General features: G+C 67.6%; 44 protein-coding genes, 1 other RNA gene and 1 pseudogene (1 of these 46 only partly in view). 27 read left to right on the forward strand and 19 right to left on the reverse strand.

Annotated features, from left to right (window positions below):
- The 5 genes from leuS to HWX62_RS29025 all read left to right on the forward strand — a co-directional run.
- Positions 1–1,259: the end of a leucine--tRNA ligase gene (leuS, locus tag HWX62_RS29005; protein ID WP_175927631.1), read on the forward strand. 1,336 nt of this gene lie to the left of the window's left edge; only the last 1,259 of its 2,595 coding nucleotides appear in the window; the start codon falls outside the window, past its left edge; the stop codon is at positions 1,257–1,259.
- 38 nt (positions 1,260–1,297) lie between these two features.
- Complete coding sequence (lptE, locus tag HWX62_RS29010; RefSeq protein WP_006483412.1) at positions 1,298–1,849, forward strand: LPS assembly lipoprotein LptE; 552 nt, start codon at positions 1,298–1,300, stop codon at positions 1,847–1,849.
- Between the two features lie 18 nt (positions 1,850–1,867).
- The gene (gene holA, locus HWX62_RS29015) at positions 1,868–2,962 is read left to right on the forward strand and encodes a DNA polymerase III subunit delta (protein WP_175927632.1); all 1,095 of its coding nucleotides are present in this window, start codon (positions 1,868–1,870) and stop codon (positions 2,960–2,962) included.
- A gap of 196 nt (positions 2,963–3,158) precedes the next feature.
- Positions 3,159–4,430: a glutamate-5-semialdehyde dehydrogenase gene (locus HWX62_RS29020; RefSeq protein WP_175927633.1), complete on the forward strand. Its 1,272-nt coding sequence runs from the start codon at positions 3,159–3,161 to the stop codon at positions 4,428–4,430.
- Positions 4,431–4,453: 23 nt separating this feature from the next.
- A complete protein-coding gene (locus HWX62_RS29025; protein WP_089434541.1) occupies positions 4,454–4,876 on the forward strand; it encodes a CopD family protein in 423 nt (140 codons plus the stop codon).
- A 110-nt stretch (positions 4,877–4,986) separates the two neighbouring features.
- Here HWX62_RS29025 and HWX62_RS29030 read toward each other — a convergent pair whose 3' ends face one another.
- Complete coding sequence (locus tag HWX62_RS29030) at positions 4,987–5,835, reverse strand: MurR/RpiR family transcriptional regulator (RefSeq protein ID WP_175927634.1); 849 nt, start codon at positions 5,833–5,835, stop codon at positions 4,987–4,989.
- A 294-nt stretch (positions 5,836–6,129) separates the two neighbouring features.
- Here HWX62_RS29030 and edd point away from each other — a divergent pair, with 294 nt between their 5' ends.
- From edd to HWX62_RS29050, 4 genes are all read left to right on the forward strand, one after another.
- The gene (gene edd / locus HWX62_RS29035) at positions 6,130–7,986 is read left to right on the forward strand and encodes a phosphogluconate dehydratase (RefSeq protein WP_175927635.1); all 1,857 of its coding nucleotides are present in this window, start codon (positions 6,130–6,132) and stop codon (positions 7,984–7,986) included.
- A gap of 19 nt (positions 7,987–8,005) precedes the next feature.
- A complete protein-coding gene (gene eda, locus HWX62_RS29040) occupies positions 8,006–8,632 on the forward strand; it encodes a bifunctional 4-hydroxy-2-oxoglutarate aldolase/2-dehydro-3-deoxy-phosphogluconate aldolase (protein ID WP_175927636.1) in 627 nt (208 codons plus the stop codon).
- A gap of 221 nt (positions 8,633–8,853) precedes the next feature.
- On the forward strand, positions 8,854–10,215 hold the full coding sequence (locus tag HWX62_RS29045; RefSeq protein WP_175927637.1) for a GntP family permease: 1,362 nt from the start codon (positions 8,854–8,856) through the stop codon (positions 10,213–10,215).
- A gap of 13 nt (positions 10,216–10,228) precedes the next feature.
- Complete coding sequence (locus tag HWX62_RS29050) at positions 10,229–10,732, forward strand: gluconokinase (protein WP_175927638.1); 504 nt, start codon at positions 10,229–10,231, stop codon at positions 10,730–10,732.
- A gap of 69 nt (positions 10,733–10,801) precedes the next feature.
- Here HWX62_RS29050 and HWX62_RS29055 read toward each other — a convergent pair whose 3' ends face one another.
- Positions 10,802–11,449: a TetR/AcrR family transcriptional regulator C-terminal domain-containing protein gene (locus HWX62_RS29055; protein ID WP_175927639.1), complete on the reverse strand. Its 648-nt coding sequence runs from the start codon at positions 11,447–11,449 to the stop codon at positions 10,802–10,804.
- Between the two features lie 285 nt (positions 11,450–11,734).
- Here HWX62_RS29055 and HWX62_RS29060 point away from each other — a divergent pair, with 285 nt between their 5' ends.
- On the forward strand, positions 11,735–13,156 hold the full coding sequence (locus tag HWX62_RS29060; RefSeq protein WP_175927640.1) for an FAD-dependent oxidoreductase: 1,422 nt from the start codon (positions 11,735–11,737) through the stop codon (positions 13,154–13,156).
- Between the two features lie 82 nt (positions 13,157–13,238).
- Here the strand turns inward: HWX62_RS29060 and purB are convergent, their stop codons facing one another.
- Positions 13,239–14,627: an adenylosuccinate lyase gene (purB, locus tag HWX62_RS29065; RefSeq protein ID WP_175927641.1), complete on the reverse strand. Its 1,389-nt coding sequence runs from the start codon at positions 14,625–14,627 to the stop codon at positions 13,239–13,241.
- 242 nt (positions 14,628–14,869) lie between these two features.
- Between purB and HWX62_RS29070 the strand changes: the two genes are divergently transcribed.
- The 6 genes from HWX62_RS29070 (at position 14,870) to HWX62_RS29095 (ending at position 20,779) form a co-directional block, all read left to right on the forward strand.
- Positions 14,870–15,835: a LysR substrate-binding domain-containing protein gene (locus HWX62_RS29070; RefSeq protein WP_175927642.1), complete on the forward strand. Its 966-nt coding sequence runs from the start codon at positions 14,870–14,872 to the stop codon at positions 15,833–15,835.
- A gap of 278 nt (positions 15,836–16,113) precedes the next feature.
- Positions 16,114–17,400, forward strand: a complete 1,287-nt coding sequence (locus HWX62_RS29075; RefSeq protein WP_175927643.1) for a Glu/Leu/Phe/Val dehydrogenase — start codon at positions 16,114–16,116, stop codon at positions 17,398–17,400.
- Positions 17,401–17,661: 261 nt separating this feature from the next.
- Positions 17,662–18,555, forward strand: coding sequence for a glutamate/aspartate ABC transporter substrate-binding protein (locus tag HWX62_RS29080; RefSeq protein WP_175927644.1), 894 nt, complete (start codon positions 17,662–17,664; stop codon positions 18,553–18,555).
- A gap of 84 nt (positions 18,556–18,639) precedes the next feature.
- Entirely contained in the window at positions 18,640–19,380 is a 741-nt protein-coding gene (locus tag HWX62_RS29085) for an amino acid ABC transporter permease (protein WP_006476908.1), read from the forward strand.
- On the forward strand, positions 19,380–20,057 hold the full coding sequence (gene gltK / locus HWX62_RS29090; RefSeq protein ID WP_175927645.1) for a glutamate/aspartate ABC transporter permease GltK: 678 nt from the start codon (positions 19,380–19,382) through the stop codon (positions 20,055–20,057). Before HWX62_RS29085 ends, gltK begins: the two co-directional genes overlap by 1 nt.
- Positions 20,054–20,779, forward strand: a complete 726-nt coding sequence (locus tag HWX62_RS29095) for an amino acid ABC transporter ATP-binding protein (protein WP_175923109.1) — start codon at positions 20,054–20,056, stop codon at positions 20,777–20,779. The genes gltK and HWX62_RS29095 overlap by 4 nt, the downstream gene beginning before the upstream one ends.
- A gap of 81 nt (positions 20,780–20,860) precedes the next feature.
- Here HWX62_RS29095 and HWX62_RS29100 read toward each other — a convergent pair whose 3' ends face one another.
- Positions 20,861–26,125 (reverse strand): autotransporter outer membrane beta-barrel domain-containing protein, encoded by a 5,265-nt coding sequence (locus HWX62_RS29100; RefSeq protein ID WP_175985302.1) that lies wholly within the window; start codon positions 26,123–26,125, stop codon positions 20,861–20,863.
- Between the two features lie 613 nt (positions 26,126–26,738).
- Positions 26,739–27,653 carry a class II glutamine amidotransferase gene (locus HWX62_RS29105; protein ID WP_175927647.1) on the reverse strand — a complete coding sequence of 305 codons (915 nt, stop codon included), beginning with the start codon at positions 27,651–27,653 and terminating at the stop codon, positions 26,739–26,741.
- 205 nt (positions 27,654–27,858) lie between these two features.
- Between HWX62_RS29105 and pyrC the strand changes: the two genes are divergently transcribed.
- From pyrC to rnpB, 3 genes are all read left to right on the forward strand, one after another.
- Entirely contained in the window at positions 27,859–28,923 is a 1,065-nt protein-coding gene (gene pyrC / locus HWX62_RS29110; protein WP_175927648.1) for a dihydroorotase, read from the forward strand.
- Positions 28,920–29,798: a DUF3025 domain-containing protein gene (locus tag HWX62_RS29115; RefSeq protein ID WP_175927649.1), complete on the forward strand. Its 879-nt coding sequence runs from the start codon at positions 28,920–28,922 to the stop codon at positions 29,796–29,798. The genes pyrC and HWX62_RS29115 overlap by 4 nt, the downstream gene beginning before the upstream one ends.
- Before the next feature lie 12 nt (positions 29,799–29,810).
- An RNA gene (gene rnpB, locus HWX62_RS29120) (RNase P RNA component class A) lies at positions 29,811–30,222 on the forward strand.
- A 67-nt stretch (positions 30,223–30,289) separates the two neighbouring features.
- Here rnpB and HWX62_RS29125 read toward each other — a convergent pair.
- Positions 30,290–30,754, reverse strand: a complete 465-nt coding sequence (locus HWX62_RS29125; protein ID WP_012492957.1) for an OsmC family protein — start codon at positions 30,752–30,754, stop codon at positions 30,290–30,292.
- Positions 30,755–31,164: 410 nt separating this feature from the next.
- Positions 31,165–31,470, reverse strand: a complete 306-nt coding sequence (locus tag HWX62_RS29130) for a DUF1090 family protein (RefSeq protein WP_175927650.1) — start codon at positions 31,468–31,470, stop codon at positions 31,165–31,167.
- 311 nt (positions 31,471–31,781) lie between these two features.
- On the opposite strand from HWX62_RS29130, the gene rplM reads away from it, so the two are divergent.
- The 4 genes from rplM to erpA are packed head-to-tail and all read left to right on the forward strand — an operon-like array spanning position 31,782 to position 33,203.
- Entirely contained in the window at positions 31,782–32,210 is a 429-nt protein-coding gene (gene rplM / locus HWX62_RS29135) for a 50S ribosomal protein L13 (protein WP_009687896.1), read from the forward strand.
- Between the two features lie 11 nt (positions 32,211–32,221).
- On the forward strand, positions 32,222–32,614 hold the full coding sequence (gene rpsI, locus HWX62_RS29140) for a 30S ribosomal protein S9 (RefSeq protein WP_011883283.1): 393 nt from the start codon (positions 32,222–32,224) through the stop codon (positions 32,612–32,614).
- A gap of 9 nt (positions 32,615–32,623) precedes the next feature.
- Positions 32,624–32,812, forward strand: a complete 189-nt coding sequence (locus tag HWX62_RS29145; protein ID WP_175927554.1) for a hypothetical protein — start codon at positions 32,624–32,626, stop codon at positions 32,810–32,812.
- 19 nt (positions 32,813–32,831) lie between these two features.
- On the forward strand, positions 32,832–33,203 hold the full coding sequence (erpA, locus tag HWX62_RS29150) for an iron-sulfur cluster insertion protein ErpA (protein ID WP_175927651.1): 372 nt from the start codon (positions 32,832–32,834) through the stop codon (positions 33,201–33,203).
- Between the two features lie 108 nt (positions 33,204–33,311).
- Here erpA and HWX62_RS29155 read toward each other — a convergent pair whose 3' ends face one another.
- Entirely contained in the window at positions 33,312–34,460 is a 1,149-nt protein-coding gene (locus tag HWX62_RS29155; protein WP_175927652.1) for an anhydro-N-acetylmuramic acid kinase, read from the reverse strand.
- A 142-nt stretch (positions 34,461–34,602) separates the two neighbouring features.
- Here HWX62_RS29155 and tyrS point away from each other — a divergent pair, with 142 nt between their 5' ends.
- The 3 genes from tyrS to HWX62_RS29170 are packed head-to-tail and all read left to right on the forward strand — an operon-like array spanning position 34,603 to position 36,988.
- Positions 34,603–35,844, forward strand: a complete 1,242-nt coding sequence (gene tyrS, locus HWX62_RS29160) for a tyrosine--tRNA ligase (protein ID WP_175927653.1) — start codon at positions 34,603–34,605, stop codon at positions 35,842–35,844.
- Positions 35,841–36,299 (forward strand): D-aminoacyl-tRNA deacylase, encoded by a 459-nt coding sequence (gene dtd, locus HWX62_RS29165; protein ID WP_006483442.1) that lies wholly within the window; start codon positions 35,841–35,843, stop codon positions 36,297–36,299. The genes tyrS and dtd overlap by 4 nt, the downstream gene beginning before the upstream one ends.
- Before the next feature lie 23 nt (positions 36,300–36,322).
- Entirely contained in the window at positions 36,323–36,988 is a 666-nt protein-coding gene (locus HWX62_RS29170; protein ID WP_175927654.1) for a histidine phosphatase family protein, read from the forward strand.
- A gap of 61 nt (positions 36,989–37,049) precedes the next feature.
- On the opposite strand, the gene HWX62_RS29175 is transcribed toward HWX62_RS29170, so the two are convergent.
- The 11 genes and pseudogenes from HWX62_RS29175 to HWX62_RS29220 all read right to left on the reverse strand — a co-directional run bounded on the left by HWX62_RS29175 (position 37,050) and on the right by HWX62_RS29220 (position 47,617).
- Complete coding sequence (locus tag HWX62_RS29175; RefSeq protein ID WP_175927655.1) at positions 37,050–38,174, reverse strand: ParB/Srx family N-terminal domain-containing protein; 1,125 nt, start codon at positions 38,172–38,174, stop codon at positions 37,050–37,052.
- Between the two features lie 153 nt (positions 38,175–38,327).
- Positions 38,328–38,594, reverse strand: a complete 267-nt coding sequence (locus HWX62_RS33350; RefSeq protein WP_347879946.1) for a hypothetical protein — start codon at positions 38,592–38,594, stop codon at positions 38,328–38,330.
- A pseudogene (locus tag HWX62_RS29180) lies at positions 38,542–39,285 on the reverse strand (oxygenase MpaB family protein); the annotation flags it as partial. The pseudogene HWX62_RS29180 and the gene HWX62_RS33350, both read right to left, overlap by 53 nt.
- A gap of 24 nt (positions 39,286–39,309) precedes the next feature.
- On the reverse strand, positions 39,310–40,380 hold the full coding sequence (ruvB, locus tag HWX62_RS29185; RefSeq protein ID WP_175927657.1) for a Holliday junction branch migration DNA helicase RuvB: 1,071 nt from the start codon (positions 40,378–40,380) through the stop codon (positions 39,310–39,312).
- Positions 40,381–40,488: 108 nt separating this feature from the next.
- Complete coding sequence (gene ruvA, locus HWX62_RS29190) at positions 40,489–41,070, reverse strand: Holliday junction branch migration protein RuvA (protein WP_021162490.1); 582 nt, start codon at positions 41,068–41,070, stop codon at positions 40,489–40,491.
- Between the two features lie 191 nt (positions 41,071–41,261).
- Positions 41,262–41,804: a crossover junction endodeoxyribonuclease RuvC gene (gene ruvC, locus HWX62_RS29195; protein ID WP_175927658.1), complete on the reverse strand. Its 543-nt coding sequence runs from the start codon at positions 41,802–41,804 to the stop codon at positions 41,262–41,264.
- A 155-nt stretch (positions 41,805–41,959) separates the two neighbouring features.
- On the reverse strand, positions 41,960–43,525 hold the full coding sequence (purH, locus tag HWX62_RS29200) for a bifunctional phosphoribosylaminoimidazolecarboxamide formyltransferase/IMP cyclohydrolase (RefSeq protein ID WP_059581113.1): 1,566 nt from the start codon (positions 43,523–43,525) through the stop codon (positions 41,960–41,962).
- A gap of 44 nt (positions 43,526–43,569) precedes the next feature.
- Entirely contained in the window at positions 43,570–43,803 is a 234-nt protein-coding gene (locus tag HWX62_RS29205; RefSeq protein ID WP_006476892.1) for a Fis family transcriptional regulator, read from the reverse strand.
- On the reverse strand, positions 43,800–44,867 hold the full coding sequence (gene dusB / locus HWX62_RS29210) for a tRNA dihydrouridine synthase DusB (RefSeq protein WP_175923103.1): 1,068 nt from the start codon (positions 44,865–44,867) through the stop codon (positions 43,800–43,802). The genes HWX62_RS29205 and dusB overlap by 4 nt, the downstream gene beginning before the upstream one ends.
- A 139-nt stretch (positions 44,868–45,006) precedes the next feature.
- Entirely contained in the window at positions 45,007–46,194 is a 1,188-nt protein-coding gene (locus tag HWX62_RS29215) for a UbiH/UbiF/VisC/COQ6 family ubiquinone biosynthesis hydroxylase (protein ID WP_175927659.1), read from the reverse strand.
- Positions 46,195–46,231: 37 nt separating this feature from the next.
- Positions 46,232–47,617, reverse strand: coding sequence for an aminopeptidase P N-terminal domain-containing protein (locus tag HWX62_RS29220; protein ID WP_175927660.1), 1,386 nt, complete (start codon positions 47,615–47,617; stop codon positions 46,232–46,234).
- 186 nt (positions 47,618–47,803) lie between these two features.
- Here HWX62_RS29220 and HWX62_RS29225 point away from each other — a divergent pair, with 186 nt between their 5' ends.
- On the forward strand, positions 47,804–48,415 hold the full coding sequence (locus tag HWX62_RS29225; protein ID WP_175928157.1) for a glutathione S-transferase N-terminal domain-containing protein: 612 nt from the start codon (positions 47,804–47,806) through the stop codon (positions 48,413–48,415).
- Positions 48,416–48,565: the final 150 nt, after the last annotated feature.

The following is a 48,565-nucleotide window of genomic DNA, read 5'->3' on the forward strand; positions in this document are numbered from 1 at the left end:
ACGTGCCGGTGCCGGAAGCCGACCTGCCGGTCGTGCTGCCGGAGGACCTCGTGCCGGACGGCACGGGCAACCCGCTCGCGAAGTCCGAAGCGTTCCTGAACTGCACGTGCCCGAAGTGCGGCGCGGCGGCGAAGCGCGAAACCGACACGATGGACACCTTCGTCGATTCGTCGTGGTACTTCTCGCGCTACACGGCGCCGGACGCCGACACGATGGTCGACGCGCGCACCGATTACTGGATGCCGATGGACCAGTACATCGGCGGCATCGAGCACGCGATCCTGCACCTGCTGTATTCGCGCTTCTGGACCAAGGTGATGCGCGACCTCGGCCTCGTGAAGTTCGGCGAGCCGGCGAAGAACCTGCTCACGCAGGGGATGGTGCTGAACGAGACGTTCTACCGCGAAGACGCATCGGGCAAGAAGACCTGGTACAACCCGGCCGACGTGACGGTCACGCACGACGACAAGGGCCGACCGGTCGGCGCGACGCTGAATGCGGACGGCCAGCCGGTCGTGCTCGGCGGCATCGAGAAGATGTCGAAGTCGAAGAACAACGGTGTCGATCCGCAGCTCCTGATCGACCAGTACGGCGCCGATACCGCGCGCCTGTTCACGATGTTCGCCGCGCCGCCCGAGCAGCAGCTCGAGTGGTCGGGCGCCGGCGTCGAAGGCGCGAGCCGCTTCCTGCGCCGCGTGTGGAGCTTCGGCTACGCCAACCGCGAAGCGCTCGCCGCGCGCGCGGGCTTCGATGCCGCCGCGCTCGGCGAGGCCGACAAGGCGCTGCGCCGCGAGATCTACACCGTGCTGAAGCAGGCCGATTTCGATTACCAGCGCCTGCAGTACAACACGGTCGTGTCGGCCGCGATGAAGATGCTGAACGCGATCGACGGTGCGAAGGGCGCAACGCCCGGCGTGCTGCGCGAAGCGTACGGCGTGCTGCTGCGCGTGCTGTACCCGGTCGTGCCGCACGTCACGTTCGAGCTGTGGAAGGCGCTCGGCTACGCGGACGAATTCGGCCCGCTGCTCGATGCGCCGTGGCCGAAGGTCGACGAGGCCGCGCTCGAGCAGGCCGAGATCGAACTCGTGCTGCAGGTGAACGGCAAGGTGCGCGGCGCGCTGAAGGTCGCGAAGGATGCGAGCCGCGACGCGATCGAAGCGGCGGCGGTGGCCGACGAGGCATTCGCGAAATTCAGCGACGGCAAGCCGGCGAAGAAGATCGTCGTCGTGCCGGGCCGCCTCGTGAACATCGTCGTCTGACGGCCGCCGGCCATCGGACGTACCCAGAAGGAGCGAAGGTGATCCGCAGATCGTTTTTGATGCTCGTCGGCAGCGCGGTCGCGCTGTCGGCATGCGGCTTCCAGTTGCGCGGCCAGCAGGACTACGCGTTCAAGCACCTGTTCGTGGCCGGTGCGCCGGCGCCCGTCGAGGCGCGGCTCACGCGCCTCGTCCAGGCCGGCAGCGACACGAAGATCGTCAAGTCGGCGGACGACGCCGACGCGGTGCTGCGCATGTGGGAGTCGCGTGGCCAGAACACGCTGACGCTCAACAAGTACGGCTCCGCGCAGGAGTACGCGCTGTTCTACACGCTGAACTACACGCTGACGAGCAAGGACGGCACCGTGCTGATCCCGCCGAGCGCGATCGCGCTGAACCGCGCGATGACGTACAGCGACCAGTACACGAACGCGAAGGCGCAGGAAGCCGACATCCTGTACGGCGACATGCAGAACGACGCGGTCGACCAGCTGATGCGGCGTCTCGCGATCGTCCACTCGCTGACGCCGGCGCCCGAGGACGTGGTGCCGGGGGTCGCGCCGCGCGCGCCGCTGCCGCCGCCGCCGCTCTGATCGACGGCGCACGCAGCGATGCAATTGCGACTTGATGCGCTGGAGCCGCACCTCGCGAAGGGGTTGGCCGGGCTCTATACCGTCTACGGCGACGAGCCGCTGCTCGCGCAGGAAGCGTGCGACCGCATTCGCGCGGCCGCACGCGCGGCGGGCTTCACCGAGCGTTCGGTGCATACGGTCGAGCGCGGCTTCGACTGGAGCGTGCTGCTCGGCGCGACCCAGGCGATGTCGCTGTTCGGCGAGCGCCAGCTGATCGAGCTGCGCATTCCGTCGGGCAAGCCCGGCAAGGAAGGCGCCGACGCGCTGAAGACGCTTGCGGCGACGCCCAATCCGGACGCGCTGATGCTCGTCACGCTGCCGCGCCTCGACGCGGCCACGCAGAAATCCGCGTGGTTCACCGCGCTGCAGAACGGCGGCGTCGCGCTGAAGATCGATCCGGTCGAGCGCGCGCAACTGCCGAACTGGATCGGCCAGCGACTCGCGATGCAGGGCCAGCGCGTCGCGCCCGGCGAGGACGGGCGGCGTGCGCTGCAGTTCATCGCGGAGCGCGTCGAAGGCAACCTGCTCGCCGCGCACCAGGAAATCCAGAAGCTCGGGCTGCTGTATCCGCAGGGCGCGCTGTCGTTCGAGCAGGTGCACGACGCGGTGCTGAACGTCGCGCGCTACGACGTGTTCAAGCTGAACGAGGCGATGCTCGCCGGCGACGCCGCGCGGCTCGCGCGGATGATCGACGGGCTGAAGGGCGAGGGCGAGGCGATCGTGCTCGTGATGTGGGCCGTCGTCGAGGAACTGCGCACGCTGCTGCGGATCAAGCGCGGCACGACGGCCGGCAAGCCGCTCGCGACGCTGCTGCGCGAGAACCGCGTATGGGGGCCGCGCGAGCGGTTGATCGCGCCCGCGCTGAACCGCGTGTCGGAAGCGGTGCTCGAAAAGGCGCTCGCGTTTGCCGCGAAGCTCGACCGGCAGGTCAAGGGGCTCACGGCCGTCGCGCCGGGCCGCCGCACGCAGGACGAGCCGCCGCCCGACCCGTGGGACGGGCTGTTCCAGCTCGCGATGACGGTCGCGGGCGCCCGCGGCGAGCGACCGCCGACCGCGGGTCGCGTGCGACGCTAAGTCCCGTTCGGGCCTTCAGCGCGCGCTGCGCAACCCGCTTACAATGCTTTGATGACCGGGGCGCCGCCCCGCGCGGCGCGGCCTGGCGGCCGCCACCCCGCACGGACGGCCGCCCACGGGTGGCCTCCCGGATGGCCGTCCCATGCTTCCCCACGAATTCATGCCGCCCCGCGCGGCTCGCTTCTCGAGTCACACGATGGATATCGATCAGTACATGACCGACCTGGGCCGTCGCGCCCGGCACGCTTCCCGCGCGATGGCGCGCGCCAGCACGGCCGCGAAGAACGCGGCGCTCGACGCCGTGGCCCGCGCGATCGAACGCGACGCGCAGACGCTGAAGGAGGCGAACGCGCGCGACGTCGCCCGCGCCCGTGAAAAGGGGCTCGATGCGGCGTTCGTCGACCGCCTGACGCTGTCCGACAAGGCGCTGAACACGATGGTCGAAGGGCTGCGCCAGGTCGCGTCGCTCGCCGATCCGATCGGCGAGATCGGCAACCTCAAGTTCCGCCCGAGCGGCATCCAGGTCGGCCAGATGCGCGTGCCGCTCGGCGTGATCGGGATCATCTACGAGTCGCGCCCGAACGTGACGATCGATGCGGCCGCGCTGTGCCTGAAATCGGGCAACGCGACGATCCTGCGCGGCGGCTCCGAGGCGCTCGAGTCGAACGCGGCGCTCGCGAAGCTGATCGGCGAAGGGCTCGAGGCGGCGGGCCTCCCGCAGGATGCGGTGCAGGTCGTCGCGACCGCCGATCGCGCGGCGGTCGGCAAGCTGATCACGATGACCGAATACGTCGACGTGATCGTGCCGCGCGGCGGCAAGAGCCTGATCGAACGGCTGATCAACGAGGCGCGCGTGCCGATGATCAAGCACCTCGACGGGATCTGCCACGTGTACGTCGACGATCGCGCCGATCTCGACAAGGCGCTGACCGTCTGCGACAACGCGAAGACGCACCGCTACGGCACCTGCAACACGATGGAGACGCTGCTCGTGTCGAGCGGCATCGCCGCGAAGCTGCTGCCGCCGCTCGGCAGGCTGTATCGCGACAAGCAGGTCGAACTGCGCGTCGATGCGGCCGCGCGCGCGGTGCTCGCCGATGCGGGCGTCGGCCCGCTCGTCGACGCGACGGAAGCAGACTGGCACACCGAGTATCTGGCGCCGGTGCTCGCGATCAAGGTCGTCGACGGCCTCGATGCCGCGATCGAGCACATCAACCATTACGGCTCGCATCACACCGATGCGATCGTCACCGAGGATCACGACCGCGCGATGCGGTTCCTGCGCGAAGTCGATTCGGCGAGCGTGATGGTCAACGCGTCGACGCGCTTCGCGGACGGTTTCGAATTCGGCCTCGGCGCGGAAATCGGCATCTCGAACGACAAGCTGCACGCACGCGGCCCCGTCGGCCTGGAAGGGCTCACGTCGCTGAAGTACGTGGTGCTCGGTCACGGCGAAGGCCGTCAGTAAGTCAACCGCGAGGCACACAACCGATGGCAATGCTCTGGGTCAAGACGTTCCATGTCGTTCTGATCGCCGCGTGGTTCGCGGGGCTGTTCTACCTGCCGCGCATCTACGTGAACCTGGCCATGGAGACGGACCCGGCCGCGGTGCGGCGCCTGCTGCTGATGGCGCGCAAGCTGTTCCGCTTCATGACGATGATCGCGGTGCCCGCGCTCGCCTGCGGGCTGTGGCTCTGGCTCGTGATCGGCATCGGGCAGGGGCAGGGCTGGATCCACGCGAAGGTGACGGTGGTGCTGCTGCTGATCGTCTATCACGCGTATTGCGGGCACCTGCTGCGGGTGTTCGAGCGCGGCGAGAACCGCCGCACCGACAAGTGGTATCGCGTGTTCAACGAGCTGCCGGTGCTCGGCATGCTCGCGGCGGTCGCGCTGGTCGTGATCAAGCCGTTCTGAGCGGCGCGGCGGGCGAATACGTCGCCGCCGGATCATGCGCAACGGCGCCCCTCGGGGCGCCGTTGTTCGTTTACGGGCCGATCTTACGTGCCGCCGCGCGCGGCACGGATTCAATCCTTCGTGCCGTCGTCGATCCGGCGCCGCGTGATCGCTTCCTTCGCGCGGCCGACGCGCTCCATCAGCGCCGGCCCGCGCGACAGCGCGACGCCGACCGCGAGGATGTCGCCGATCGCGAGATGCGACATTCGCGACGTCATCGGCGAGAACACGTCCGTTTCCTCGGCGACGTTCGACGCGAGGCTCACCGTCGCGAGCTTCGCGAGCGGCGAATGGCTCTGCGTGATCGCGACGACCTTCGCGCCGCACGCGAGCGCGGAGCGCGCGGCGTCGACGATGTCGCGCGTGCGGCCGGTGTTCGAGATCGCGACGACGACGTCGTGCGGCCCGAGCAGCGCCGACGACATCGAGAACGTGTGCGGATCCGAATACGCGACGCTCGGCACGCCGAGCCGGAAGAACTTGTGCTGGATGTCCTGCGCGGCGATGCCCGAGCCGCCGGCGCCGTAGAACTCGATGCGCGACGCGTTCGACAGCAGCGCGATCGCATCGGCGACGCTGCCCGCCGACAGGCTGTTGCGCACTTCGATCAGTGCGCCGATCGTGCGGTCGAACACCTTGCCGATGATGCCGGGCGCCGGTTCGTTCGGCTCGACGTCGCGATACACCGACGATACGCCCGGCGCGACGCTCTGCGCGAGCCGGATCTTGAATTCGCGAAAGCCGCTGCAGCCGAGCGCATGGCAGAAGCGCGCGATCGTCGGCTGGCTGACGCCCGCGCGGGTCGACAGCTCGGTCATCGCGAGATCGAGCACCTCGCGCGGCGCGGCGAGAATGTAGTCGGCGAGCTTGCGCTCGGACGGGCGCAGCTCGGGGCGGATCGCTTCAATGCGAGGCAGCATGGGACGGCACGTGGAAATCGGGTTCGGATGAGCGAGTGTATCGCAATCGAATTGTAGAAAATCTACATGGAAATACTAGCGCAGTGACGGTGATTTCGACGTGAGGGTGGCGAGGAGGATTAGGGTTTTCACTGATAAAAGCCTTGCTGGTGGCGGGAATGGCGGTTGCGGGTACGTTGACCGGCATTGCGTGCTTGTAGTTTTTCTACTAGACTGCTTTCGTTCGATCGACGAAGCTCGACCGTCCCCACGATTCCAACCGCCGGTGTCGTCCGGCATACAGGAGCGCCCAGCATGACGTCGCTGCATCCCACCCTGGCGAAGGTCACCGAACGCGTGATCGCCCGCAGCCAATCGACCCGTTCCGCCTATCTGCAGCGCATCGACGGCGCGCAAGGCAAGTTCCCGGCACGCGGCGCGCTGTCGTGCGCGAACCTCGCGCACGGCTTCGCGGGCCTCGAGGGCAACGACAAGTTCGCGATCAAGGCGATCCGCGAGCCGAACATCGGCATCGTGTCCTCGTACAACGAGATGCTGTCCGCGCATGCGCCGTACAAGGATTTCCCCGAGATCATCAAGGCGGCCGCGCGCGAGAACGGCGGGGTCGCGCAGTTCGCGGGCGGCGTGCCGGCGATGTGCGACGGCGTCACGCAGGGCAACCCGGGGATGGAGCTGTCGCTGTTCTCGCGCGAGGCGATCGCGATGGGCACGGCGATCGCGCTCACGCACAACATGTTCGACGCGGCGCTCTGCCTCGGCATCTGCGACAAGATCGTGCCGGGCCTCTTGATCGGCGCGCTGCAGTTCGGTCATCTGCCGACGATCTTCGTGCCGGCCGGCCCGATGACGAGCGGCCTGTCGAACGACGACAAGGCGAAGATCCGCCAGCAGTTCGCGACCGGCCAGGTCGGCCGCGACGCGCTGCTCGAAGCCGAATCGGCCGCGTATCACGGCCACGGCACCTGCACGTTCTACGGCACCGCGAACAGCAACCAGATGCTGATGGAGCTGATGGGGCTGCACCTGCCGGGCTCGGCATTCGTTCATCCGCATACGCCGCTGCGCACCGCGCTGACGGCAGAGGCCGCGCGCCGCGTGCTCGACCTGACCGTCGAGCGCGGTCACTACACGCCGATCGGCCATGTGATCGACGAAAAGGCGATCGTCAACGGGATCGTCGCGCTGCTCGCGACGGGCGGCTCGACCAACCACACGCTGCACCTCGTCGCGATCGCGCGCGCGGCCGGCATCCTGATCGACTGGAACGACTTCGACGAACTGTCGGCCGTCGTGCCGCTGCTCGCGAAGATCTACCCGAACGGCAAGGCCGATGTGAACCATTTCCACGCGGCGGGCGGTGTCGCGTTCCTGGTACGCAACCTGCTCGAAGGCGGGCTGCTGCACGAGGACGTGACGACGGTCGCCGGCAAGGGGCTTGCGCACTACACGAAGGAGCCGAAGCTGATCGACGGCAAGCTGACGTGGGTCGACGGCGCGGCCGAGAGCCACGACACGAAGGTGCTGCGCGGCATTCGCGACCCGTTCCAGCCGGACGGCGGCCTGCGCCTGATGCAGGGCCGGCTCGGCCGCGGCGTGATCAAGATCTCGGCGGTCGCGCCCGAGCACCGCAAGGTGAAGGCGCCCGCGATCGTGTTCGACTCGCAGGAAGCCGTGCAGGAAGCGTTCGATCGCGGCGAGCTGAAGCGCGATTTCGTCGCGGTGGTGCGCTTCCAGGGCGCGCGTGCGAACGGGATGCCCGAGCTGCACCGTTTGACGCCGCTGCTCGGCGTGCTGCAGGATCAGGGCTTCCATGTCGCACTGGTGACCGACGGCCGCATGTCGGGCGCGTCGGGCAAGGTGCCGGCCGTGATCCATCTGTCGCCGGAAGCGCTGCTGGCCGGCCCCATCGGCAAGGTGAAGACGGGCGACATGCTCGTGATCGACGCGGAAGCCGGCGTGCTCGACATCGAGGTCGACGACGCCGAATGGCAAGCGCGCCCGGTCGCGCAGCCGCAGCACCAGGCCGACAACGAAGTCGGTTTCGGGCGCGAACTGTTCGGCGTGTTCCGTGCGGCGGCCGCACCGGCCGAGCAGGGCGCATCGGTTTTCGGGGCGCTGGTCGGCGAAACGGCCGCTAGCGTCGCCGCATGAATTTCAAGGAGCCAATTCAATGAAGACGATTGCTGAAATCGTGAAGCTGGGCCCGGTCATTCCGGTGCTCGCATTCGACTCGGTCGAGCAGGGCGAACACGTGTCGCGTGCATTGCACGCGGGCGGCGTGAAGGTGCTCGAGATCACGCTGCGCACGCCGGCGGGCCTCGAGGCGATCCAGCGCGCGAGCCAGCTCGCGGACGACATCGTCGTCGGCGTCGGCACGATCACGAAGCCCGAGCACTGCGAGCAGGCGAAGCGCGCGGGCGCGAAGTTCGGCGTGTCGCCGGGCCTGACGAAGGAACTGCACCTCGCGTCGCTCGACGCGGGCCTGCCGTTGCTGCCGGGCGTGATGACGCCGAGCGACATCATCCAGGCGCTCGAATTCGGCTACGACATCGTGAAGTTCTTCCCCGCGCAGCAGGCGGGCGGCGTGCCGATGCTGCAGGCGTTCCACGGCCCGTTCCCGGCGCTGAAGTTCTGTCCGACGGGCGGCATCACGGTCGACACCGCGCCGAACTTCCTGAAACTGCCCAACGTCGTGTGCGTCGGCGGCTCGTGGCTCACGCCGAAGGCCGCACTTGCCGCGCAGGACTGGGCCGAAGTCACGCGTCTCGCGCAAGCGGCGAGCCAGTTGCCCCGCTAAAACTTGTACCAAACGGCGGTTTGGCCCTCGGAAAGCAAGCGCTTAGTGCTTGTTTTACCGAGGGTTTTTGCTGATGGAACCGGTTCTATCCGCAGATCGCAAAGATAAGTAAAATTCAGCGTCCTGACGGGGTGGGTACCCCCCGTGTATCGGAGACCTGCATAGCCGGGCATACTCGCAACGACTCGCCCGGTTCGAACAAATTCTAGGAGGAGTGCCACATGGGGGCCGTCCAAGGCAGCATGCTGCTCGTATTCACGCTGATCGCGATTGCCGCGCTGATCCTGATGATCGCGCGCTACAAGATCTACCCGTTCCTGGTGCTGATCATCGTTTCGCTCGGCCTCGGTCTCGTCGTCGGCATGCCGATGGACAAGATCGTCAAGTCGTTCGAAACGGGCACGGGCGGCACGCTCGGCCACATCGCGATCGTCGTCGGCCTCGGCACGATGCTCGGCAAGATGATGGCCGAGTCGGGCGGCGCCGAACGGATCGCGACCACGCTGATCGACTGGTTCGGTGAAAAGAACATCCACTGGGCGATGATGTTCGTCGCGATCATCGTCGGCCTGCCGGTGTTCTTCGAAGTCGGCTTCGTGCTGCTGATCCCGATCGCGTTCAACGTCGCGAAGCGCACCGGCAAGTCGCTGCTCGTCGTCGGCCTGCCGATGGTCGCCGGCCTGTCGGTCGTGCACGGGCTGATCCCGCCGCACCCGGCCGCGCTGCTGGCCGTCCAGCAATACGGCGCCGATATCGGCAAGACGATCGCGTTCGGCCTGATCGTCGGCGTGCCGACCGCGATCATCGCGGGCCCGCTGTTCGCGCTGACGATCTCGAAGTTCGTGAAGCTGCCGGAGCACAACCCGCTCGCGGCGCAATTCGTCGATTCGAGCGCGGACGGCCGCAAGCGCGAACTGCCGGGCTTCGGCATCACGCTGTTTACGATCCTGCTGCCCGTCGTGCTGATGCTCGTCGGCAGCTGGGCCGACCTGGTGTTCGCGCCGAAGTCGCTGCCGAACAACCTGCTGCGCTTTGCCGGCAACTCCGACGTCGCGCTGCTGATCGCCGTGCTCGTGAGCTTCTTCACGTTCGGCAAGCTGCAGGGCTTCAACCGCGACCAGATCCAGAAGTTCTGCGGCGAGTGCCTGGCGCCGATCGCCGGCATCACGCTGATCGTCGGCGCGGGCGGCGGCTTCGGCGGCGTCCTGCGCGACAGCGGCATCTCGCAGCAGATCGTCGAGACCGCGAAGCACGCGCACCTGTCGCCGCTGCTGCTCGGCTGGTTCGTCGCGGCGCTGATGCGTCTCGCGACGGGTTCGGCGACGGTCGCGATGACGACAGCCTGCGGCATCGTCGCACCGATCGCCGCGGCGGCCGGCACGACGGTCAGCCCGGAACTGCTGGTGCTCGCGACGGGCTCGGGCTCGCTGATCTTCTCGCACGTGAACGACGGCGGCTTCTGGCTGATCAAGGAATACTTCGGGATGACGGTCGGTCAGACGTTCAAGACCTGGTCGTTGCTCGAAACCATCATCTCCGTGCTTGGCCTGGGCTTTACGCTGCTGCTGAGCATGGTTCTGTAACAAGGGGTAGTCAATGATTCTGATCGCAATGGGCGTGTCGGGCGCGGGCAAGTCGCGAATCGGCGAAATGCTGGCGGAACGCCTGTCGTGCAGCTATACCGACGGCGACGCGTTTCACAGCGCGGCGAACAAGGAAAAGATGCACCACGGCATTCCGCTGACCGACGAAGACCGCTGGCCGTGGCTGCGCTCGATCCGCGAGGCCATCGAGGAAAAGCAGCGTGCGGGCGAGACGGCCGTGTTCACGTGCTCGTCGCTGAAGCGCTCGTACCGCGACGTGCTGCGCGGCACCGACACCGACGTGCGGTTCGTGTATCTGAAGGGTTCGTTCGACGTGTTGCGCGAGCGCCTGAAGACCCGCACCGGCCATTTCTTCGATCCGTCGCTGCTGAAGAGCCAGCTCGACACGCTCGAGGAGCCGGGGCCCGACGAAGCGATCGAGGTCAGCATCGAGCTGACGCCCGAGCAGATCGTCGATCAGGTCATGGTGAAGATCGGCCTCGCGCAGCAGCACTGAGCGGTTCGCGGCCATCGTCATGAAAAAGGCACCTTCGGGTGCCTTTTTCGTTGGCGGCGCGCATGCCGGTCAGGCCGCGCGGGCGCGTTGCGCGATGCCGTCGAGCAGCACGTCGAGCATCGTGTCGTGCACGACCGCCGGGTCGAGCTGCGCATAGAGCGGGGCGGCCGACTTGACGAGCGGATGATCGGCGTCGGCCAGCGCGTGCATTTCCGCGAGCTCGACGTCGTTCGCGGCGCGCGTGAGCCCGCCCGCTTCGGCGGCGGCGAGCCCGATCACGCTCGCGTACCAGCCGACGCATACCGACGGCAGCGCCGCGCGCGGAATACCGGCGTCGGTCAGCGCGCGATGCACGGCTTCGATATGCGCGAGGTCGGCCGGCCCCGTGCTCATGTGCCGCTGCAGCAGCGCGAACGCGGCCGGGTAGCGCAACGCGAGCGCGCGGTACTGGCGGGCGAGGTCGCGCAGCCGCTCGCGCCACGGCATCGAAGGATCGACCGGCACCAGCGAGCGCGACAGCGCGTTCGCGATCGCGCGGCTCAGGCCGTCCTTCGACTTGAAGTGATACAGCACGCTCATCGGGTCGCAGCCGACCGATTGCGCAAGCTTGCGCACGCTGAACGCGGCTTCGCCGACGTCTTCGAGCAGCGCGAGCGCGGCCGCGACGATCGCGTCCTTGTCGAGGCCACGCGGCCCCTGGGCGGGTTTGTCTTTCATCGACGCAGGCTGGCAGGCCGGCGCAGCACCGGCTGTAAACTTGACGAAAGTTTATTCTACACTGTAGAATTATTTCTGCGGTGTAGAAATTGGGTGTCCCGGCACCTTTCACGACGTGCTTTCGCACAGTCCGGGATCCAGGCGGCACGAGCGTGCCCGCCGTCAACACGGGCCATCGCGCCCCTTTTCTCGTTGACACCCATGTGGAACCGGCTGCCCCCACCCGCGAAGCCTCGAAGCAACGAGGCTCTTCGACAGGCGGCCCAAGACCATGCAAGTGCAATCATGACGTCCAACCACAAACCCCTGATCCAGGGTGAAGCGCGTTTCGAGCAAACGCAACTGAACATCGAAAAAGACAACTGGAACTGGTGCGACCCGGCCCGCTACGACGGCGAGCACCCGGCCAACTGGTACGAGGCGTCGCTGTCGCGCCATGAAAACAGCGCGCCGCTCGCGCACGACGCCGTCTGCGACGTGCTCGTGATCGGCGGGGGCCTGCTCGGCGCATCGGCCGCGCTGCATCTCGCGCAAGCGGGCGTCGACACGATCCTCGTCGACAAGCATCGCGTCGGCTCGGCCGCGTCGGGCCGCAACGGCGGGCAATTGACGCCCGGCCTCGCCCGCTGGGAAGCCGCCGACATGATCGACCACCTGTCGCACGACGACGCGAAGCGACTGTGGCGCTTCGCGTCGACCGAGTCGATGGACCTGATCGACGAGATCGGCGCGCGTTACGCGCTCGATCTCGACCGCAAGCGCGGCCACGTCACGGCGGCGGTGCATCCCGGCCACATGAGCGCGCTGCTCGACGGCGCGGATGCGCGCCGCCATCTCGGCGACGCGGGCGTGACGCTCGTCGGCCGCCATCAACTGCACGACGAATACGTGCGCTCGGGGCTGTACCACGGCGCGGCGATCGACGCGATCGGCGGCCAGATCCACCCGCTCGCGCTGGTGCGCGGCCTCGTGCACGGCTTCCGGCTGAACGGCGGCGCGCTGTACGAGGGCACCGAGGTGCTCGAGCTCGACGAGACGCCCGCGGGCGTCGTCGCGACGACGCCGGGCGGCACGATCACCGCGCGCCGCGGCGTCGTGCTCGCGCTGCACAACACGACGTTCCGGCTGCTCGACGACGGCGCGGCGACGACGGTGCCGTTCTTCACGTACGTGAGCGTGACGGCGCCGCTCGACGTCGACGTCGCGACGCTGTTGCCGGCCGGCATGCCGGTGTACGACACGCAGTTCCAGATCGACTACTACCGGCCGGTGCGCGGCAACCGGCTGCTGTTCGGCGGGCAGGGCACCGGCAGTTGCTGGGCGCAGCCCGACGTCAACGCGTATCTGCTGACGCGGTTGAACACGGTGTTTCCGCAGCACGACGGCCGCTTCGCGCTCGACTACTGCTGGAGCGGCGTGAGCGACTTCACGCTGAACGGCGCGACCGACAGCCGCAAGACCGACGGCCGCGTGCCGATGTACATGGTGCAGGGCTGGAGCGGCCACGGCGTCGCGCAGACGGTGCGGATCGGCAAGGCGATCTGCGACGATTTCGTCGGCCGCAGCGACGATTTCTCGATGCTCACGGGCATCGACCATCGCGCGATTCCGCTCGGCCGGCAGCTGTCGCCGATCGCGATTCCGGCCGCGAAGGCGGCGATGAGCGTGATGAGCGCGCTGAACCCGGGGCGGATGATTTCGTTCTGATCGTCGTGCCCGGCGCACGCCAATAGAAAAAGCCCGATGCGATTGCTCGCATCGGGCTTTTCTCGTCAGGCGACGGCGGTGCTTACGCGATCCGCTTCGCGAGTTCGACGGCCTTGCCGATGTACGACGCCGGCGTCATCGCGAGCAGGCGATCCTTCGCGTCCTGCGGGATCGCGAGCGTGCCGACGAATTCCTGCAGCGCCTCGCGCGTGATGCCCTTGCCGCGCGTCAGTTCCTTCAGCTGCTCGTACGGGTTCTCGATGCCGTACCGGCGCATCACCGTCTGCACCGGCTCGGCAAGCACTTCCCAGCAGTTGTCGAGATCTTCGTTCAGGCGCTGCGGGTTCACTTCGAGCTTGTCGAGGCCGCGGATCAGCGAGTCGTACGCGAGCAGCGAATAGCCGAGCGCGACGCCCATGTTGCGCAGCACCGTCGAGTCGGTCAGGTCGCGCTGCCAGCGCGATACCGGCAGCTTGTCGGCGAGGTGGCGCAGCGTCGCGTTCGCGAGGCCGAGGTTGCCTTCCGAGTTCTCGAAGTCGATCGGGTTGACCTTGTGCGGCATCGTCGACGAGCCGATCTCGCCGGCCTTCGTCTTCTGCTTGAAGTAGCCGACCGAGATGTAGCCCCACACGTCGCGGTCGAGGTCGAGCAGGATCGTGTTCGCGCGCGCGACGGCGTCGAACAGTTCGGCCATGTAGTCGTGCGGCTCGATCTGGATCGTGTACGGGTTGAACGTGAGCTTCAGGCGGTTCTCGATCACGTCGCGCGAGAACGCTTCCCAGTCGAATTCCGGATACGCGGACAGGTGCGCGTTGAAGTTGCCGACCGCGCCGTTCATCTTGCCGAGGATCTCGACCTTCTCGATGCGGGCGATCGCGCGGGCGAGGCGCGCGGCGACGTTCGCGAGTTCCTTGCCGAGCGTCGTCGGGCTGGCCGGCTGGCCGTGCGTGCGCGACAGCATCGGCTGTTCGGCGTGCGCGTGCGCGAGCGCGACGAGGCGCTGGTGGACGGTGCGCAGCGCCGGCAGGATCACGTGTTCGCGCGCGCCGGCGAGCATCATCCCGTGCGACGTGTTGTTGATGTCCTCGGACGTGCACGCGAAGTGGATGAACTCGCTTGCCTTTTCGAGTTCGGCCTGGCCCTTCACCGATTCCTTCAGCCAGTATTCGACGGCCTTCACGTCGTGGTTCGTCACGCGCTCGATTTCCTTGATGCGCGCGGCGTCGTGCGCGGTGAAGCGCTCGGCGAGCTGCAGCAGGAACTGCTCGGAGGCCTCCGAGAAGCGCGGGATTTCCGCGAAGCCGGCGCGCGACAGCGCGATCAGCCAGTGCACCTCGACGGTGACGCGGTGGCGCATGAAGGCGGCTTCGGAGAGCCAGTCGCGCAGCGCTTCGGTCTTGCTGGCGTAGCGGCCGTCGATGGGCGAGAGCGCGGTGAGGGCGAAAAGCGTATCGGGACGAGTGTCGGACATGATCGGGCAGGGCCTTTTGGGGCCGGGGCGAACGAGGGGAGGAGAATCCGGCATTTTACCATCGGCGCGCGTCGATCCCGGCCGAATCGGTCCGGCTGCGGGCGCCACGGGCGGGCGGTGCCCGGCGGCGCGCGAACGGACTGCCGGCAGGCGCGCGCGCCGGCCCGCCGAGCCGCCGGCCGGGGCCGCCCGCCGGTAGAATGCAGGCTTCTTCCCGACCGCCGCCCGCCGCGCCCGCCTGCATGGAACTGAAATGGCTCGAAGATTTCGTCTCGCTCGCGGAAACGCGCAGCTTCAGCCGGTCCGCCGAGCTGCGGCACGTGTCGCAGCCGGCGTTCTCGCGGCGCATCCAGGCGCTCGAGGCATGGCTCGCGACCGAGCTGATCGATCGTTCCGTCTATCCGACGCGGCTCACGCAGGCCGGGCAGATCTTCTACGAGCAGGCGCTGACGATGCTGTCGCAGGCGCACGAGGCCAGGACGCTGCTGCGCGGCCACGTCGGCGCGCCGGTGCCGACGATCGAATTCGCGGTGCCGCACACGCTGTCGCTCACGTATTTCCCGCGCTGGCTGCAGCGGATCGAGGCGAAGATGGGCCAGGTCCACACGCGGCTGCGCGCGCTGAACGTGCACGACGCGGTGCTGTCGCTCGTCGAGGGCGGCTGCGATCTCGTGATGGGCTACCACCACCCGAGCCACCCCGTCGCGCTCGATCCGGCGCGCTACGACATGCTGATCCTCGGCAGCGAGCCGATCAGCCCGTTCTCGGCGCCCGGCCGCGCGGGCCGGCCGCGCCATACGCTGCCGGGCGCGGCCGACGCGCGCGTGCCGTACCTGTCGTATACGCCGAACGCGTATCTCGGCCGGATGACCGAGGTCATCATCGCGAACGCGCCGACGCGGCTGTTCCTCGATCGCGTGTACGAAACCGACATGGCCGAAGGGCTGAAGGCGATGGCGCTCGCGGGCCATGGCGTCGCGTTCCTGCCGCACAGCGCGGTCGACGATGCGGTCGCGGGCGGCCGGCTGATCCGGCTCGACCGGTCGGCGCGCGGCGGCGCGCATCCGTTCACGCTGACGATGGAGATCCGGCTCTACTGCGACAAGCTCGCGCTGCAGGGCGACGAGCCGCGGCAGAAACTGGTGCGCGCGCTGTGGGACGTCGTGCGCGACGAACTGCGCGACACAGCCGGCGACACGGCGGGTTAACCGCTGGCGGTTAATCCGGCCCACCGGGCGCGGCCGGCTGACGGCGGCCTGGCGGCGCCTGTCGGACGGCGAGTCCGGCGGGCGGCACGCATCCCCACCATCCGGTTTTTCACGAACGCGATGCACGGCCGATCGCGGGCGTTCTTGCGCAAATCGACCGCGGATTTGCGAAAAATCGCGATCATGCAAGAAACGCATAATCGAATAAGCAAACGGCATTGGATAAAAAAAACGGGTTTTTCGACAATGTGCGCAATCCGTTGAACGTTGGAGCATCCATGTCTTCGCAACAGCAGTCCATCCCGTCCTACCTGCACGCCGACGATCTCGGCCCGTGGGGCAACTACCTTCAGCAGGTCGATCGCGTCGCGCCGTACCTCGGTTCGCTGTCGCGCTGGCTCGAAACGCTGAAGCGTCCGAAGCGCATCCTGGTCGTCGACGTGCCCATCGAGCTCGACAACGGCACCGTCGCGCACTTCGAGGGTTACCGCGTGCAGCACAACGTGTCGCGCGGCCCGGGCAAGGGCGGCGTGCGCTACCACCAGGACGTGACGCTGTCGGAAGTGATGGCGTTGTCGGCATGGATGTCCGTGAAGAACGCGGCCGTGAACGTGCCGTACGGCGGTGCGAAGGGCGGCATCCGCGTCGACCCGCGCAAGCTGTCGCGCGGTGAGCTCGAGCGCGTGACGCGCCGCTACACCAGCGAAATCGGCATCATCATCGGCCCGAACACCGACATTCCGGCGCCGGACGTCAACACCAACGAACAGGTGATGGCGTGGATGATGGACACCTTCTCGATGAACCAGGGCCAGACGTCGACCGGCGTCGTGACCGGCAAGCCGATCTCGCTCGGCGGTTCGCTCGGCCGCAAGGAAGCGACGGGCCGCGGCGTATTCGTCGTCGGCTGCGAAGCGGCGAAGAAGAAGGGCCTCGAGATCGAAGGCGCGCGTATCGCGGTGCAGGGCTTCGGCAACGTCGGCGGCATCGCGGCGAAGCTGTTCCAGGAAGCGGGCGCGAAGGTGATCGCGGTGCAGGATCACACGGGCACGATCTACCAGCCGGCCGGCCTCGATTCGAACAAGCTGCTCGACCACGTCGCACGCACGGGCGGCGTCGCGGGCTTCGACGGCGCGGAACCGATGCCGAACGACGAGTTCTGGACGGTCGAGACCGACATCCTGATCCCGGCGGCGCTGGAAAACCAGATCACCGAGAAGAACGCGGCGAAGATCCGCACGAAGATCATCGTCGAAGGCGCGAACGGCCCGACGACGACGGCGGCCGACGACATCCTGAGCGCGAACGGCGTGCTCGTGATCCCCGACGTGATCGCGAACGCGGGCGGCGTGACCGTGTCGTACTTCGAGTGGGTGCAGGATTTCTCGAGCTTCTTCTGGACGGAAGACGAGATCAACCACCGTCTCGAGCGCGTGATGCGCGAAGCGTTCGCCGGCGTGTGGGCGGTCGCGGAAGAGCACAAGGTGACGGTGCGTACGGCGGCGTTCATCGTCGCGTGCAAGCGCATCCTGATGGCGCGCGAAATGCGCGGCCTCTACCCCTGATCGGGCGTCCCTGACCGGGCGTCCCTAACCGGGCGTCCCTGATCGTCGACGACGATCGATTCATGACGCAATCCACCCGATTGCGGAGATGAACCCTCGCGGGCGGTGCCGAATCCGGCACCGCCCGCTTGCGCATCCGGGGTGCCCGAAGCCGGGAGGACGGCTTCGCACAGGGCAATTCGTAGTGCGGTAAACAACCAGTACTTTCAAAAATATTACTTTGATACACTGGCGCGGGTTTTAGCCAAGGAGATGACCAAAATGAAATACCACAAGGCAGTCCTGATGGTCGCGGCGCTTTGCGCGTTCGCAAGCGGCGCGCATGCTCAGGAGACGGGCACGCTGAAGAAGATCAAGGACACGGGCGTGATCGCGCTGGGCCACCGCGAATCGTCGATTCCGTTCTCCTATTACGACCAGAACCAGCAGGTGGTCGGCTATTCGCGCGACTTCCAGTTGAAGGTGGTCGACGCGGTGAAGAAGAAGCTGAACCTGCCGAACCTGCAGGTGAAGAACATCCCCGTCACGTCGCAGAACCGTATCCCGCTGGTGCAGAACGGCACGGTCGACATCGAGTGCGGCTCGACGACCAACAACCTCGAGCGTCAGCAGCAGGCCGCGTTCTCCGACACGATCTTCGTGATCGGCACGCGCCTGATGACGAAGAAGGATTCGGGCGTCAAGGATTTCGCCGACCTGAAGGGCAAGACGGTCGTGACGACGGCCGGCACGACGTCGGAGCGCCTGCTGCGCAAGATGAACAACGACAAGCAGCTCGGCATGAACATCATCAGCGCGAAGGATCACGGCGATTCGTTCAACACGCTGGAATCGGGCCGCGCGGTCGCGTTCATGATGGACGACGCGCTGCTCGCGGGCGAGCGCGCGAAGGCGAAGCAGCCGGGCGACTGGGTGATCGTCGGCACGCCGCAATCGGAAGAGGCTTACGGCTGCATGATGCGCAAGGGCGATGCAGACTTCAAGAAGGTCGTCGACGACGCGATCTCGCAGGTCGAGAAGTCGGGCGAGGCCGCGAAGATCTACGCGAAGTGGTTCGAGAACCCGATCCCGCCGAAGGGGCTGAACCTGAACTTCCCGCTGTCCGATTCGATGAAGAAGCTGTACGCGAACCCGAACGACAAGGCGCTCGACTGACCGCACGGCCGTTGATGCAGAAATGACGCTACTGAAACGGAAGAGGCCACGCTTCTTCCGTTTCTTTTTGCTGGAGTCTTGCCCATGTCTTACCACTGGAACTGGGGCATCTTCCTGAGCCCCGTGTCGACCGGCGAGCCGACGACTTATTTCGGATGGCTGATGTCCGGCTTCTGGGTGACGATCGAAGTGTCGCTCGTCGCCTGGGTCATCGCGCTGATCGTCGGGTCGCTGTTCGGCGTGCTGCGCACCGTGCCGAACAAATGGCTCGCCGCGATCGGCACCGTATACGTGTCGATCTTCCGGAACATTCCGCTGATCGTGCAGTTCTTCGTCTGGTATCTCGTGATACCCGAGTTGCTGCCTGCGTCGATCGGCACCTGGATCAAGCAGTTGCCGCCCGGCACGCAGTTCTTTACCGCGTCGATCGTCTGTCTCGGCCTGTTCACGGGCGCGCGCGTGTGCGAACAGGTGCGCTCGGGGATCAACGCGCTGCCGAAGGGCCAGCGCGCGGCCGGCCTCGCGATGGGCTTCACGCAATGGCAGACCTATCGCTACGTGCTGCTGCCCGTCGCGTACCGGATCATCGTGCCGCCGCTCACGTCGGAATTCCTGAACATCTTCAAGAACTCCGCCGTCGCGTCGACGATCGGCCTGCTCGACCTGTCCGCGCAGGCGCGCCAGCTCGTCGACTACACCGCGCAGACCTACGAGTCGTTCATCGCGGTGACGCTCGCGTACGTGCTGATCAACCTCGTCGTGATGGCGTTCATGCGCTGGATCGAAGGCCGTACGCGGCTGCCCGGCTATATCGGAGGCAAGTGATGCATCAGTTCGACTGGAGTAGTATTCCCGGCGCGATTCCGACGCTGTGGTCCGGCGCGGTCGTCACGTTCAAGATCACGCTGATCGCGATCGTGGTCGGGATCGTCTGGGGCACGCTGCTCGCGCTGCTGCGGCTGTCCGGCGTGAAGCCGCTCGCGTGGTTCGCGAAGGCGTACGTGACGGTGTTCCGCTCGATCCCGCTCGTGATGGTGCTGCTGTGGTTCTTCCTGATCGTGCCGCAGGTGCTGCAGGGCGTGCTCGGGCTGTCGCCGACGATCGACATCCGGCTCGCGTCGGCCATGGTCGCGTTCTCGTTGTTCGAAGCCGCGTATTATTCCGAGATCATCCGCGCCGGCATCCAGGCGGTGCCGCGCGGGCAGGTGAACGCCGCGTTCGCGCTCGGCATGAACTACGCGCAGGCGATGCGCCTCGTGATCCTGCCGCAGGCGTTCCGCGCGATGGTGCCGCTGCTGCTCACGCAGGCGATCGTCCTGTTCCAGGATACGTCGCTCGTGTACGTGATCAGTCTCGCGGACTTCTTCCGCACGGCCGCCAACATCGGCGATCGCGACGGCACGACCGTCGAGATGGTCCTGTTCGCGGGTGCATGCTATTTCGTGATTTGCTCGGTGGCGTCTGCCCTCGTCAAAGGTCTCCAGAAAAAGGTCACAAGATGATTTCCATCAAGAACGTTTCGAAGTGGTACGGCCAGTTTCAGGTCCTTACCGACTGCACGACCGAGGTCAAGAAAGGCGAGGTGGTCGTCGTGTGCGGCCCGTCGGGCTCGGGCAAGTCGACGCTGATCAAGACCGTGAACGGCCTCGAGCCGTTCCAGCAGGGCGAGATCCTCGTGAACGGCCAGTCGGTCGGCGACAAGAAGACGAACCTGTCGAAGCTGCGCTCGAAGGTCGGGATGGTGTTCCAGCATTTCGAGCTGTTCCCGCACCTGTCGATCACCGAGAACCTGACGCTCGCGCAGATCAAGGTGCTCGGCCGCGGCAAGGACGAAGCGGCCGACAAGGGGCTGAAGCTGCTCGATCGCGTCGGCCTGAAGGCGCATGCGCACAAGTTTCCGGGCCAGCTGTCGGGCGGCCAGCAGCAGCGGGTCGCGATCGCGCGCGCGCTGTCGATGGACCCGATCGCGATGCTGTTCGACGAACCGACGTCCGCGCTCGACCCCGAGATGATCAACGAAGTGCTCGACGTGATGGTCGAACTCGCGCAGGAAGGGATGACGATGATGGTCGTCACGCACGAGATGGGCTTCGCGAAGAAGGTCGCGCATCGCGTGATCTTCATGGACAAGGGCGCGATCGTCGAGGACGACCGCAAGGATGATTTCTTCTCGAACCCGAAATCGGACCGCGCGAAGGACTTCCTCGCGAAGATCCTGCACTGAGCATTCGCGCGTCTTGCGCGCATCGATGCGAAAACCGCCCGGCATGCCGCCGGGCGGTTTTTTTTCGTCCGCCGCCGGGCGTTACCAGCTGTACCGGTAGCCGACCTGCCCGACGATCCCGCGACGGTAGTCGCCGCCGATGTTGCGCGCGATCTTCGCATTCGCGTACAGCTCGCCCGACTTGCCGAAGCCGGCGGTCACGCCGACGCCGAGCTCGTACCAGGTGCGCCCGAGATGCGTCGCGAACGGCGTGCCGCCGACCACGGTTTGCCCCGGCGACAGGAAGTCGTGCAGCACGTCGGCCGTGAAGTACGGCGTCGCGGCGCCGCCGCCCGCGTCCGACTGGAGGTTCGGCCGGAAGAGGCGCACGCCGACGCGGCCGCGCAGCGCATTCGACGTCGTGCCCGATACGGGCGACACGTTGTCGTTGAACCCGTTCAGCTTCAGGTACTGATACATCAGCTGCGCCTGCGGCTCGACCGCGACCGGCAACGTGCCGATCGCGAACGGCTTGCCGACTTCCTGCGACAGCGCGACGCCGAAGCCGTTCTGCGACGCCTCGTTGCCGTAGCTGTCGCGATAGCGGTTGCCGTAGTGCGTGACCTGCCCGACGGTGTCGAAGTAGGTGCCGTCGGACAGGTAGCGCGTCCAGTAGCCGCCGACGCTCTGCGCGTGCATCTCGACCGAGCCGGTCGACGTCGACAGATTGGGCGAGCCCGCACGCGCCAGGTCGCTGAAGCTCGCATTCGACGTACCGATGCTGGCCGTCACGCCCGCATGCGTGCTGCCGGCGCCGTTGGGCGCCTGGTCGAGGGTCCAGTCCTTGCCGAACTGCGCGAAGAACGTGCGTTCGTCGGCCGAGAAGCGCCCCGCGTTCGCATCGAGGCTCTGGCCGCCGATGCGCCCCCACACGCCGTCGCGATTGCCGGGCTGCTGCTTCTCGACGTTGTAGAGGTCGCCGACGCGCTCGTGCAGCCTGCCGAGCGTCGAGAAGCCGTAGTCGGCGTTCAGCAGCGGCGTCATCGCGTAGCCGGAGACACCCGGACGATACGCGAGCGCGCCGCCGTTGCCATTCCCGTTTCCATTTCCGTTACCGCCGCCGCCGGACGGGTGGATCGGATCGCCGGGGTCGGTCTGGTCGAGCTGCGAACGCAGGTACCAGCCGTTCGCGTCGCTTTGCCCGCCGCGATAGAGCCGGTACTCGTATGCGCCGGCCTGGACCGGGCCCGCGAGATGGAATGCCGACGCGGCGGTCGTGCCGCCGTTGGCCGTGACCACCACGGGAATCCCGTCGCCGGTCGTCTGCGCGCCGGTGCCGGCCGTGTTGGCGATCTTCAGGCCGGTCGTGCCGCTCGCCGCGCCGCCGTTCACGATCAGCCGGTCGGTCGGCGACCCGTCGGCGCCGAGATACGTGTTCAGCGCGATCGTGCCGCCGTTGCCGACGTAGCCGCCGGTCGTCAGCGTCTTGTAGCTGCCGGCGAGCGTCGGCGAGCCGGTCGGCGCGGCGAACGCGACGAGGCCCGCGTTGTTCAGGTTGCTCAGCACCGAGCTGCCCGTCATGCGCCACGTGCTCGTGCCGTCGACGGTCAGCGCGACCGGATCGATCTTGCCGGTCAGCGTCGTGCCGTTCGCGAGGAACACGTTGCCGGTGCTCGTTGCGTCGGAAACGATGTCGCCCGCGAGGTTCACGGCCGATGCGTCGAACGTCACGTTGCTGCCGTTCGCGAGGTTCAGCAGCGTCCCGTTGCCGGCCGACACGACCGTGCCGTTGCGCACCGCGATGTCGGCCGTGCCGCCGCGTGCGGCGAAGGCCGGCCCGGCGACGGACGTCACGCTGCCGCCGTCGACGAGCACCGAGCTGGTCGCGCCGTTCGCGAGCGTGTCCGACGTCAGCACGCCGGCCGTTGCACCCGTGAGCGCCGTGCCGGTCAATGCGAGCACGCCGCCGCTGTTCGCGGTGGCGCCGTTGCCGGCCGCGCTGGCGAGCGACGAACCCGTATCGGCGATGCGGCCGCCGTTTTGCGCGACGACGCCATCGGCCGCGGCGCCCGACGCGGAAATTTTCACGCCCGACAGCAGCGCCGTCGCGCCGCCGTCCATCACGATCGCATGCGCGTTCGTGCCGGCTGTCGCGACGGTCGTCCCGTTGGCCGCGAGCGTCGAATCGGCCCCCGACACGGACAGGCCGAGCGCGCCGGCACCGGTCGTGCGCACGACCGTGGCCGCATCGGCCGCGATGCGTGCGCCGGCGCCGGTCGACGTGACGCCGGCGGCGCCGTTGCCGGTCGTGGCGACCTGCGTGCCGGCCAGCGCGATCGTTGCATTCGCACCGAGGTTGCGGATCCCGCTGCCGGAACCGCCGACCGCGATCGACGTCGTGCCGGCCGCGATGCCGCCTCCCGTGACGGTCGAATCGATCAGCACGCCGTCGGCGCTGCCGTTCGCGCTCACGGTGCCGGCGCCCGACAGCGCGACCGATGCGCCGGCCCCTGTCAGGCGCACGCCTGCGATACCGTCATCCGCTTCGATCGAACCTGCATTGGCGAGCGTGGCCGACGCGCCCTGCACGAGCGCGCCCGTGCCGTCCGACACGCGAATCGTCGAGGCATTGCTCACTGTGCCTTGCGTGCCGACGACGACGCCCGTCGAGCCGGCGCCGGTCAGCAGCACCGTGCTGCGGTTCTCGAGCGTGCCGAGGTTTTGCGCGACGAAGCCCGTCACGCCGGCGGTCGACGACGTGACGGCGGCATTGTTGGTCAGCGTCGTCGCGACCGGCGCGCCGGCAGCCGCGCCCGCGAGGTCGTGCGCCTGGCCGTCCACCACGCCCGCGGTCGCGCCGGCCGCATTCAGGTTGATCGTCGCGCCCGCGTCGATCGTGCCCTTCGCGCCGCCTTCGACCGCGATCGCGATGCCGTTCGCGCCGTTGACGTCGTACACCGCGTTGCCGGTCGACAGCGTGGTGCCGGCGTCGGTCGCGACGACACCGCGCGCGCGCTGGCCGTTGACGTCGGTCGTCAGCGCGCCGGCCGCCGACGCGCCCGTGTAGGCCGCGCCGCCCGCGACGCGGAACAGCGTCGAATCGTCGGTGTCGACGCTCAGGTGCTGCGCGGCGACGTTGATTTTCGAGCCCGCGCCGTATGCGTAGAAGCCGATCTGGTTCGTGCCGGACATGAAGGCCGGCACGGCGTTCGCGCCGACGTCGATCGTCGCGCCCGAGCGGGCATGCACGCCGATCGCGCCGGTGCCCGTCAGGTTCAGCGCGCCGTCGAGCGTCGCCTTCGCGAGCGGCCCTTCCGCCCAGACGCCGTAGTTGCGCGTGCCCGATGCGGGATCGAGGCCGCCGGCCACGTCGATCGTGCCGGTCGACGTCGCGGCCGTCGCGTTCGCGCCGGTGCCGACGACCATGATGCCGATGCCGTTCACGCCATTCAGCGTGATCGTGCCCGTGTTGGTCACGGTCGCGGCGGTGTCGGCCGCGAGCATGCCGACGTTGGCGAGCGGCGTGCCGGGCGCGGCGCCGTTGACGACGATCGCGCCCGCGTTGGTGAGCGTGCCGGACGTCGAGCCGATGCTCGCCAGCGCGGCGCCGTTCTGCGTCTGCGAGCCGATCACGATCGTGCCGAGATTGCTCGCGGTGCCGGACGCGCCGAGCAGGATGCCGTACCCGTGCGCGGACAGCGCGACGTCGTCTGCCGTGCCGCCGGGCGCGTACTGGGCCGAGCGGCCGAGATAGATCGTGCCGCCGGCTTCGTTCGTGAAGCTGCCGCCGGCGACGAGGCCGCCGATCACCTGGCTGTCGAGCGTCGTCGCATTCACGCCGACGTTGATCGTGCCGCTGTTCGACGCGCGCGCACCGTCCGCCGCGGCGACTGCGTAGTTCTGCAGGTCCGGCCGGTTGCCGTCGAGCGTCCATGCGCCGACGTTCATCACGCCGTGGTTCACGAACGAGGTGCCCGTACCGCTCGCATACACGCCGTTGCCCTCCGTGTACGCGTTGAAGCCGAAGTTGGCCGGCGGCGCGCTGCCGCTCGTGTCGAAGTTGTCGCCGGACGCATAGCCGGACGAGATCGTGCCGTTGTTGACGCCGCTTGCACCGCTCAGCAGGCGCACGAGCGTGAAGTCGCCCGACAGGCGCCCGTCGTTGACGAAGTGCGCGCCGTCCTCCGCGAGGACGGCCGAGCTCGAGACGATCGTGTTGGTGCCGCGGAAGTCGATCTGTCCGTCCTTGCCGATCTGCAGCGTCGCGTTCGCGCCCGTGCCGTGCATCGCCGACAGGAAATCGATCGGCAGCGTGTTCTTGTCGCCCGCCGATACGTTGTTCCGGTACTGGAAGGTTTCCTGCGAGAACGTGACGGCCTGGCCGAATGCGTTGTCGTATGCGGTCTGCGAGCCGAGCGCGCCGTTGCGGACCGAACGCACGAGAAAGTCGTTGTACGCGGCGAGCGACGCGGCATCGGTGACGCTCCACGTGCTGCCGTCGAACGCGGTGAAGGTGCCCGCGTAGGCCGGCACGTCGAGCTGGAGGTTGCCGACGGCGCCGCCGTTCGCGAGATAGTCGCCGGTGGTGAACCAGACCTGGTTGCGCGAATTCCAGTTCACGATGCTTTTCGCGGAGCCGGTGCCGTCCGCGAAGGTCAGGTCGGTATCCTTCGCGGCGATCGAGATCGCGTTGCCGGGCGCATCGGGTGCGTTCGCCGGATTGCCGACCGACACGTCGAGCGTGCCGCCGGTGCGGCCGACGGTGCCGATGCGTGCGTCCAGGTACTGGTTGCCGTTCACGTCGTGGTAGACCGGCACGTTGGCCGCGGCTGCCGTCGACGCGGTGAACGCGGACGAGTCGTAGGTCGCGACCGACGTGTGCGTGCCGGTGATCGAGTCGGGCGTGCTGACGCTGTACGTCTTGCCGCCGAGCGACAGCAGCGGCTGGTTCGGATTGCCCGATACGACGGTCGTGCTGCCGATCGGCGCGAGCGTGTAGCCGCCATCGCCGGTCGAGCCGGCCCATGCGCCGGTCACGCCGACCGTGTCGCCGCCCGACACGGTCACGGAACCGACGCCGTGGTCGTTGATCGTCGGGCTGAAGCTGCTGAGTGCGCAGGTGCCGCCGCTCGCGGCGGTTGCGCCGTTGCCGCAGGTCGATGCGTGCGCGGCGCCGGCCGACAGCGCGGCCAGTGCGGCGCCGAGCGCCGCGACGCGCAGTGGCAACCGGCGCGTCGTTGCGCGTGCGGTGTGACGACTTGAGCCCGATGCACTGCCCGAACGCTTGCCGCGCGCCCGAGTCGTTTCCGCGACCGCGACCCAGCAGCCGGCGGCCTCGCTCCATATCGATCGAAATGAGTGATTCACGACATACCCCTCTTTCTTCTTTTTGAAGTGGCATTCGCCGCCATTCGGCGAATTCGCGTTCCGCGGTGGGCAAATAATCCGAAGGAGCGTGCGGCGGCTCTGGCTGCGTGTCGCGCCAATCGTGTTTCGTTACACCGAGGATGGGCGGAGTCTACTGATTCGAGTGGCCGTCGATTATCGAGAAATGGGAAACTGTAATGATGCGAACCGTAATGCGTGGTATTTTTGATTTGTGTGGTTGATCGAACCGAACGCCATGGCCGGTGCGGGTTTGAGGGCGGTGTGTTAAAAGCGGAAAGGGTGGCCGGGGTAGGTGGGATAGCGCACGGTTCCGGCGGATGAGATGCACTAAAATGCGGCTCGAGGATTATGTTTTAATTGCTGGCTGTTTTGTTTGTCTCGGATTTTATTTATTTTCGCTTGTAAATTAATAAAATCAAGCGAATGTTGCGTGACATCGATCGGTTGCATCGGGCAATGCCCAAAATGAAACCGTATTGACTGCAGCGACGCGATTTGCGCGGATGGCGGGCGCTGTCGACGGTGCCGGATGAAGTTCGCGCGGCAGGCAGGAAACGAGCGGAAAGCGGGCGCTGCCGATGCCGCGCCGGCGTCAGAAATCGATCGCGTCGTCGGAATCGCCGTCGGCCGCGGTGGCGAGCGCTTCGCGAACCGCCGTGCGCGGCGCGGACGCCGACGCGTCGAGCGACGGGTTGCGCAGCTTCTCGAGCACGCGCTCGGGCACCGGGATCTGCATCCGCGCGGCGACGTCGCCGCACTGGAACATGATCAGCTCGCCCGGCTCGAATGCGGTCCACACTTCGTTGTCGGTGAGCGGCTGCGTCGCGATCACCGCGACGCGATCCTCGGGCGTCGTGTATTTCGCGAAGTCGATCGACAGGTCTTCGTCGACGAGATGCGCGGTCGAGAACGGCCAGCGCCGCACGAGGTAATGCAGCCGTGTCGAGCAGTGCGCGAAGAGCGCCTGGCCGTTCGACATCAGGAAATTGAACACGCCGTGATCGGTGATGCCGCGCGTCAGCTCGCCGACTCGCTCGAACAGCTCCGGCAGCGGCGGCTGCGCACCGGGAAAGGCCTCGCGCAGCCCCTGCATCAGCACGCAGAACGCCCGTTCGCTGTCGGTCGTGCCGACCGGATGGTAGACGCTGCCGTCCATGTCGGGCGCGTAGTCCTGCAGGTCGCCGTTATGCGCGAAGATCCAGTGCCGGCCCCACAGCTCGCGCATGAACGGATGGCTGTTCTCGAGCAGGATGTGCCCTTGCGTCGCCTTGCGGATGTGCGCGATCGTGTTCTTCGACTTGATCGGGTAGCGCTTCACCATTTCGGCGATCGGCGACGTGGCCGAGGCCTGGTGATCGATGAAGAGGCGGCAGGCCTTGTCCTCGAAGAACGCGATGCCCCAGCCGTCGGCATGGTGATCGGTGAGCCCGCCCCGGGCCGCGAAACCTGTGAAGGAGAATGTGACGTCCGTCGGCGCGGCGCAGTTCATTCCTAGGAGTTGGCACATTTTACGTGGGGCGGCAGGCTGAAGCAGGGGGTAACGAACCGGGCGAACCCCGGTACAATGCGGCTTCTAGCATATCACCGAGCCCTGAGCGGTAAAAAGCGGATTCCGCTGGCCCAAGGCCCCGTGTTGCGGTTTGCCGTCAGTCGGCCCGCGCACGCGCGTTCCGGCCCCGCCGATGGCAAGCCCGTTCCTCACGACGCCTCCTATGACTGCCTCGAACGCTTCTTCCCCGGCGACGCTTTCGCTCGCCCGTCCCGACGACTGGCACCTGCACCTGCGCGACGGCGACATGCTCGCCGCCGTGCTGCCGCACACCGCCCGCCAGTTCGGCCGCGCCATCGTCATGCCGAACCTGAAGCCGCCGGTCACGACCACCGCGCACGCGCAGGCCTATCGCGAGCGCATCCTCGCCGCGCTGCCGGCCGGGATGACGTTCGAACCGCTGATGACGCTGTACCTGACCGACAACACGCCGCCCGACGAAATCCGCCGCGCGCGCGAAAGCGGCTTCGTGCGCGGCGTGAAGCTGTATCCGGCAGGCGCCACGACGAATTCGGACCACGGCGTCACCGATCTCGCGAAATGCGCGAAGACGCTCGAGGCGATGCAGGAAACCGGCATGCCGCTGCTCGTGCACGGCGAGGTGACCGATGCGTCGATCGACCTGTTCGACCGCGAGAAGGTGTTCATCGACCGCGTGATGACGCCGCTGCGCCGCGATTTCCCGGGCCTGAAGGTCGTGTTCGAGCACATCACGACGAAGGATGCGGCCGACTACGTGCGCGATGCCGACGCGGCGCCCGGCCTGCTCGGCGCGACGATCACCGCGCATCACCTGCTGTACAACCGCAACGCGCTGTTCGTCGGCGGGATTCGTCCGCACTACTACTGTCTGCCGGTGCTGAAGCGCGAGACGCATCGCGTGGCGCTGGTCGAGGCCGCGACATCGGGCAACCCGCGCTTCTTCCTCGGCACCGACAGCGCGCCGCATGCGCGCGACGCGAAGGAAACCGCGTGCGGCTGCGCGGGCTGCTACACGGCGCTGCACGCGCTCGAACTGTACGCGGAAGCGTTCGACACGGCCGGCGCGCTCGACAAGCTGGAAGGGTTCGCGAGCTTCTTCGGCGCCGACTTCTACGGGCTGCCGCGCAGCGCCGAGACGGTCACGCTGCGCCGCGAGGCGTGGGAACTGCCGCGCGAGATCTTCGCGGGCGATACGCCGGTCGTGCCGCTGCGCGGCGGGGAGACGATCGGCTGGAAACTCGCGTGACCGGTGCGCCGCCGCGCGAATCCGGCCGTGCGGCCGGTCGTGCGTCGGCGGATTTCGCGCGGATCGACTGGTCCGCGCCGTGGCTCGCGCCTTACGCGGCGCCGGGCCGTGAGTGGCAGGCGGCCGCCCGGGCGGGCGAGGCCGTGTGGCTCGATGCGTTGACCGGCGCGTTGCGCGACGGCGATCGGGTCACCGGTCGCGGCAGGCCGCTGCGCTTCGTCCCGCAGGCCGAGCTGCCGCCCGGCGTCGCGTACGAGACCCATATCGCGGACACCGGCTGCGTGCCGACCCGCCACAATCTTCACGACTTCTTCAATGCGCTCGTCTGGTTCGCGTACCCGCGCACCAAGGCCGCGCTGAACGCGCGCCAGGCCGCCGCGATCGACGCGGCGGGCGGCGTCGGCCCCGTGCGCGGCGCATTGCGCGATGCGTTGACGTTGTTCGACGAGAACGCCGCGCTGTTCGTGACCGCCGAGCGCGCGCTCGCCGACGCGCTGCGCGGCTTCGACTGGCCGCGGCTGTTGATCGCCGCGCGCGACGCGTGGGGCACGCGCTGCGAGGCGCGGCTCGTCGGCCATGCGCTGCTCGAACAGCTGGTCGCCCCCTACAAGTCCTGCACCGCGCACGCGTGGATCGTCGAAGTGAGCGCCGACTATTTTTCATGGCCCGATGCGCAACGGATCGCGCACGTCGACGCGCGAATCGCCGCCGAACTCGCGACGCGCGCGCTGACGAGCCGCGATTTCGCGCCGTTGCCGGTGCTCGGCGTGCCGGGCTGGTGCGCGGCGAACGCCGACGCCGCGTTCTACGACGACACGGCCGTGTTTCGCCGCGGCCGCCGCTCGCGCGCTGCCGACGGCGGCGCGCAGTGCTAGAATGCGCGTCGCAAAGCAGGCCAGGCAGTCGCGGCCTCGCCGCCTTCGGGCGCGCGGGGGCGAGGAAAGTCCGGACTCCACAGGGCAGGGTGATGGCTAACGGCCATCCGTGGCGACACGCGGAACAGGGCAACAGAAAGCAAACCGCCGATGGCCCGGCGCAAGCCGGGATCAGGTAAGGGTGAAACGGTGCGGTAAGAGCGCACCGCGGCGACGGCGACGTTCGCCGGCACGGTAACCTCCACCCGGAGCAATTCCAAGTAGGCAGGCGCGCATTTTCGGATGCAGGACGGGGCCCCCGTCTCGTCTGCGGGTAGGAAGCTTGAGCGCGTCAGCAATGGCGCGCCTAGAGGAATGACTGCCACGCGCTGCGTGCTTCGGCGCGCGGCGTGCACAGAATCCGGCTTATCGGCCTGCTTTGCCGTTCGAATGCGAAAGGGCCGGCGTCTCCGTGCGGAGCGCCGGCCCTTTTTCATGCGCGCGTCGTGCGCTCAGGCGGCGACGATGTCGAACGAATGCGTGAGTTCGGCCGTCTTCGCGATCATGATCGACGCGGAGCAGTACTTGTCGTGCGACAGGTTGATCGCGCGCTCGACCGTGGCCGGGTTCAGGTTGCGCCCGGTGACCGTGAAGTGGAAATGCACCTTCGTGAACACCTTCGGATCTTCGCTCGCGCGCTCGGCCTTCAGCGTAACCGAGCAGCCGGTCACTTCCTGGCGGCTCTTCTTCAGGATCAGCACGACGTCATAGGCCGTGCAGCCGCCGGTGCCGAGCAGCACCATTTCCATCGGACGCGGCGCGAGGTTGTGGCCGCCGCCTTCCGGCGCGCCATCCATCGTGACGAGATGCCCGCTGCCGGTCTCGGCGGAAAACGCCATGCCGTCCTGGCCCATCCAGCTTACTTTGCATTCCATGCTTGCACTCCAGCGTTGCCTGATTCGAATTCGATCCGGCATTGTAGCCCGCGGCGCAACGGTCGGCTGATGCGCTGCACGACGTGCAACGCCGGTGCCGCGCGAGCGGGGTGGCGAGCGGCGATTTCCCTGCTTGATTTAGGGGTTTTGCTCTAGGAAGGGGCGTTTTGGAGTCGTGTCGGAAGAATCTATGTTGTTGAATTTAAACGGGAATTTGTTTTGGCGTGCTCGCCTGCTGGGATCCCATATCGTGGGATTGGATTTCGTAATGCAAATTTTCTTGTGAAGTCGGCGGGGTATTCGTATAATGAGATCCATTGGTTGTCGCGCTGCGGCAACCTCCGAATGTCTCCTCCACCCTCCTCCTAAGGTGGATTAAGCCCGAACCAGCCGTTCGGGCTTTTTTTCGTCCCATGCAAGCATCGGCAGCCGATTTGGGCGCGCCGACACCGTCATGCGGGCTGGCGCGCGCCTGGCTGCGACGTCGCGTCGGGCGGCATGCCGCGCGAGCCCGCGTCGGGCGCCGGCGCGGGGACGGCCGACGCATGGCCATGGCCGCGTGCGCAGAAGTGGCGCACGCGTTCGCGCACCGCGCGCAGGCGCGCGACGCGGTCTTCGGCATGGGCGGTTCGGGCGTCGGCGATGCGCGCGTCGAGTGCGTCGAGCTTGGCTTCGCAGCCGGAGCGGGCGGCGACGGCGGGCGCCGCGGCGGCCAGCAAGGCGGCCGCGAGGCAGGGTGCAAGGCGTTGTTTCATCATGCTGGATTGTTGTTTTTCGGGTTCGGCCGGTCGGGCGCGGCAAGGTCATGTACCGCGCGTCGATGGGTGCTCCCGCCGGCGCTCGGTTCGCCTGGCTTGTCGGGGCACGATCGAATTTTGGCCCATTTCGGCCGCCGCGAACACGGGACGTGGATTCTCTTTGACCACGCAGCCGTATTTCCTTTATAATTCAGGGCTTTTCCGCATTCATGCCCACGGAAAAAGAACAGGGAGAGCCTGCACCGCGCCTCGAAGCGCACACAGACAAGCAGGAAGAACACATCGGGCAAAGCAATTTTTTTGGATCGATCATGAAGACGTTTTCCGCAAAAGCCCATGAGGTGACGCGCGAATGGTACGTGATTGACGCGACGGATAAGGTTCTCGGCCGTGTTGCCAGCGAAGTGGCACGCCGTCTGCGCGGCAAGCACAAGCCTGAGTTCACCCCGCACGTCGACACTGGTGATTTCATCATCATCATCAACGCGAGCAAGTTGAAGGTCACGGGCAACAAGACGCTGGACAAGAAGTACTACCGTCACTCGGGCTACCCGGGCGGTATCTATGAAACGACGTTCGGCAAGATGCAGGAACGCTTCCCGGGCCGCGCGCTCGAGAAGGCGGTCAAGGGCATGCTGCCGAAGGGCCCGCTCGGCTACGCGATGATCAAGAAGCTGAAGGTCTACGCAGAAGCGACGCATCCGCACTCGGCTCAACAGCCGAAGGCGCTCGAGATCTAAGGGGAGCCCACATGATCGGTAACTGGAACTACGGTACGGGCCGCCGCAAGAGCGCAGTCGCACGTGTCTTCATCAAGGCTGGCAAGGGCGACATCATCGTCAACGGCAAGCCCATCGCTGACTACTTCTCGCGCGAAACGTCGCTGATGATCGTGCGCCAACCGCTGGAACTCACGAACCACGGCCAGACGTTCGACATCAAGGTCAACGTCAACGGCGGCGGCGAAACGGGTCAGGCAGGCGCAGTGCGCCACGGCATCACCCGTGCACTGATCGACTACGATGCGACGCTGAAGCCGTCGCTGTCGAACGCAGGCTTCGTCACGCGCGATGCGCGTGAAGTCGAGCGTAAGAAGGTCGGTCTGCGCAAGGCACGCCGCGCAAAGCAGTTCTCGAAGCGTTAATTCCGCTTCATGGCCTCGCCGCTTTCGGGCGGCGTCCGCCGGAAAAACCGCCAGCTTTCACGCTGGCGGTTTTTTTATGCCCGCTTCCCGGCCGCCGCCGCGGCCGCCCGTGCGGGCGCGCTTGATGAAATCGACAAGAACCTATTGATTTCATGGACTTCAGCACGATCTTCTGATCGGCCCTACAATAGCGGCTAAAGCTTTTTGGAGAGTTCGAATGAACGCTGTTACCGAATCCGCAGCAACGACGACCGATATGCCGATGCCGTTCGTCTTCACCGACGCCGCGGCCGACAAGGTCAAGCAACTGATCGACGAAGAGGGCAATCCCGACCTGAAGCTGCGCGTGTTCGTGCAGGGTGGCGGCTGTTCCGGCTTCCAGTACGGCTTCACGTTCGACGAGGAAGTCAACGAGGACGACACCGTGATGGACAAGAACGGCGTCCAGCTCCTGATCGACTCGATGAGCTACCAGTACCTGGTCGGCGCCGAGATCGACTACAAGGACGACCTCAACGGCGCCCAGTTCGTGATCAAGAACCCGAACGCGACCACCACCTGCGGGTGCGGTTCGTCGTTCTCGGTCTGAGCGCACATCAGATCCACGCCGGTTCGCCGGAATGAAAAAACGGGGCTTCATGCCCCGTTTTTTCATGCGCATTCATCCTTCCACACCCGCCGCGCGGCGGGTATCGCCTCAACGCGGATAGAGCGCGCCGAGCACGCGATTGCCGGCTGCGCCGGTGACCGTCGCGAGATTGCCCGGCTGGCGCGCGGTGAAGCGGTACGCGAGCCACGCGAACGCGAGCGCTTCGACTTGCTGCGGCGGCACGCCGAGCGCGGCCGTCGTCTCGACGGTGGCCGGCACGCCGGCCTCGCTCAGCGCGTGCCGGAGCGCGTCGAGCAGCACCGGATTGCGGGCGCCGCCGCCGCATACGAAGACGGCCTTGCAGCCCGGTGCGTGCTGCGCGATTTCGCGCGCCACCGATACGGCGGTGAGCGCGGTGAGCGTCGCCTGCACGTCCTCCGGCGCAACCTGCGGGAACGCGGCGAGCTTCGCATCGAGCCATGCGGGATTGAACAGGTCGCGCCCGGTGCTTTTCGGCGGCGGCGCGGTGAAATACGGTTCGTCGAGCAGCGCGTCGAGCAGCGGCGCGTGGAGGGTGCCGCGTGCGGCGAACTTCCCGCCGTCGTCGTACGGCTTGCCCAGATGGCGGGTCGCCCATGCATCGATCAGCGCGTTCGCGGGGCCGCAGTCGAAGCCGCGCACGTCGCCGCCGGCGCCGGGCAGGATCGTGATGTTGCTGATCCCGCCGAGATTGCAGACGACGCGCGTTTCGCCCGGCGCGCCGAATACCGTCGCATGGAAGGCCGGCGCGAGCGGCGCGCCGTGGCCGCCCGCGGCCACATCGCGGCTGCGGAAATCGGCGATCACGTCGACCTGGGTCAGCTCGGCGAGCAGTGCCGGGTTGTTGAGCTGGCGCGTATAGCCGCGCTCGGGGCGATGGCGCACCGTCTGGCCGTGCACGCCGATCGCGCGGATCTCGTCGCGCGACAGCCCGGCCGTGCGCTGCAATTCATGGCAGCACACCGCATAGCGTGTGACGAGCGCATTCGCCGCGAGCGATTCGCGGTCGATCTCGTTGTCGCCGGGCTGTTGCAGCGCGAACAGCGCATCGCGCAGCGATTGCGCGAAGCCGACGAATGCTTCGGCGAGCACGACCGGCGCGCGGCCGGCCTCGAAACGCACGGCGACGCCGTCGACGCCGTCCATGCTGGTTCCCGACATCAGCCCGAAGTAGATGCCGTCTGCCGGATCGGCATGCTGCGGCTGTCGTTGCGGCACGTTGGGTTCTCCTGGATCGTGCGGCGCGGGCCGGTGCCGCGCGCCTTGCGCCCGATTATCCGCGCAACGTGACGCGCCGTTAAGCGATGCGCGCGCAAGTTATGGGAAAATCCCTGTTTTTGCGACATTCTTCCTGGCACCGATGAGCACCGAACCCAGTTCCAAGCCCGTTTTCCCGATCACCGACGAAGTCCGGCATGCGCTCGCCGTCACGAAGCGCGGCGTCGACGAGCTGCTGATCGAGGAAGAGTTCGCGCAGAAGCTCGCGCGCAGCGCAGCCACGGGCACGCCGCTGCGCATCAAGCTCGGCCTCGACCCGACCGCGCCGGATATCCACATCGGCCATACGGTCGTGCTGAACAAGATGCGTCAGTTGCAGGACCTCGGTCACACGGTGATCTTCCTGATCGGCGATTTCACGTCGCTGATCGGCGATCCGTCGGGCCGCAACGCGACGCGCCCGCCGCTCACGCGCGAGCAGATCGAATCGAATGCGAAGACCTACTTCGAGCAGGCCGCGCTCGTGCTCGATCGCGACAAGACCGAGATCCGCTACAACAGCGAATGGTCGATGCCGCTCGGCGCGGACGGGATGATCAAGCTCGCGTCGCGCTACACGGTCGCGCGGATCCTCGAGCGCGAGGATTTCACGAAGCGCTTCCAGGGCGGCGTGCCGATCTCGATCCACGAATTCCTGTACCCGCTGATGCAGGGCTACGATTCGGTCGCGCTGAACGCCGATCTCGAACTCGGCGGCACCGACCAGAAGTTCAATCTGCTGGTCGGCCGCGAACTGCAGAAGCAGTACGGCCAGGAACAGCAGTGCATCCTGACGATGCCGCTGCTCGAAGGCCTCGACGGCGTCGAGAAGATGTCGAAGTCGAAGGGCAACTACGTCGGCATCAGCGAGAAGCCGACCGACATGTTCGGCAAGCTGATGAGCATCTCGGACACGCTGATGTGGCGTTACTTCGAACTGCTGTCGTTCCGCAGCCTCGACGAGATCGTCGGCTTCAAGCGCGAGGCCGAAGGCGGCCGCAACCCGCGCGACTTCAAGGTGCTGCTCGCGCAGGAAATCGTCGCGCGCTTCCATTCGCAGGCCGACGCCGAGCGCGCGCTCGAGGACTTCAACCACCGCGCGAAGGGTGGCGTGCCGGACGACATTCCGTCGGTCACGCTGGCCGGCGCGCCGCTGGCGATCGGTCAGTTGCTGAAGCAGGCCGGCCTCGTGCCGTCGACGAGCGAAGCGCTGCGCAACATCGAGCAGGGCGGCGTGAAGATCGACGGCGCAACCGTGTCGGACAAGGGCCTGAAGGTCGAGGCCGGCGAGTTCGTCGTGCAGGTCGGCAAGCGCCGCTTCGCGCGCGTCACGCTGACCGCATGATCGCGCTGATCCAGCGCGTGACGCGCGCCGACGTGCGCGTCGGCGGCCGCACGACGGGCGAGATCGGCGCGGGCCTGCTCGCGCTGGTCTGTGCGGAGCGCGGCGATACCGAGGCCGCGGCCGACAAGCTGCTCGCGAAGCTGCTCGGCTACCGCGTGTTCAGCGACGCGGCCGGCAAGATGAACCTGCCGGTGTCGAACATCGACGGCGAAGGCCGCGCGGGCGGCCTGCTGCTCGTGTCGCAGTTCACGCTCGCGGCCGATACCAACAGCGGGCTGCGTCCGAGCTTCACGCCGGCCGCGCCGCCCGACGAAGGCGCGCGGCTGTTCGACTATTTCGTCGCGGCCGCGCGGGCGCGCCATCCCGTCGTCGAGACGGGCGAGTTCGGCGCCGACATGCAGGTATCGCTCGTCAACGACGGCCCCGTGACGTTCTGGCTGCAAGTGCGGCCCTGATTCTTCCCCGGAGACGCGCCGCGATGGCCACCACGCAGATTCTTTTCATCCGCCATGGCGAGACGGCCTGGAACCGCATCAAGCGCATCCAGGGGCATATCGACATCCCGCTGGCCGACACGGGGCTCGCGCAGGCGCAGCGGCTGGCCGCCCGGCTCGGGCGGGAGGCGCGCGACGGCGCGCGGATCGACGCCGTGTATTCGAGCGACCTGATGCGCGCGCAACAGACCGCGCAACCCTTTGCCGATGCGCTCGGGCTGCCGCTGCTGCTGCGCGAAGGGTTGCGCGAACGCTCGTACGGCGCGTTCCAGGGGCACGACAGCACCGAGATCGAAGCGTTATTTCCGGACGCGTATGCGGCGTGGCAGACGCGCGATCCGGGTTTCGCGCCGGAGGGCGGCGAGTCGCAGCGCGAGTTCTATCACCGCGTGCTGCATGCGCTCGAACCGATCGTCGCCGCGCATCCGGGCGGCCGGATCGCGTGCGTCGCGCACGGCGGCGTGCTCGATTGCGTGTATCGCTTCGCGAACGGGATCGAGCTGTCGGCGCCGCGCACCTATCAGTTGCTCAACACCAGCATCAACGTCGTCGATTACGCGGATGGCCGTGCGCAGGTCGTGAAGTGGGCCGACGTGTCGCATCTCGACGCTGCGAGCGACGATGACGACGGGTACCGCAAGGTGCTCTGAGCATGCCTGCCCCGTCCGGCCTGGCCGGCCCGGGGCTCCCTTGTCTTCTTCCGCGTGACGCTTACCGCGGCAGCCCGTGACGCGTCTTGTAGTCGAGCGCGTACGCGATCTTGCCGGGCTTGTCGGCCGTGATCGGCTGGCGCAGCTTGTCGAATTCCCCCTTGCTGTATTTCTTCCCGCCGTTGATCGCATCGGCGCGCCCGAGGTCGGCACCCGTCTTGCCGTCGATCACCGGGTCCGTGGCCGCGACCATCCGCGTCGACGCATTCCAGACGGCATTCAGGTAGCCCGTGTCGGCCTTCGCCGGATCGGGATCGGTCGCGCCGGGCCGCGTCAGGTCGTAGCCGGCCAGCGTGAACGTGCCCGGCTGCGCGCGCAGCCAGTCGGCCCAGTAGAACTCGAGGTAGTCGGTCGCCTGGGCGGGTTTGCTGTAGCCGATGTCGCGCGTGAAATAGACGAGCGACCGGTAGCGGTCGTTCGTCATCCCGCGTGTCAGGCCGAGGCCGGTCGGCAGTTGCGCGGTCGTGATCGGCTTGCCGTCGCCGTCCTTCAGGCGCAGATAGCCGCGGCTTTGCATCTGCTGCCAGAATGCGTCCCCCGCGTAGTCGCTGAGGTTGTCCTTGACGACGACGTGCACGTGCAGCGTCGGGCCGCCGTCCGGCGTCTCGTAATAGGTCGACAGGCCGTGGTGACCGTCGGTCAGGTACAGCGCATCGCCGTTCGGGCCGATCACGACGGGGTTCAGCACCGAGCGGTCGCGCGCGTTCGCGTCGGTCGTCGCGCACGTGTAGCTTGCCGGCTCGCGCAGCGACGATCGGGCCGTGTAGCCGCTCGATGCGACGCCGCCAAGGCCTTCGTCGGCGCAGAAGTCGTCGAACTTCTTGTCGGGCTGCAATTCGTAGCGGCCGAGCTTGTAATAGATCTGGTCGTAGCCGATCGCCCCCTGCGTCGGATGGAGATCGCCGAGCGTCACGTCGATCAGGTCGCCGGCGCGGGCGGCTTTCCACTTGCCCGGTTGGGGCGGGTTGGTGGCGGGCGGCGTGGGGGCCGGCGTCGTCGTGCCGCCGGACGGCGACTGCGCGTCCGTGCGCGCGACGGCGGCGACATCGTCGCCTCCGCACGCGGCGAGGGCGAAGACGGCGGACAGACTGGCGGCAAGGGCGAAACGGATCGGCAGGCGTGGCATCGCGGGCGTCGGGCGTCGGTAACGGGTGGCAGGGCGCCGCGCGGGTCACGGGCGTGCGGGACGGGCACGACGTGCGACCGTGCGCGGGTGCAAGCGTGTCAGCTTGTCACAGGTATTTGACAGTAAATTGAAATGATCCGAAGAAGCGGATCGTCAGGCGGGCGGGGCGCCGTCGGACGGGGCGGCCGTCGCGCGGCGGCGCGCACGCTTCGACGCACCGTTGACGAGCGCCCAGCGCAGCACGGGGGCGACGGCACGTATGCCGGGCCGGACCACCGCGCGCCGCAGCGGCGCGAACGCCGATACGCGCAGCATGCGCTGCGCCCACGGCGGCAGCAGGTCGATCCCGGCATGCATCACCAGCGACGCGGCAGGCCGCAGCGCCGGCTTCGCGACCGGCACATTCAGCAGGATGGACATCACGTCGAACGTGCGCGGCCCGGCTTCGAGTTCTGGCAGGCAGCATGCGCGCGAGGTAGGCCGCCACCTCGGCGCGCGAACGCGGAACCGCTTCGGCGCCGAGCAGCTCGGCGATCAGTGCCGTCTCCGCGTAATAGCGGTCCTGCAGTTCGCCCGGCAGCGCCGGATTCACGTAACGCAGATGCGCGGCGAGGAAGCTTGATACTTCGGCGACATGCACCCAGGTCAGCAACGCAGGATCGTCGGCGCGGTACGGTCGTCCGTCCGGCGCGCTGCCCGAGATGTGCGCATGGATCGCTTTCACGCGCTCGATCAGCGCGAGCGCGTCCGCGCGGCTGCCGAACGTCGTGCCCGTGATGAACGTGGCGGTGCGCCGCAAGCGGCCGAAGATGTCGGTGCGGAACGACGAATGATCCCAGACACCCGCGAGCGCGAGCGGGTGGAGCGCCTGCAGCAGCAGCGCGGCGATGCCGCCCGTCATCATCGACGTGAAATCGGCATGCACGCGCCAGCAGACGGCGTCGGGGCCGAACAGCCCCGGGTCGCCAGGCGGCGAAGACAGATCGATCGACGGGCCGCCGCCGCCCGCCGTCAGGTGCGTGATGCCGGCCACGAGCCGCTTGCGGATCGGCTCGGCCCAGCGCGGGCCCGGCGCGGATGCGGTGGGGTGGCGGCTGGGCGGCGTCGTCATGGCGGATGCGGCTCGGGCGACGGATTACTTCCCGTCGGGGGTATCCCAGTCGTCGCGTTCGGTGCGGCGGGCTTCGGGCACCGACAGCCCGAAGTGGCGATACGTGAGCAACGTCGCGACGCGCCCGCGCGGCGTGCGCTGCAGGAAGCCCTGCTGGATCAGGTACGGTTCGAGCACGTCCTCGATCGTGTCGCGCTCCTCGCCGATCGCCGCCGCGAGGTTGTCGACGCCGACCGGGCCGCCGTCGAACTTGTACAGGATCGCTTCGAGCAGCTTGCGGTCCATCAGGTCGAAGCCGACCGGATCGACGTCGAGCATCGCGAGCGCGGCGTCGGCCACCGCCGCGGTGATCTGGCCGTCGGCCTTCACTTCCGCGAAGTCGCGCACGCGGCGCAGCAGCCGGTTCGCGATCCGCGGCGTGCCGCGCGAGCGCTTCGCGATTTCCAGCGCGCCGTTCGGATCGATCTGCGCATTGAGCAGCGACGCCGAGCGCCGCACGATGCGCGACAGTTGATCGGCGTCGTAGAACTCGAGGCGCGCGACGATCCCGAAACGATCGCGCAGCGGGTTGGTCAGCATGCCCGCGCGGGTGGTCGCGCCGACCAGCGTGAACGGCTGCAGGTCGAGCTTCACGCTACGCGCGGCCGGGCCTTCGCCGATCATGATGTCGATCTGGTAATCCTCGACCGCCGGATACAGGATTTCCTCGACGACCGGCGACAGCCGGTGGATTTCGTCGATGAACAGCACGTCGTTCGCTTCGAGGTTCGTCAGCAGCGCGGCGAGATCGCCCGCGCGTTCGAGCACGGGGCCCGACGTCTGCCGCAGGTTCACGCCCATCTCGCGCGCGATGATGTGGGCGAGCGTCGTCTTGCCGAGACCGGGCGGCCCGAACAGCAGTACGTGGTCGAGCGGCTCGGAGCGGCGCTTCGCGGCTTCGATGAAGATTTCGAGCTGGCCGCGCACCTTTTCCTGGCCGACGTAGTCGTCGAGCTGGCGCGGCCGCAACGCACGTTCGAACACCTCCTCGTGCGACGAGGCGGGCGTGGCGGCGATGATCCGCTGCTCGGTGGCGAGTTTGTCGGTTTCAATCATGCGGCCATTGTACCGCGCGACGAATCCCGGGCCACCTGGCCGAACGGCCGACTGGCGAGCGCCGCGCGGCGGCGCGACACTGGCTTCGACGGCCGGATCGAGCGCGCGTTACGCCTTCGACAATGCCTTCAGCGCGAGCTTGATGCCTTCGGACACGCCGGTGCCGGCCGGCACGTTCTTGATCGCGGCCAGGCCTTCCTTCTCGGAGTAGCCGAGCGCCAGCAGCGCGTTGAGGATGTCGGTCGCGTGGTCGGACGGCGACGCGGCGCCGGCGAGCGCGCCGAGGTCGGCGCCGAGCTTGCCCTTCAGTTCGAGCAGCAGGCGCTCGGCCGTCTTCTTGCCGATGCCGGGCAGGCGCGTGAGGCGGGCGGCGTCCTGCATCGTCACGGCCTGCGCGAGCTCCTGCACGCTCATGCCGGACAGCACGGCGAGCGCCATGCGCGCGCCGATGCCGGTGATCTTCAGCAGCTCGCGGAAGGTCGTGCGCTCCTGCGGCGTCAGGAAGCCGTACAGCAGGTGCGCGTCCTCGCGGACGATCTGCTGCGTGAGCAGCACGACGCGCTCGCCCGTTTGCGGCAGGTTGTAGAAGGTGCTCATCGGCACGTCGATTTCGTAGCCGACGCCGTTGCAGTCGACGAGCAGATGAGGCGGGTTCTTTTCGAGCAGGATGCCGGCGATGCGACCGATCATGGAGGACGGGATGCGAGGAAGAAAGCGCGAGTGTAGCGCACGCGCGGCGCAATGCCGATGGGCGCGGCCGTCAGGCTGGAGCGGCGCGCGTCGCGGGCGGGCAGGCGCGGATGAAGCGGTCAAGGTGGCCGGCGCAGGCAAGGCGGCCAACGCGGTCGCGCCGACGTGCCGGGCCGCGGTGCGCGGCAGCGTCAGCCGACCAGCCTGCCGCGCCGCACGCGCAGCCCTTTCTGCGCGAGCGCCGGCGCGAGGCCGCCCAGCGTGCCGAGCGTGCTGCCGCCGTGCGCGTGGCAGATCGCCATGCCGAGCGCGTCGGCCGCGTCGGAGCCTGGCTGGCCGGACAGGTTGAGCAGCCGCGTGACCATTTCCTGCATCTGCGTCTTGGTCGCGCGGCCGTAGCCGACCACGGCCTGCTTGAGCTGCAGCGCCGTGTATTCGGCGACCGGCAGCCCGCCCGCGACGAGGCCGCAGATCGCGGCGCCGCGCGCCTGGCCGAGCAGCAGCGTGGACTGCGGGTTCACGTTGACGAACACCTTTTCGATCGCGGCCTGGTCGGGCGCGTGTTCGCGCACGATCGTCGAGACGCCCTGGAAGATCGTGCCGAGCCGGGTGGCCAGATCGGCCGTCGGCGTGCGGATCACGCCGCTCGTGACATAGGCGAGCCGGTGGCCGCTGACGTCGATGACGCCGAAGCCGGTGACGCGCAGGCCGGGGTCGATGCCGAGAATTCGCATTGAGTGAGGAGAGTGGCGTGATGCAGCGATACTACAACGAATGGTGCGGCAAGCCGGCCGCCGGCTCGCGCGGGAACGCGCCGCGCAATAAAAAACCCGGCGGAGGTGATGCCGCCGGGTTCCGGTGCGGCGGCCGCGCGGGCCGCATGCCGCGATCAGTGACGGAAGTGGCGCACGCCCGTCAGGATCATCGCGATGTTGTGCTCGTCGGCTGCCGCGATCACTTCGTCGTCGCGCATCGAGCCGCCCGGCTGGATCACGCAGGTCGCGCCGGCCGCCACGACCACGTCGAGGCCGTCGCGGAACGGGAAGAACGCATCCGACGCGACGGCCGAGCCGGCCAGCGTCAGGCCCGCATTCTGCGCCTTGATGCTCGCGATGCGGGCGGAATCGACGCGGCTCATCTGGCCGGCGCCGACGCCGAGCGTCATGCCGTTGCCGCAGAACACGATCGCGTTCGACTTCACGTACTTCGCGACGCGCCATGCGAACAGCAGGTCGTCCATTTCCTTCGGCGTCGGGTGGCGCTTCGTGACGACGCGCAGCTCGTGCGGCTGCACGTTCTTCGAGTCGAGCGACTGCACGAGCAGGCCGCCGCCCACGCGCTTCAGGTCGAACGCGTTGTGGCCGTCGCCCAGCGCGATCTCGAGCAGGCGCACGTTCTGCTTCGCGGCGAACACCTGCTTCGCGGCGTCGGAGAACGACGGGGCGATCAGCACTTCGACGAACTGCTTCGCCACCGCCTGCGCGGCCGCTTCGTCGACTTCGCGGTTGAACGCGATGATGCCGCCGAATGCCGAGGTCGGATCGGTCTGGAACGCCTTCGCGTATGCGTCGGCCGAGTCGTTGCCGACCGCGACGCCGCACGGGTTCGCATGCTTGATGATCACGCAGGCCGGCGCGTCGAACGTCTTCACGCATTCCCACGCCGCGTCCGAATCCGCGATGTTGTTGTACGACAGTTCCTTGCCCTGCAGCTGGCGGTAGTTCGCCAGCGCGCCGGCCGGCGCCGCGAGGTCGCGGTAGAACGCGGCGCTCTGGTGCGGGTTCTCGCCGTAGCGCAGGTCCTGCACCTTGTCGAACGCCAGGTTCAGCGTGGCCGGGTACGTGCTGCGCGATGCGTGCTTCAGCTCGTCGGTCAGGCTCGTCAGGTAGTTCGTGATCGCGCCGTCGTATTGCGCGGTGTGCGCGAACACCTTCGTCGCGAGACGGAAGTTGGTCGGGTAGCCGACCGTGTTGCCGTTCGCCTTCATTTCATCGAGCACGACCGCGTAGTCGGCCGGGTCGACCACGACCGTCACGTCGCGGTGGTTCTTCGCGGCCGAGCGCAGCATCGTCGGGCCGCCGATGTCGATGTTCTCGATCGCGTCGGCGAGCGTGCAGTCGTCCTTCGCGATCGTCGCGACGAACGGATACAGGTTCACGACGAGCAGGTCGATCGTCGGGATGCCGTGCTGCTCCAGCGCCTGCATGTGCTCGGGCAGGTCGCGGCGCGCGAGGATACCGCCGTGCACCTTCGGGTGGAGCGTCTTCACGCGCCCATCGAGCATTTCCGGGAAGCCCGTGTAATCGGCCACTTCGGTCACGGGCAGGCCGGCGTCGGCGAGCAGTTTCGCGGTGCCGCCCGTCGACAGCAGCTTGACGCCGAGGTCGGACAGCGACTTCGCGAAGTCGACGATGCCGGTCTTGTCGGAAACGGAAATGAGCGCTTGCTTGATCATGATGGAACCACCAATAGCCAGGGAAACGGGGACGGGACGGCTGCCTACAGCAGGCCGTGCTGCTGCAGCTTCTTGCGCAGCGTATTGCGATTGATGCCGAGGTACTCGGCGGCGAGCGACTGGTTGCCGCCGGCCTGTACGAGCACGACCTCGAGCATCGGCTTTTCGACGCAGGACATCACCATTTCATAGACGTCGTGCGGATTGGAGCCGTCTAGATCCCGGAAATACACGTCCAGGCTCTCGCGGACACATTGTTCGATGTTGTGCTTGCTCATGCTGCTAACTGGTTATGGTCGTCCGACTCGCCCTGGCCGTTTTCCGCTTCGTCATCGACGTAGACGAGGTGGTCCGACAGCGCCTTTTGCGCCTCGAAGAAGGCATTGACGGCGGCGAGCTGCTCGCGGGTGGAATCGAGCGTGTTCATCCTGTGCCGGAACGCGTTGGCACCGGAAAGGCCGCGAGTGTACCAGCCGATGTGCTTGCGCGCAGTACGGACGCCGGTGAATTCGCCATAGAACGCGTAGTGGTCTTCCAGGTGTTCGTTCATCACGTGCTGGATCTCGTCGATCCGCGGCGGGGGCAGCAGCTCGCCGGTTTGCAGGAAATGATCGATTTCGCGGAACAGCCACGGCCGGCCTTGCGCGGCGCGACCGATCATCAGCGCGTCGGCGCCGGTCGCATCGAGCACGGCCTTCGCCTTGGCGGGCGACGTGATGTCGCCGTTCGCGACGACCGGAATGCGCACGGCCGCCTTCACGGCCGCGATGGTGTCGTACTCGGCGTCGCCGCGGTACAGGTCGGCGCGGGTGCGGCCGTGCACGGTGAGCATCGAGATGCCGGCCGCTTCGGCCAGGCGCGCGACCGTGATCGCGTTCTTGTGCTCGCGGTCCCAGCCGGTGCGGATCTTCAGCGTGACGGGCACCGCATCGGGCCCCGTGCCGACCGCCGCGACGACGGCCTCGACGATCCGCTGCACGAGCGGCTCGTTCTGCAGCAGCGCGGAGCCGGCCGCGACGTTGCAGACCTTCTTCGCCGGGCAGCCCATGTTGATGTCGATGATCTGCGCGCCGTTGTCGACGTTGTAGCGGGCCGCTTCGGCCATCATCGCCGGATCGGCGCCGGCGATCTGCACCGCGATCGGCTCGACTTCGCCTTCGTGGTTCGCCCGGCGCATCGTCTTCGCGCTCTTCCACAGCTGCGCGTTGGACGCGACCATCTCGGACACGGCGTAACCGGCCCCCAGCCGCTTGCACAGCTGGCGGAACGGACGATCCGTCACCCCGGCCATCGGGGCGACGAACAGGTTGTTACGCAAGACGTGAGGGCCGATAACGGGCATCGCAATGGCGCCGCCCGCGACACGCGCGGGCAGGAGAAGGGAAGACGGAAAACGCGCATTTTACCGTATTCCCATGCCCCGCCGATTTGACCCGGTTTGCCTGGTTTGCGCGGGGCGAGGCAGTGCGGTGCGCCGCGCGTCAGTTGCGCTGGCCGAACATCATCTGGCGCGCGATCGCCTTCTTCAGCGGCGGCACGAACTCGAGCGCGGTGAGCGCCGCGCCGCGCAGCAACGGAAGCGGGCCGGAATCGATCGTAAACAGGCGCGCGAGCGTGTCGGTCGCGCCGATCGTGAGGCGCCGGTCGAGCGCGCGGCGCGCGTTGAAGGTCGCGAGCGCCGTCGCCTCGAAACCTTGCGCGGACAGCGTGTCGACGAGCGTGTGCGCATCGCGCAGCCCGAGGTTGAGCCCCTGGCCCGCGACCGGATGCAGCGTCTGCGCGGCGTTGCCGACGATCGCGACGCGGCCGTTGACGAGCGTCTGCGCGGCGTTCAGGCCGAGCGGGAACGCCGCGCGCCCGGCGATCGCGACGAACGTGCCCATGCGTTCACCGAACACGCTGCCGAGCTCGCGCAGGAACGCATCGTCGGGCAGCGCGGCACGTCGCGCCGCTTCGTCCGGCGTGCAGCACCAGACGAGCGAGTAGTCGGCCTGGCGCGGCCCGCCGAGCGGCAGCAGCGCGAGCGGGCCTTCGTGCGTGAAACGTTCCCACGCGACGTTCGGGCGCGGCGCCGATACCGTGACCGTGCCGACGAGCGCGGTCTGCCCGTAGTCGCGGCGATGTTTGCCCGTATCGGCCTGCTGCTGGTGAAACAGCCCGCCTTCGGCATTGACGACGATGCGCGCGCGCAGCGTGCGCTCGCCTTGCGGGCCGTCGAGCGTCAGCGTGACGCCGTCGGCATCCTGCCGCGGTGTGTGCGCGGTGGTCGACGTGAGCCAGTCGACGCGCGTGCCGCGCACGGCGCCCGCGAGCGCCTGCACGATCGAGCCGTAACGCACGACGTAGCCGAGCGCGGCGAGCGCGTGCTCGTCGCGCTCGATCAGCGTGCGGCCGAAATGGCCGCGCTGCGATACGTGGATATGTTCGATCGGCGTGGCGTCGGCGGGCCACGCGAGCGTGTCGAGCAGCACGCGGCTGCCGTGCGACACGGCGATCGCGCGCGGGTCGTTCGCGCTCGCGGCCGGTTCGCGCGCATCGATCAGCGCGATCGACGCGTGCTGCGTCGCGCTGCGGCGTGCGAGCCAGCCGGCGAGCGCGAGCCCGACGGGGCCCGCGCCGACGATGGCGAGGTCGTAATCCGGCGTGGCCGGGGAGGAAGCGGTCGTCATCTTGATTCGTGAAACGGAGGTAACGGTCGGCGGCCGGTCATGCACCCGCGCGCATCAGCGCCTCGATCTCGTCGGCCGCGACCGGCACGTCGCGCGTGATCAGCTCGCAGCCGTGCTCGCGTACGATCGCGTCGTCCTCGATGCGGATGCCGATATTCCAGTACTCGGGCGGCACGTCGTCGGCCGCGCGCACATACAGGCCGGGCTCGACGGTGAGTGTCATGCCCGGCTTCAGCGTGCGCCACGGCAGCGCGCCGTTGGCGTCGCGCGCGGCGAGCCGCTCGCGGTAGTCGCCGCAGTCGTGCACATCCATCCCGAGCCAGTGGCCCGTGCGGTGCATGTAGAAACGCGTGTACGCGCGCTCGGCGATCACGTCGTCGACGCTCGAGAAGCGCGTTTTCGGGATGATGCCGGTGTCGAGCAGCCCCTGCGCGAGCACGCGTACGGCCGCGTCGTGCGGCGCCTCGAACGGCACGCCCGCGCGCGTCGCGTCGATCGCGGCCTGCTGCGCGGCGAGCACGATGTCGTACAGCGTGCGCTGCGCGGGCGAGAAGCGGCCGTTGGCCGGGAACGTGCGGGTGATGTCCGATGCATAGCCGTCGAGTTCGCAGGCGGCATCGATCAGGATCAGGTCGCCGTCGCGCGCGGCCGCGTTGCCGGCCGGGTAGTGCAGCACGCATGCATTCGCGCCGGCCGCGACGATCGACCCGTACGCGGGCGCCTGCGCGCCGTGCTTGCGGAACAGGTACAGCAGCTCGGCCTCGAGCTCGTATTCGCGGATGCCGGGGCGGCACACCTGCATCGCACGGCGGTGCGCGAGCGCGGAGATGTGCGCGGCGCGCATCATGATCGCGAGTTCGTGTTCGTCCTTCACGAGCCGCATGTCGTCGAGCAGCGGCGTGAGGTCGAGCAGCGCGTCCGGCGCGGCGACGCCCGCGCGTGCCTGCGCGCGCACCGCGTCGATCCAGCCGGCGAGCTGGCGCTCGAAGTCGGCCGATGCGCCGAACCGGTAGTGCACGGTGCCCGCGTCGGCGAGCAGGCGCGGCATCTCGGTGTCGATCACGTCGATCGCGAAGGCCGCGTCGAAGCCGAACGCGTCGCGCGCGGCATCGGGCCCGTAGTGAAAGCCTTCCCAGATCTCGCGGTCGACGTTCCTGGCGCGGCAGAACAGGATCGATTCCGGCGCGCCGTGCGGCGCGGCCGCGTTCAGCACGAGCACGGCATCCGGCTCCGTGAAGCCCGTCAGGTAATGGAAGTAGCTGTCGAACCGGTACGGGTAGGCCGTATCGCGGTTGCGCAGCATTTCCGGCGCGGTGGGGACGATGGCGACGCCGCCGCCGGCGGCACGCAGTGCGGCAAGCACGCGTTCACGGCGCTGGCGGTGGACGTCGACGGCGATGGCGGTATCGAGGGGCGCATTCATCGTGCGATTGTAGCGCCGCGCGACGCGGTGCGTGAACGTGGGGCCCGAAGCCGCGCCGGACGGGCCCGCGCGGCCGCTGTTGCAAACCATCCACAGGCCGGACGGGCGATTTTCTACCCGGCCGTACCGGCCGGTTATGATCGGCGACAACGTATACTCTCGGCGGTTCCCTTAAAAAGGCAGATGATGAAATTAATCGGTTCGCTCAGCAGCCCGTACGTCCGCAAGGCGCGGATCGTGCTTGCTGAAAAGAAGATCGACTACAAGCTGGAGCTCGAGGACGTGTGGGCGCCGCAGACGGATATTCATGCATCGAATCCGCTCGGCAAGGTCCCGTGCCTCGTGATGGAGGATGGTGCCGCGGTGTTCGATTCCCGCGTGATCTGCGAGTACGTCGATACGCTGTCGCCGGTCGGCAAGCTGATTCCGCCGTCGGGCCGCGAACGCGTCGAAGTGCGCTGCTGGGAAGCGCTCGGCGACGGCGTGCTCGACGCGGCCGTCGCGATTCGTCTCGAACACACGCTGCGGGAAGAAGCGCAGCGCAGCGCGAGCTGGATCGCGCGCCAGCAACGCAAGATCGACGATGCGCTCGTCGCGATGTCGCAGGGCCTCGGCGGCAAGACCTGGTGCGTCGGTAATCATTACACGCTGGCCGACATCGCACTCGGCTGCGCGCTCGGCTACCTCGACTTCCGGATGCCCGAACTCAACTGGCGCGATCGCCACCCGAACCTCGACAAGCATTTCGTGAAGCTGCAGCAGCGGCAGTCGTTCGCCGATACGCTGCCGCAAGGCTGAGCCGCGGCCGGCCTGCACGCATTCGGCAGACGAAAGAAAAGCGCCCCGCGGGGTAATGCCGTTCAGTTAAGAACTGAACGGCATTTTTGTTTTGGGTGTTGTAAACGATGATGGGGGCTGTTAACCTGCGTCGCCATGCTTGATGACACC

The sequence above is a fragment of the Burkholderia sp. BCC0506 genome (assembly GCF_902833145.1).
Taxonomy (GTDB): domain Bacteria; phylum Pseudomonadota; class Gammaproteobacteria; order Burkholderiales; family Burkholderiaceae; genus Burkholderia.

Coding starts and splice junctions, on each gene's coding strand:
- HWX62_RS29060 (WP_175927640.1), top strand. CDS start 11,735: ATGACGTCCAACCACAAACCCCTGATCCAGGGTGAAGCGCGTTTCGAG.
- HWX62_RS29020 (WP_175927633.1), top strand. CDS start 3,159: ATGGATATCGATCAGTACATGACCGACCTGGGCCGTCGCGCCCGGCAC.
- rplM (WP_009687896.1), top strand. CDS start 31,782: ATGAAGACGTTTTCCGCAAAAGCCCATGAGGTGACGCGCGAATGGTAC.
- HWX62_RS29025 (WP_089434541.1), top strand. CDS start 4,454: ATGGCAATGCTCTGGGTCAAGACGTTCCATGTCGTTCTGATCGCCGCG.
- HWX62_RS29050 (WP_175927638.1), top strand. CDS start 10,229: ATGATTCTGATCGCAATGGGCGTGTCGGGCGCGGGCAAGTCGCGAATC.
- HWX62_RS29095 (WP_175923109.1), top strand. CDS start 20,054: ATGATTTCCATCAAGAACGTTTCGAAGTGGTACGGCCAGTTTCAGGTC.
- eda (WP_175927636.1), top strand. CDS start 8,006: ATGAAGACGATTGCTGAAATCGTGAAGCTGGGCCCGGTCATTCCGGTG.
- HWX62_RS29075 (WP_175927643.1), top strand. CDS start 16,114: ATGTCTTCGCAACAGCAGTCCATCCCGTCCTACCTGCACGCCGACGAT.
- pyrC (WP_175927648.1), top strand. CDS start 27,859: ATGACTGCCTCGAACGCTTCTTCCCCGGCGACGCTTTCGCTCGCCCGT.
- purB (WP_175927641.1), bottom strand. CDS start 14,627: ATGTCCGACACTCGTCCCGATACGCTTTTCGCCCTCACCGCGCTCTCG.
- HWX62_RS29070 (WP_175927642.1), top strand. CDS start 14,870: ATGGAACTGAAATGGCTCGAAGATTTCGTCTCGCTCGCGGAAACGCGC.
- HWX62_RS29220 (WP_175927660.1), bottom strand. CDS start 47,617: ATGAATGCGCCCCTCGATACCGCCATCGCCGTCGACGTCCACCGCCAG.
- gltK (WP_175927645.1), top strand. CDS start 19,380: ATGCATCAGTTCGACTGGAGTAGTATTCCCGGCGCGATTCCGACGCTG.
- HWX62_RS29105 (WP_175927647.1), bottom strand. CDS start 27,653: ATGTGCCAACTCCTAGGAATGAACTGCGCCGCGCCGACGGACGTCACA.
- HWX62_RS29145 (WP_175927554.1), top strand. CDS start 32,624: ATGGCCTCGCCGCTTTCGGGCGGCGTCCGCCGGAAAAACCGCCAGCTT.
- ruvB (WP_175927657.1), bottom strand. CDS start 40,380: ATGATTGAAACCGACAAACTCGCCACCGAGCAGCGGATCATCGCCGCC.
- HWX62_RS29045 (WP_175927637.1), top strand. CDS start 8,854: ATGGGGGCCGTCCAAGGCAGCATGCTGCTCGTATTCACGCTGATCGCG.
- HWX62_RS29125 (WP_012492957.1), bottom strand. CDS start 30,754: ATGCCGGATCGAATTCGAATCAGGCAACGCTGGAGTGCAAGCATGGAA.
- HWX62_RS29170 (WP_175927654.1), top strand. CDS start 36,323: ATGGCCACCACGCAGATTCTTTTCATCCGCCATGGCGAGACGGCCTGG.
- dusB (WP_175923103.1), bottom strand. CDS start 44,867: ATGCCCGTTATCGGCCCTCACGTCTTGCGTAACAACCTGTTCGTCGCC.
- tyrS (WP_175927653.1), top strand. CDS start 34,603: ATGAGCACCGAACCCAGTTCCAAGCCCGTTTTCCCGATCACCGACGAA.
- rpsI (WP_011883283.1), top strand. CDS start 32,222: ATGATCGGTAACTGGAACTACGGTACGGGCCGCCGCAAGAGCGCAGTC.
- dtd (WP_006483442.1), top strand. CDS start 35,841: ATGATCGCGCTGATCCAGCGCGTGACGCGCGCCGACGTGCGCGTCGGC.
- HWX62_RS33350 (WP_347879946.1), bottom strand. CDS start 38,594: ATGTCCATCCTGCTGAATGTGCCGGTCGCGAAGCCGGCGCTGCGGCCT.
- HWX62_RS29205 (WP_006476892.1), bottom strand. CDS start 43,803: ATGAGCAAGCACAACATCGAACAATGTGTCCGCGAGAGCCTGGACGTG.
- HWX62_RS29130 (WP_175927650.1), bottom strand. CDS start 31,470: ATGATGAAACAACGCCTTGCACCCTGCCTCGCGGCCGCCTTGCTGGCC.
- HWX62_RS29085 (WP_006476908.1), top strand. CDS start 18,640: ATGTCTTACCACTGGAACTGGGGCATCTTCCTGAGCCCCGTGTCGACC.
- HWX62_RS29030 (WP_175927634.1), bottom strand. CDS start 5,835: ATGCTGCCTCGCATTGAAGCGATCCGCCCCGAGCTGCGCCCGTCCGAG.
- HWX62_RS29080 (WP_175927644.1), top strand. CDS start 17,662: ATGAAATACCACAAGGCAGTCCTGATGGTCGCGGCGCTTTGCGCGTTC.
- HWX62_RS29225 (WP_175928157.1), top strand. CDS start 47,804: ATGAAATTAATCGGTTCGCTCAGCAGCCCGTACGTCCGCAAGGCGCGG.
- ruvA (WP_021162490.1), bottom strand. CDS start 41,070: ATGATCGGTCGCATCGCCGGCATCCTGCTCGAAAAGAACCCGCCTCAT.
- ruvC (WP_175927658.1), bottom strand. CDS start 41,804: ATGCGAATTCTCGGCATCGACCCCGGCCTGCGCGTCACCGGCTTCGGC.
- HWX62_RS29055 (WP_175927639.1), bottom strand. CDS start 11,449: ATGAAAGACAAACCCGCCCAGGGGCCGCGTGGCCTCGACAAGGACGCG.
- purH (WP_059581113.1), bottom strand. CDS start 43,525: ATGATCAAGCAAGCGCTCATTTCCGTTTCCGACAAGACCGGCATCGTC.
- HWX62_RS29215 (WP_175927659.1), bottom strand. CDS start 46,194: ATGACGACCGCTTCCTCCCCGGCCACGCCGGATTACGACCTCGCCATC.
- erpA (WP_175927651.1), top strand. CDS start 32,832: ATGAACGCTGTTACCGAATCCGCAGCAACGACGACCGATATGCCGATG.
- edd (WP_175927635.1), top strand. CDS start 6,130: ATGACGTCGCTGCATCCCACCCTGGCGAAGGTCACCGAACGCGTGATC.
- HWX62_RS29175 (WP_175927655.1), bottom strand. CDS start 38,174: ATGCCACGCCTGCCGATCCGTTTCGCCCTTGCCGCCAGTCTGTCCGCC.
- holA (WP_175927632.1), top strand. CDS start 1,868: ATGCAATTGCGACTTGATGCGCTGGAGCCGCACCTCGCGAAGGGGTTG.